The following is a 57,671-nucleotide window of genomic DNA, read 5'->3' on the forward strand; positions in this document are numbered from 1 at the left end:
CCACAGCCTGCGTTGCAGGTGTTCGGGGTGGCGGTAGGCGAGCATGCCGCCCACCTCGTTGAGCTGGCCCACCACGGCCTTGCGCTGGAGTCCGCCGCCCCGGGACGCGTCCCAGGCACGGAACACCTCGACGGACCGTTCGAGCGCTTCGATCTCCTCCGACCCGATGGGCGCGGCCTCGTACCGGTCGAAACCGGCAGGCTCCGCGTGCAAGGGGTCGTTGATCCGTGGGACGTCGGCCGCCAGCACGGGATCCGTGTGCAGCCAGTCGTACATGGGGCCGGTGATGGTCGATCCTGCGGCGAGCGCGGCGCCCGCGCTCACCAAGCCGCGTCGGTTGAGCATGAGGTCCATTCCCGTGAATTCGGTGAGGACCGCCGCCGTCCGCTCGGGCGCCCACGGCAACCCGTCGGGATTGTGCTGCGTCCCGACGCCCCGCCGTTTCCCTGCACGCCCGCGTCGGCCGAACCCGAGGTCCTCGATGGTCACGACACGACCGAGTCGCTCGGTGAACAGGGCAGCCAGCACCTCGGGCACGGGATCGCGGGGTGACTCCCCCATGTCGATCCAACGCCGCACCCGCGAGGTGTCGGTGGCCAGTTGCGGATGGCCCATGGCCGCCGCCTGCCTGTTCACCATTCTCGCGAGTTCGCCCTTGGACCAGCCGGCGAGGCCGAACAGGTCGGACAGGCGGGTGTTGGGTTCTCCGGTCACGTCAAGCCCCCAGGTTCTCGGCTGTGTTGACAGTAACCCCCTGTCAGATGCCTTGCGACTATTCGCCATGGTTCGCCAGGGCACGCCACATGGTCTGCCACCCGGAGTTCGGTGTCAGGTAGGAAAGCGCCACCCCGCCCGGCAGCCCTAGGTACTCCCCAGGGTGCCGAACGGTCGCCGGGCCGGGGCGGCGCACGCAACTTGTCGGCGCACGAAGGGATCTGTCTCGCTCATGTACACAGCATCGTCCTCCGTGACCGCCCCGCCCCGGCCGCTCCGCCCCCTGGGGGCGGGCGGCGGACCGTATCTCACTCCGCACGCCGCTCCGTCGGTGCCCGGCACGGTCCGCCCGCGTCGGCCCGCGGGTCCCGGCGGTCCGGCGCTCAGCGGACGGCTGGACCTGTCCGGCCCGCAGGGCGCGCAGCTGAGGATGGTGATCGCCTCGGTGCAGCGGATCTGTCCCGAGTTCAACCCCGTCCAGGTGCTGCGCCGCAGCGGCCGTTCGGTCCTGCTCGTCGGCTCCACCGGACGGACGACCGCGGTGGCCAAGTGCTTACTGGACCACTCGCCCGCGTGGTCGGAGCGGTTCCGGCACGAAATAGCTGCATACCGTGCGTTCGTCCGGCACCGTCCCCCGGTGCGGGTGCCGCGTCTCATCGCGGCCGATCCGGAGAACTGCACGCTGGTGATCGAGCGGATGCCGGGACGGGTGGCGGCGCTGACCAGACACCCGTCGGAGGCCCCGCCCCGTGCCGATGTGCGGGCCGTGCTCGGTGCGATCAGCCGGGTCAACGAATGGCGGCCGGCCCCGGGGCTCTTCGACGCCCCGCTGGACTACGCCTCCCGGATCTCCCGCTACCACGAGCTGGGGCTGTTCACCGACCGGGATCTGGGCGACCTGCAGAAGCTGCTGCACGGCCTGGCGCACGCGGGCGGACGTCAGGGCATGGGGCAGTTCTGTCACGGTGACGCGCTGCTCTCCAACATCCTGCTGTCGCCCACGGGTCCGGTGCTGGTCGACTGGGAGCACGCGGGCTGGTACCTGCCGGGCTACGACCTGGCGACGCTCTGGACGGTCCTGGGGGACGCGCCCGCGGCGCGGCGTCAGATCAGCCAGCTCGCCCAGGCCAAGGGGCCCGCGGCACGTGACGCGTTCCTGGTGAACCTCATGCTGGTCCTGACCCGTGAGATCCGCACGTACGAGACGGCCGTCCAGCGGGCCATGCGTGATCCGATGCCTCCCGGCGCCGGTCAGGACCGGCCCGGAGCCCTGTCGTCGAGCGAGGAGCAGCGGCTGCTGCTGCGTCGGCTGCACGACGACTGCGCCATGGCCCGCAGAGCCGTACGAGCCGCGGTCGGCACTCGCTGACCTGTCCAGGGGGACGCGCGCGGGCCCGGTGCCGACACACCGGGTCCGCGCGCGTCGTTGTGGTTCAGCGCGTGCGGACGATGTCCACGTCGGACGCCTTCACGAAGGCGATCCGGTGGCCGATCTGCACCGTCACGTACTTCTCCCCGCCACCGAAGTACGTGTGGTCGAAGGGGGCCGAGGAGTCGATCGTCGGCGCGTAGAAGTAACCCGTGGGCGCCTCGCCGCCGCCGGGGTACGACTGGCCCGCCCCGATCGTGTACGGGAGCGGCGAGCCCACCCGCTTGTCCCCGAAGTCCGCGGGGTACTCGGACTTCTCCGGGTACGCCACCCCGTACACCGGGACGTCCGTGCGGCCGGTCTTCGGCCTGACCACGTAGCCGGAGGTCGGTGTGGTGCTCCGGGCGTGGGCCGGGGTCCGGAACCATGCCTTCTTGCCGTACCACCAGATCGCCGTCCAGCCGGGGGCGTGGTCCGCGACGACCGCCTGCTGGGTGGCGCTGATCTTGCTGCCCCAGTCGGCGGCGCAGTTCGTGCCGGGCGAGCCGTCGGGGTGCAGGCCGGGGTCGGAGAAGAGGGGCGCGTCGACGGAGGGCGCGGTGTGCAGCGGGACGGCGCTGGAGCCCTGGGCCGGCAGGTCCACGCCCTTCTCGCAGTCGCGGAAGACCTGCCGGTTCTTCTTGAAGTCCGGGCTGATGGTGACGAGTTCGCTGCTGCGGGGCGCGGTCGGCACCGTGGGCTCGCCGAGCAGCTTCATGAAGCGGTTCCAGTCCCAGTACGGGCCCGGGTCCCAGTGCATGTTCCTGGTTCCGGCCGCGGTGGTGGGCGGCACCCCGTCGTGGCCGATGATGTGCTGGCGATCGAGCGGGATGTCGTACTTGGCGGCGAGGTAGCGCACCAGCTTGGCGGTGGAGCGGTACATCTCGGGGGTGTACCACTTGGCGCCGTCGACGGCGACGCCCTCCTGCTCGATGCCGATGGAGTGGCTGTTGACGTACCAGTTGCCCGCCTGCCAGGCCACGTCCTTGCCCTTGACCATCTGGGTGACATGGCCGTCGGCCGAGCGCACCACGTAGTGGGCGGACGCCTGCTTCAGCGGGTTCTGGAAGATCTTCAGCGTGGTGTCGAAGTCCTCCTCGGTGTCGTGCAGGACGATGAAGCGGACCTTGTTGGTGTTCGGCCGGTCCGCGGTGTCGTAGTTCCCGTACGTCTCCTTGTCGGCGGGGTCGCCCGTCTGTTGGTAGGCCGCCGGAACCCAGTCGCACGCGAGGCCGCGCGGGCATTCCGGACGCACCTCGTCCGCTCCGGCCTGTGCCACGGGACTGAGCAGTGCCATGCTCAGTGCGCCGACGCCGGTGAGCGCGAGTGCGAGTCCGGTCCTCTGCTTGGACGTCATGACAACCCTTCTTCGGAGCCGTGCGTGTCGAGCCGGGCGTGCTGGGCGTGCGTGATCCGTTCCGCTGATCCGCTGTGCGCGCACACTCTCCGACCTGACATGACAGCGAGTCAAGGGATCGGCCGAGGTCGCGGGCCGAGCCAGTGGACCAGACCACTGAAAGAGCCTTTGACCTGCATGCGGAAAGATTCAACCGGCCTTCGGTGGCGGCTCGTTGCCCGTTCCCCGGGGAGCGGACGCACGGCATCGGGCACATCCCGGACACCACCCATGTGCATGCTTTTTATCTGACTAATCCGGGATATGAGTACCTCGAATGGCCGAAGGGTAGTGCTCGCGCGGAAACGATCGAGGCCGCGCGACAGCCGTGCGGCGTCCCAGGAAAGGCCGAACGTAGATGCCTCAGCCCTTCACTCTGCCGGATTTCTATGTCCCGCATCCGGCGCGGCTCAACGCCCATGTCGAGGAGGCCCGGGCGCACACCAAGGAGTGGGCCCGCGGCATGGGGATGGTGGAGGGTTCGGGCATCTGGGACGAGAAGGACCTCGACTCCCACGACTACGCACTGCTGTGCGCGTACACCCATCCCGACTGCTCGGCCGAGGCCCTCTCGCTGGTCACCGACTGGTACGTGTGGGTCTTCTTCTTCGACGACCACTTCCTGGAGCTGTTCAAGCGCACCCTGGACCGGGAGGGCGGCAAGCGGTATCTGGACCGGCTGCCCGCGTTCATGCCGATGGACCGCGGAGCCCCGGTGCCGGAGCCCGTGAACCCGGTCGAGGCGGGGCTGGCCGACCTGTGGGCACGGACGGTGCCGGGCATGTCGGACGCCTGGCGGGCCAGGTTCGCCGAGGCGACGGAGAACCTGCTCAACGAGTCGTTGTGGGAGCTCGCCAACATCGACGAGGGGCGCATCGCGAACCCCGTCGAGTACATCGAGATGCGCCGCAAGGTGGGTGGTGCGCCGTGGTCGGCGGGGCTCGTGGAGTACGCGGCCGGCGCGGAGGTGCCCGAGCAGGTGGCCGGGGAGCGGGCACTGCGGGTGCTGCGGGACGCCTTCTCCGACGCCGTGCACCTGCGCAACGATCTCTTCTCGTACCAACGGGAGGTGGAGGAGGAGGGCGAGAACAGCAATGGCGTGCTGGTCCTCGAACGCTTCCTCGGCTGTTCCACGCAGGAGGCCGCCGAGGCGGTGAACGATCTGCTGACCTCCCGGCTGCAGCAGTTCGAGAACACCGTCCTCACCGAACTCGGCCCGCTCTGCGCGCGAAAGGGCCTCGATCCCGCGCGGACCGCGTCGGTCCTCGCGTACGTCAAGGGCCTGCAGGACTGGCAGTCCGGCGGTCACGAGTGGCACCTGCGCTCCAGCCGCTACATGAACGACGGGGCGGTCGGGGCGGTCGAGGCGGGCTCGACCGGCTTCGGCATGGCCGCGGCCTCGCTCCGGTTCACCGCCCGCTCGGAGTCGGCCCGGCTGCGCAGCCACACCCATGTGCCCCACCGGCGGGTCGGCCCGTCCCTGCTGCCCGACTTCGAGCTGCCCTTCGGCACGACGCTCAGCCCCCATCTGGGCGGGGCGCGACTGCGGGTCGTCGACTGGGCGGACCGCATGGGTCTGTTGAAGGCACAGCCGGGGGTGCCCGGTTCGCACATCTGGGACGAGCGGCAACTCGTCGCGATCGACCTGCCGCTGTGCGCGGCGGGACTGTTCCCGGACGCGACGCCGGAGGAGCTCGATCTGGCGTCGCAGTGGCTGACCTGGGGGACGTACGGGGACGACTGGTTCCCGGTGGTGCACGGGCGGCCCCGTGACCTGGCGGGGGCCGCGCTCGCCAACGAGCGGCTGTCGGCGTTCATGCCGCTGGACGGGGCCGCGGCGCCCGAACCGGTCAACGCGCTGGAGCGGGGGCTCGCCGACCTCTGGGCGAGGACCTCGGCCCCGATGGACGCGGGCGGGCGGCGGGCGTTCCGCAAGTCGGTCGAGGACATGACCGCGAGCTGGCTGTGGGAGCTCGCGAACCAGGCGCAGAACCGTATCCCCGATCCGGTGGACTACATCGAGATGCGGCGCATGACCTTCGGGTCCGACCTCACGATGAGTCTGTGCAGGCTGGGGCACGGCAGGAAGGTTCCGCCGGAGATCTACCGCAGCGGGCCGATGCGCTCCCTGGAGAACGCGGCGGCGGACTACGCGTGTCTGCTCAACGACCTGTTCTCGTACCAGAAGGAGATCGAGTACGAGGGCGAGGTGCACAACGGCGTCCTGGTCGTGCAGAACTTCTTCGGGGTGGACTACCCGACCGGGGTGGCGATCGTGCACGACCTGATGGAGTCGCGACTGCGGCAGTTCCTGCACATCGCCGAGCGGGAACTCCCGGTGCTGTGCGACGACTTCGGGCTGGGCACGGAGGCCCGGGAGGTCCTGGCCGGGTACGTGCGGGAGCTCGAGCAGTGGCTCGCGGGCATCCTGATCTGGCACCGCGGCTGCCGGCGCTACCGCGAGCAGGACCTCCGGCGGGGCAACGGCACCCCGTGGCACATCGGCGGTCCCACGGGGATCGGCGTCTCGGCGGCGCGGGTGACCTCACTGTTCGCGCGGACCGCGGCGAGCGGCGGGTAACGGGCTGGGGCCTTTCGTTTGGATCAGGCCGGATCAGTGAGCGGGGTCCGGTACGTGCGATCGCAAGGCGGAGGAGGGAGACAATGGCGGAGCCCTGGCGAGTGACGACAACGCGGCGAGCGATGGGGTCTCCCCTGCTCGAGCACAGCCGAGAGCTCGGGGAAGTACCGGGGCACGCGAGCCCGGCATGATCCAAACGAAAGGCCCTGGGCCCGGCATGCGTGTGGCCGCCCGCAGGACGCGGGCGGCCACCGGCGAGACGTTTCAGCCCTGCTGGAACAGCTCGGCGGGCAGCGGCTTCAGGAGGGTGTACAGGTCGTCGGTGATCGGCCGGTCCCAGCTGGCGATGGTGACGAGCACACCGTCGCTGCGGTCGAACTGGACGCAGGAGATGCGGCTTTCGGAGAGCTTGATCCGGCGGACGATCAGCAGGTTGTCGCCCTGCATGACGGGCACGTCCTCGGTGCCGGTGACCTCGACCGGCTCGTCGTTCTCCAACGCGAGCAGCAGCTGGGCGACCTCGAACGGGACCTGGCCCTCCTCGGTCTCGCGGGCGGGCGATCCCTCCGGGAGGTTACCGATGATCATCGCGGGGCCGCGGCCGCCGAACAGGTCGTAGCGCAGGAAGACGCCCTGGCAGCTCCCGTCGGGGGCGGGCAGCAGGCCGGCGCCGAGATTTCCGGGCCAGTCCCCCGGGTCCATGGCCAGGACGTCGAAGTCGGGGCCCGCGGGTGTGGCGGCGCTACGGCGGCGGAGGAAGGACATGCAGACATGGTACGTGTCCGGGCTCACGTTGCAGAGTCGGGTCCGCGCAGGCCGGGGCGCCGAGGGGCCCGCCGGCCGGACCCCGGCGGGCCCCTCGGCCGGTCCCGGCCGGGGCGGCGGCGCCGGGGCCGGTCACATCCGGTGTCCGGGGGACACGGAGGGTGATCCGGCGCGCGGCGCGGTCGCGGCCGGGACCGCCGGGACGGCCCCCTTCCGCGAAGGGGGCCGGGGTCAGCCGGTGGGGGGTTCTGATCCGACCAGCCACATGGCGAAGAACTGCGCCCCGCCGCCGTACGCGTGACCGAGCGCCTTCCGGGCCCCCGCCACCTGGTGCTCGCCCGCCCGGCCCCGTACCTGGAGGGCGGCCTCGGCGAAGCGGATCATGCCGGAGGCCCCGATGGGGTTGGTGGAGAGCACGCCGCCCGAGGGGTTCACGGGCAGGCCGCCGTCGATCTCGGTGACGCCGGACTCGGTGAGCTTCCAGCCCTCGCCCTCCTCGGCGAAGCCGAGGTTCTCCAGCCACATCGGCTCGTACCAGGAGAACGGCACGTACAGCTCGGCGGCGTCGATCTCCCGCCGCGGGTCGCTGATCCCCGCCTGCCGGTACACGTCGGCCGCGCAGTCCCGGCCAGCCCTGGGGGACACGAAGTCCTTGCCGGCGAAGAGCGTCGGCTCGCTGCGCATCGCACCTCCGTGCACCCACGCGGGCGGGTGCGGCGAGCGGTCCGCCCCGGCCCGGTCGGTGAGGACCATCGCACAGGCCCCGTCGGAGGACGGGCAGGTCTCCGAGTAGCGGATCGGGTCCCAGAGCATCGGCGCGGCCCGTATCTTCTCCAGGGTGATGTCGGGGTCGCGGACGTGGGCGTACGGGTTCCTGAGCGCGTTGCGCCGGTCCTTGTACGCGACGAGGGAGCCGATCTCGTCGGGGGCACCGGTGCGCCGCATGTAGGCCCGCACGTGCGGGGCGAAGAAGCCGCCCGCGCCGGCCAGCAGCGGCTGCTGGAACGGGATCGGCAGCGAGAGGCCCCACATGGCGTTGGACTCGGACTGCTTCTCGAAGGCGAGCGTCAGGACGGTGCGGTGCACCCGCGCGGAGACCAGGTTGGCGGCGACGAGTGCGGTGGAACCGCCGACGGAGCCCGCGGTGTGCACCCGGAGCATGGGTTTGCCGACGGCGCCGAGGGCGTCGGCGAGGTAGAGCTCCGGCATCATCAGGCCCTCGAAGAAGTCGGGGGCCTTGCCGATGACGACGGCGTCGATGTCCGCCCAGGTCAGGCCGGCGTCGTCCAGCGCGCGGACGGCGGCCTCGCGGACCAGCCCGGCGATGGAGACGTCCCGGCGGGCGGAGACGTGTGCGGTCTGACCGATGCCTACGACGGCCACGGGCTCAGCGGACATGAGCGCTCTCCCCTTCGAGGACGGCGACCAGGTTCTGTTGCAGGCAGGGCCCGGAGGTGGCGTGGGCCAGTGCCCGGTCGGACTCGCCCCGGTGGATGCGGGCGGCAGCCTCGCCGAGCCGGATCAGTCCGGCGGCCATGACCGGGTTGGCGGCGAGCGCGCCGCCGGACGGGTTGACGGCGACGTCGTCGGCGAGTTCGAGCGCCTTGCGCAGCACCACCTCCTGGGAGGTGAACGGGGCGTGCAACTCGGCTGTGTCCACGGGGCGTTCGAAGAATCCGGCCCGGGTCGCGGCGAGCCGGGTGGACGGTGATCCGGTCAGTTCGCGGACGCCGAGGCCGTGTGCCTCGATGCGGTGGTCGATGCCGCGGATCCAGGCGGGGCGGGGGCACAGGCGCCGGGCGGTGTCCCCGGCGGCGAGGATCACGGCGGCCGCCCCGTCGCCGATCGGTGCGCAGTCGCCGGTGCGCAGCGGTCGCACGACGTAGTCCCCGGCCGGGACCCGGCCGGCGAGCTGGGCGTGCGGGTTGTCCGCGGCGGCGGCGCGGTTGCGGGCGGCGATCGCGGCGAGGGCCGCCTCGTCCGTGTCGCCCGCGTCGATCAGCGCCTGGGCCTGGAGCGCGGCGAGGGCGACGGAGTCCGGCCAGAGCGGGCCGACGTAGTACGGGTCGAGCTGGCGGGTGAGGACGTCGCGGAGCTCCCCGGGCGAGGACTTGCCGTAGGAGTAGACGAGCGCGGTGTCGGCCTGGCCCGTCCGGATCTTCACCCATGCCTCGTACAGGGCCCAGGCGCCGTCCATCTCCACGTGGGACTCGGAGATCGGCGGGTGGGCGCCGACGCCGTCGAGCGCCATGGTGAAGGAGAAGGCGCGGCCGGCCAGGTAGTCGCTGGAGCCGGAGCAGGTGAAGCCGATGTCGCCCGCCCGCAGGCCGGTCGCGTCGAGGACCCGGTGGAGCACCGGCATCAGCATCTCGACCTCGGAGAGTTCGTCGGTGCGCCGCAGATGGTCCGTCTGCGCGAAGGCGACGATCGCCACGTCTCGCATCTAGAGCAGCTCCTTGTACGCGTCGTAGTCGGCGTCCGGCTCGCCGGTGGGCCGGTAGTGGTCGGGATGGCGGGTGCCCTCGGTCCAGACGGGTTCGACGCGCAGCCCCATGCGCACCTCGTCGTACGGGATGCCGCCGATCCGGGCGTGCAGGGCGAGGTCGGCGCCGTCGAGTGCGATGTGCGCGTAGACGTAGGGGACCTCGATGTCGAGGTTCTTCGCCTTGATGTTGACGACGCAGTACGTGGTCACGGTGCCGCGCGGGCCGACCTCGACCCGTTCCGCGGTGGCGACGCCGCAGGTGGGGCAGGCGCCGCGCGGCGGCACGTACACCTTGGCGCAGGACGGGCAGCGTTCGCCGACGATGCGCCGCTCGGACAGGGCCTCGATGTAGGCGCTCTGGGCCCGGCCGGGGGTGTACCGGTAGTCGAGCCGGGCGGGGGTGACGATGCCGGTGACGGGGTCGGGGAACGCGCCGTCGTGCGGGGCGGGCGGTCCGCCGGCGTCGCCCTCGTACGGTTCGAAGCAGGCGATGTCCGTGATCGCGCCGGTCCGTTCGGCGGCCCAGCGGATCCGGACCCGCATGCCGGTGCGCACGGCGTGCGGGCCGGGTGCGGCCAGGGCGTGCAGGAGGGCGGTGTCGGCCCCGTCGAGCCGGACGAGGGCCCAGGCGAAGGGGGTGTCGAGGGGCTGGCCGCGGCGCGGCGCGGGGTTCCAGGCCCAGGTGGTGACGGTGCCGGTGGGAGCGACCTCGACGAGTTCCCGGATCTCCTTCGCGGTGACGGGGTCGTACTCGACGGGCGGGACCAGGATCCTTCCTCCGTCGGTGCGGACGCCGAGCACGGTGCGTTCGCGCAGTCCGGTGAGGAAGGCGCTCTGGACCGGGCCCAGGGAGCGGGTGAAGGGGAATTCGACCACGAGTGGTGCGCTGAGGATGTCGGGCACGGTTGCCTCCTGGGCTCGGGGCCCGTCGGGTGCGCCCGGTCGGAGGCCACCCGGCGGGTTCTCAGGCGCGGCGGTAGACGGGCGGGCGCTTCTCGGCGAAGGCGCGGGCGCCCTCGCGGGCGTCGGCGGTGGCGAAGATCGGTTGGCCGCGCTCCAATTCGGCGGCGAGGCCCTCGGTCTCGGTCAGTTCGGCACTCTCGTACACGGACGCCTTGACGGCCTCGACGGCGAGCGGTCCGCAGGCGTTGATCCGCTCGGCGACGGCCAGGGCCTCGTCCAGTGCGGTGCCGTCGGGGACGACCCGGCCGATCAGCCCGATGGCGGCGGCCTCGGCGGCGCTGTAAGGGCGGCCGGTGAGGAGCATTTCGAGGGCGTGGGTGCGGGGGATCTGGCGGGGCAGCCGCACCGTGGACCCGCCGATGGGGAAGAGGCCGCGCCGGACCTCGAAGAGGCCGAAGGTGGCGCCCGCCCCGGCGATCCGGATGTCGGTGCCCTGGAGGATCTCGGTCCCGCCCGCCACGCAGTGGCCCTCGACCGCGGCGACGACCGGTTTGCGGGGACGGTGGTGGCGCAGCATCGCCTTCCAGTGCAGGTCGGGGTCGGCGGCCATCCGGTGCCGGTACTGCTCCCCCTCCATGCCCTTTCCGGCCAGGGCCTTGAGGTCCATGCCGGCGCAGAAGCAGCCGCCCGCCCCGGTGAGGACGACCGAGCGGACCGTGTCGTCCTCGTCGGCCGCCAGCCAGCCGTCGTACAGCCCGACCAGCATCGGCAGCGAGAGGGCGTTCTTCGCCTCCGGCCTGTTCAGGGTGAGCACCAGTGTGGCGCCCTCGCGGCGCACGGTGAGGTGTTCCGTACCACCCATTGCCTGCCTCCCGTCTCGGGACCCGGGGCCGCCGGGTCGGTGCTGCCGGTCGCGGCACTGGAACAGGTTGCAGTAGGCGGGGGCCCAGTTCAATAGTTTTCTGACAGTCAGTCAGTTTTATTCGTCCGGGCCCCTTCCCACTTGTGGCTCCCGGCGCTCTAATGACCGCCGAGCCAGTCAGCTTCCGGGGTCAGGAGGAACGGTGGAGTACAACCTTGCCGACCTGTTCGAATCGGTCGTCGACGCGGTCCCGGAACGCGAGGCGCTCGTCTACCTCGACCACCCCGGCACCGGTGCGGAGCGCCGGCTCACGTACGCGGAGCTGGACGCGGCCGCCAACCGCCTCGCCCACCACCTGATCGACGCGGGCATCACCCCCGGTGAGCACCTGGGGCTGCACCTGTACAACGGGGTGGAGTACCTGCAGACCGTGCTGGCCTGCCTCAAGGCGCGGATCGTGCCCGTCAATGTGAACTACCGCTACGTGGAAGAGGAGTTGACCTACCTCTACCGGGACGCCGATCTGGCCGCCCTGGTCTTCGACGCCGAGTTCGACGAGCGGGTCGCGGCGGCCGCGCCGAAGGCCCCGCTGCTGCGCCACCTCGTCCGGGTGGGGACCCCGGCGGCGGGCGTCCGGGGCCCGGAGGCGGTCGCGTTCACGAAGGCGGAGGCGGACGGGAGCCCGGAGCGCGGTTTCGCACCGCGCTCGGCCGACGACCAGTTCATCATCTACACCGGCGGCACCACCGGGATGCCCAAGGGGGTGATGTGGCGCCAGGAGGACCTGTTCTTCTCCGGGCTCGGCGGGGGCGCGCCGACCGGCGAGCCGGTGCGGACCCCGCAGGAGCTGGCCGAGCGGGTGGCCGCGGGCGGGGACGGGATCACCTTCTTCCCCACTCCCCCGCTGATGCACGGCACCTCGACCCTCACCGCGTTCATCGGCTTCAACTTCGGGCAGCGGGTCGTGCTCCACCGCAGGTTCGACCCGGAGGCGGTGCTGCGCACCGTCGAGAAGGAGAGGGTCACCAGCATGTCGCTGGTGGGCGACGCGATGCTGCGGCCGCTGATCGACGCGTTGAAGGGCCCGCTGAAGGGCACCGACTGCTCGTCGATGTTCTCCGTCTCCAGTTCGGGGGCGATCATGTCGGACTCGGTGCGCGCGGAGTTCCAGGCGCTCGTGCCGACGGTGATGTTACTGAACAACTTCGGCTCCTCGGAGTCCGGGTTCAACGGTACGGCCACGGACGACTCGGGCCCGGAGAACGGCTTCCGGCTCCGGGTCAACTCCCGTACGGAGGTGGTCGATCCGGCCACCCACGAGCCGGTGGCCCCGGGCGAGCCGGGCCGGATCGCCCAGCGCGGGCACGTGCCCCTCGGCTACTACAACGACCCGGCCAAGACCGCGCAGACGTTCTTCCGCCGGGGCGAGGAGCGGTGGGTGCTGCTCGGCGACATGGCGACGGTCGACGCGGACGGCATCGTCACGGTCCTCGGCCGGGGCTCGCAGTGCATCAACACCGGGGGCGAGAAGGTGTACCCCGAGGAGGTCGAGCAGGCGCTCAAGGCCCATCCGGACGTGTACGACGCGCTGGTCGCCGGGGCGCCCGACGCCCGCTGGGGCAATCGCGTCGCGGCGGTGGTGCAGCTGCGCGAAGGGGCGCCCGAGCCCTCGCTCGACGACATCCAGGCGCACTGCAGGACGCGGCTGGCGGGCTACAAGATCCCGCGCCGGCTGGTGATCACCGGGCGGATCCGGCGCTCGCCGAGCGGCAAGGCCGACTACCGGTGGGCCCGCTCGGTCGTCGCGCCCCCGCGCGAGCCCGGCGACTGAGCCCCCGGCCCTCCGGCACCGGCAGCAACAGCAACAGCAACAGCAACAGCAACAGGGTCGCCCGGATATACCACGGCGGGCCCGCCCCGGGACCGTGCGGCGGAACCCGCGTAACCCATTCGGGCACCCCCCGCACCCATCCGCTCACCCTATGTGGCAACAGGGCGGGATCGCCCATAGCTTCGGCTCATGAGGAAACGAAACATCAAGATCCTTGTGCCGGTCGTGGTCCTCTCCGCCGCGGGACTCGGGGCGGCCGTCTCGGCCGCGGGGCTCGGGTCGGCCACTCCGTCCGCCTCCCCCGAGAGCGCGCACGTGGTCCACCCCGGCGAGTCGATCCAGAAGGCGGTGGACGCCGCCCGGTCGGGCGACACCGTCGTCGTCCTGCCCGGCACGTACCGTGAGAGCGTCCTGGTCACCACGCCCGGCCTGACCCTGCGCGGTTCCGGCAGCCGGACCGTGATCCGGCCGGCGGAAGCGGGCACGCGGGCCTCCGACGCCTGTGCGCGGGCCGGAAACGGCATCTGCGTACTGGGCAGCAAGGACCGGACCGTGGAGGGGGTGAGCATCGACGGACTGACCGTCTCCGGTTTCAAGAAGAACGGCGTCTGGGCCTCCTGGACCGACCGGCTGACCGTCCGGGGCGTGACCTCCGAGCACAACGGTGTCTGGGGCATCGCCCAGGAACGCTCCACCCGCGGTGTGTTCGCGCGCAACACCGCCCGTGCCAACGGTGACGCGGGCATCTTCGTCGCGAACACCGTCGACGAGGAGGGCGGCGCCACCGACACCCGGGGCACCGAGCTCCGGCACAACACACTGGCGGACAACCGGATCGGCTTCACCGCCCGGCGGGTAAGGAACCTGACGGTCCGCGACAACACCGCCACCGGCAACTGCACCGGTGTGTTCGTCGTGGGCGACGAAGGAAAGCCGCAGGCCGGAGCCATGACGATCGAGTCCAACCGGATCACCGGCAACAACAAGTCCTGTCCCGCGACCGAACGGCTGTCGGCCCTCCAGGGCTCCGGCATCGTGCTCACCGGCGCCGCGGACACCCGGGTGCGCTCGAACACGATCCGCGACAACACGGGCGAAACGCCCATGTCCGGCGGCATCGTGCTGTTCAAGAGCTTCGTGGGAACGAAGAACACCGGCCACACCATCAGCGGCAACGTCGTGCTCGACAACAAGCCGGCCGACCTCGCCAACGGGGACACCGCCGGAAAGAACAACACCTTCATCGACAACGTCTGCGCGAAGTCCACACCTGCCGGGATGTGCTGACCGACGCACCCCGCACGAGGAGAAGCGAAACAGTATGACCACTGTCAGTCCCACCCCCACCCCCGCCTCCGTCCACGCGTCCACGCCGCGCTCCCCCACCCCGTCGCTCCCCCGCAGCCGGCCATGCAGCTGCGCGAACTCGTCTTCGGCGCCGCCAGGGCCGCCGCCGTGCGCGCCGCCGCCCGGCTGCGCGTCGCCGACGCGCTGGACGAGACGCCCGCCACCGCGCAGGAACTCGCGGAGCTGGTGGGGACCGAGGCCGTGCCGCTGCGGCGGCTGCTGCGCGCCCTGTCCTGCTACGGGATCTTCACCGAGACCGCGGACGGGCGGTTCGCCCACACCGAGATGTCCCGCCTGCTGCGCGAGGACGACCCCCACAGCCTGCGCGACATCTCGCTGTGGTGCACCGAGCCCTGGACCTGGGACGTGTGGCCGCGCCTCGACGACGCGGTGCGCACCGGCAGGAGCGTCTTCCAGGACGTGCACGGCAAGGGGTTCTTCGACTACCTGCACCAGGACGCCCACGAGTCCGCGCAGATCTTCAACCGGGCGATGACCACCTCCAGCGTGCAGTCCGCACTGGACGTCGCCGAACTCCTCGACCTCACCGGGGTGTCCTCGGTCGCCGACATCGGCGGCGGCCAGGGGCACGTGCTGGCGAGCCTGTTGGAGAAGCACCCCTCCCTCCACGGCACCCTGATGGACCTGCCGGGCGTGGTGGCGCGGGCCGACGCCCGGCTGCGGGACGAGGGCGCGCTGGTCGACCGGACCCGGATCGTGGCCGGGGACTGCCGCGAGGCCATCCCCGTCGGGGCCGACCTCTACATCATCAAGAACATCCTGGAGTGGGACGACGACAGCACCCGCAGGACCCTGCGCAACATCGTCGTCGCGGCCCGCCCGGGGGCCAGGGTCGTCGTCATCGAGAACCTCGTCGACGACACCCCCTCGATGCGTTTCACCACCGCGATGGACCTGCTGCTGCTCCTCAACGTCGGCGGCGCGAAGCACACCCGGGAGAGCCTGGTCACCCGGATCTCGGACGCCGGGCTGCTGATCGGCGACGTCGTCCCGGTCAACGCCTATCTGCACGCGTTCGAGTGCGTGGTCCCCGACTGACCGTCCCCTTCCCGGCACGGCATGGAAACGCCCCGGGTCCGGCCTCTCGGCCGGACCCGGGGCGTTCGTCCGTCTCAGCCGGTGGTGTCGCGTTCCCACCGGTAGAACTCGTGGGCCATGGCGTCCTTGGGGCTGCGCCAGGTCTGCGGGTCGTAGGCGCTGACGTAGGCGGTGAGCTTCTCGCTGATGTCCTTGAACTGCGGGTGCCCGGTCACCTTCGCGATCTCGGGGCCCGGCGGGCGCTCCGACTCGATCAGGTGCAGGTACACATCGCCGAACTGGAAGAGCTTGCGCCTGGTGACGCCGACGAGGTGCGGCAGTTCGGTGCTGTCGGAGGCGGCGAACAACTCGGCGATGTCCGGCGCCGACCCCGGTGCCATCCGGGCGACGATCAGGGCGTGGTGCATCGGGGATGCCTTTCTGGTTCCCGGCCCGGCACCCGGCCGGACGGCCGGGTGCCGGGCCTCGGACGGACGGCGGGTCAGCGGGCGCCGGCCGGAGCCGTACGGCGCTCCCGGTCGCGCTGCTCGATCTTGTCCCGGATGAGTTCCATCTGGATCTTGGAGTTGCGGTTGATGTTGTCGGTCATCCACGCGTCGTCGACGGGTGCGTCGGGCCGCATCGCGAAGTCCTGGGTCCAGTGCATCTTCGTCCCGCCGGGGACCTCCGAGTACTGCCACCGGATGTCCATGTGCTGGAACGGCCCGGGCTCGACACGACGGGCGCGGACCGTACGACCGGCACGGTCCACGGTCCGCTCGGAGACCCAGCTCCACACCTTGTCGTTCTCGTCGGGGTGCATCGTCAGCCGGAAGGTGGTGCTGTCCCCGTCCCGTTCGATGATCTCGACCGCGGCGTACTCGCTGAAGAGCCGCGGCCAGTTCTCCAGGTCGTTCGTCACGTCCCAGACCAGGTCCAGGGGGGCGGCGATGGTGATCTCGTTCTCGGTGTGTCCTGGCATGTCAGGCTCCTGTCATGAGGCTGTTGTTGACGAGGGCGAGGAATTCCTGCGGGGTCCTGCAGCGGTCCGCGTCGGCCGGCAGTGCGCGGCCGTGCCGGTTCTCCAGCACGCCCACGATGCCGAGGAGGCCCAGCGAGTCCAGGCCGAACTCGTCGAAGGCCGAGCCTGGGCGCTTCTCCATGTCGTGCGGGTCGACGGTGAGACCGGCGCCCTTCTTCATCAGGGCGGCGAGTTCCGTGTAGGTCAGTCGGTCGGTCATGAGGATTTCTCCTTCTCACGTTTGGGTGTCGGTGGAGCCCCGCAGCACCATGGCCGCGTTCGAGCCCATCAGCCCGCGGCTGAGCACCAGCGCCGTCCGCAGTTCGGCGGGGCGGGCGCAGCCGGTGACCACGTCGAGGTCGTGGCACACCTCGAAGACGTTCGGGGTCGGCGGTATGAGCGCGTTCTCCATGGAGAGCACGGCGGCGGCCGCGTCCAGCACCGGTGCGCCGCAGTACGCGCGTCCGGTGCCGGTCTTGGGCGCCGTCACCGGTACCCGGGTGCCGTGCGCGCCGAGCGCGTCCGCGATCGCGAGCGCCTCGGCCCGGTCGGCGGCGGGCACCCCGAGGGCGTCCGCGAAGACGACGTCGATCTCGTCGGGGGCGCAGTCGGCCTCCCGCAGCGCTCCGATGATCGCCTGGGCGAGGCCCTCCCGGGACTCCTCCCACCTGGCCGCCCCGGTGAACGTGGCGGCGTGTCCGGCGACTTCGGCCCGCACCTTGGCGCCGCGCCGACGGGCCGACCGCTCCTCCTCGACCACCAGCATCGCCCCGCCCTCGGCGGGCACGAAACCGCAGGCGCCCGAGGTGAACGGCCGGTAGGCGCGGAGCGGGTCGTCGACGGTGCTCAGGTCCGCGTACCCGAGCTGGCAGACGACCGAGTAGGGCGCCAGCGGGGCCTCGGCCGCGCCGACCACCACCGCCTCGGTGCCGCCGCGGATCGAACGGGCGGCGTGCGCCAGCGCGTCCAGGCCGCCCGCCTCGTCACTGGCCACGACCGCGCAGGGGCCCTTGAAGCCGCCGCGGATCGAGATCTGGCCGGTGCTGGCCGCGTAGAACCAGGCGATGGACTGGTAGGGGCCCACGTAGGTGGAGCCCTGTCCCCACAGCCGCTGGAGTTCGCGCTGGCCGAACTCGCCGCCGCCGGAGCCGGCCGCGGTGACCACGCCGACGTCGAACGGTGAGTCCTCGTAGTCGGCGCGGCCCAGCCGGGCGTCGTCCAGCGCGATGTCCGCGGCGGCCATCGCGAAGTGCGTGAACCGGTCGGTCTGGACGAGGTAGCGCTCCTCGATCAGTTCGGCCGGCTCAAAACCGCGCACCTCCCCCGCGACCTTGAGCGGCAGGTGCTCGCACCCCTCGCGGGTGACCCGGTCCAGGACGCTCATTCCCTCGTGCGTCCGCTTCCAGAAGGCTTCGGTGTTGGTGCCGTTGGGGGCGACGACACCGATGCCGGTGACGACGGTGCGCCGGGCTTTTCGGTTCCTCATGGTGTCCTCCCACCTGTCCGGGTCAGGGCCACCGCGGACTGGAAACCGCCGAACCCGCTGCCCACCGAGAGCACGCTGCGCAGCTTGAGGGGGCGTGCGGTGCGCGGCACGTAGTCGAGGTCGCACTCGGGGTCGGGGTTCTCGTAGTTCGCGGTCGGCGGCACCGTCTGGTGGACCAGGGCGAGCACGCAGGCCGCGATCTCTATCGCCCCGATGGCCCCCAGCGAGTGGCCGACCATCGACTTGATCGAGCTCATCGGGATCTCGTGGGCGTGCGCGCCGAGCGCCCGCTTCACGGCCGCCGTCTCGTGCCGGTCGTTCTGCTTGGTGCCCGAGCCGTGCGCGTTGACGTAGTCGATCTGCGAGCCGTCCATCCGGGCGTGGGCCAGTGCCCGGTTGATCGCCTCGGCCATCTCCAGTCCCTCGGGCGTCAGACCGGTCATGTGGTAGGCGTTGCCGAAGGTGGCGTAGCCCGAGATCTCGCAGTAGACGGTGGCGCCGCGGGCCCGCGCGTGCTCCAGCTCCTCCAGGACGAGGACGGCGCCGCCCTCGCCCATGACGAAGCCGTCGCGGCGGGCGTCGAACGGCCGGGAGGCGTGCTCCGGGTCGTCGTTGTTCGCCGACGTGGCCTTGATCGCGTCGAAGCACGCCACGGTGATCGGGGTGATCGGTGAGTCCGACGCCCCGGCCACGCACACGTCGACGCGGCCCTCCTCGATGGAGTGGAAGGCGTAGCCGATCGCGTCGAGGCCCGAGGTGCAGCCGGTGGAGACGGTCTGCACCGGGCCGTGCGCGCCGACCTGTTCGGCCACCGCCGAGGCGAGGGAGCTGGGCGAGAAGGCCCGCTCCAGGTGCGGGCCCGCCGGGCGGTGGTCGACGTCCCAGCGGGCGCCGCTCGCGCTGACGGCGACGTAGTCGTGCTCCAGCCGGGTGGTGCCGCCGACCGCGGTGCCCAGCGACACCCCCATGCGCCAGGGGTCCACCTTCTCCGGGTCCAGGCCCGCGTCGTCGAGGGCCTCCCTGGCGGCCACCATCGCGAACTGGATGTAGCGGTCCGAGCGGGTGATCGTGTCCGCGTCCAGCCCGTGCGCCGCCGGGTCGAAGTCGCACTCGGCGGCGATGCGGGAACGGAAGCCGGTCGGGTCGAAGAGCGTGATGCCCCTGGTCGCGGTGCGCCCGTTCGCGAGGAGGTCCCAGAAGGCCGGCGTGCCGATGCCGCCGGGGGCGACGACACCGATGCCGGTGACCGCGACGCGGCGGGTCACGAGGCCGCCTCGGTTCGCTCCGGCGGGGTGACGCGCTCGGCGGATTCCGTCTCCTCGGTGTCGACGTGGCCGAGTTCCGGGCGCGGGGCGAGCGGACCGAGGTGGAAGACCATGCGGGCCTCGACATCGCCCACGTTGCGGAATCGGTGGCGTACATGGGGCGGGATCAGCAGACCCTGGTCGGACTTCATCCGGTACGGCTCGCCGTCCAGGTCCACTTCCAGCAGACCGTCCACGACGTACACGAACTCCTCGGAGTACGGGTGGTAGTGCTCGCCGATGCGGTCGCCGGGCTGAACGATGGCGAGTCCCATGAAGCCGCTGGTGGCTCCCACCGCGGTCGGCGTGAGCATGGCGCGAAGGTCGCCTCCTCGCCTGCGGTTGGGCTGCGTCTCGCTGAGGTCCACGATGCGTGGCAGGTGCATGGTCATGACTGTTTCCTCCTGGCGCATTGCGCGTTGTTTCGACGGGTTGAGCGAGAACCCCCCAGGGGGCGGATGCGCGGTCAGGACTCCTTGGCCCGCCGGTCCGTGATCAGAGTCATCTCGGACCGCGCGAGGAAGTCCGAGATCCCCGGTTCGTCGGCGGGAACGGTGTTCGTGCGGTCGTCGAGGAGACGTCCGAGCCTGGCCACCTTGCCGGGACCGTCGATGCCGACCGCCTGGGCGGCCTGCGCGTCGATCGGTTCCACCGCTTCGAGGAGGCGCACGACGACGTCGTCGCGCTGGAAGATGGTGCTGCTGTCGATGATGCTCGCCGGGTCGTCGGCCGCCTCCTCGTCGTGCTCGGCGAGGAGCCGGGCCAGTGCCATGCCGCAGCCCTCCTTGGCCTGGTAGAAGAGGGCGTGCCTGCGGACGTCCTCCGCCTTGTGGCGGCCGGCGGTCACGTGGTGGACGGTCGGGAGCGCCGCCCGGGTGAAGAACATCCGGGCGGAGTCCGGGTCGGTGAGGTCCCGGTGCTGCTCCAGGTACGGGTTGATGGCCTCCTCGACGGCCCGGACCTCGGGCTGCCGGGAGACGTGGCGCAGGGCGGCGAGCAGGTCGCCCTCGACCTCGATGGCCCGCACGACCCGGTTCCCGTGCATGAACAGCGAGGTGCGGCGCAGCCTGGTGTCCTCGTCGACCCGCGCGTTCGGGGAGTCGTAGTCGGCCAGGATCTTCGCCACGACGTCCTCGGTGCCCGGCCTGACGGTGAAGGTGAGCGCGTGGCGCACCACTCCGTCGCCCAGGCGCGGGGAGGACTGGAGCCCCGCCTTGGCCGACTCGGGTGCCAGCTCGAAGGCCCTTCCGGTCTCCCGCAGGACGCTGAAGCGCAGCGAACGGGTGTCGCGGACGCAGTTGTGCAGCGGCTGCACCGTCGCGACGTGCTCCTCGCTGTTCACCCAGGCGAGGAACGGCGGCGCGCTGTCCCACTCGCTGGTGATCAGCCACTGCGAGGGGTTCTCGATGGACTGGCACAGCTGGTCGCTGATGTGCCCGGGTACGGAGGCCACCTGGTTGCGCAGGTGCTCGTACGCCTCCAGGAACTGCTGCTGGGCTCCGTCGTACAGGTCCAGCAGCAGTACGACGCGCAGCCGGGAGCCGTCGAAGGCGGACTGGGAGATCCGCTCCGAGAGGGTGGTGGTCATCTTTCGGTCTCCTTCGGGACGGTTCCGGGGCCGGCCTGGTGGCGTGCCGCGGACCGTTGGTTGGCGAGCGGGTTCCGGAGCGGTGACTCTCCCGTCGGGTGCGGACGGTCCGTCCGGGGACCGCGGGTGTCGTCTCCGTGACCGATCGTTAAACGCTGGTCCGGGTGGCGCGAGATTTATGAACCGTTCAGGTGAGCGGGCGTCCGAACCGCTCTCGCCAGGGCATTGAACATTGCATCCGAACGTCGTCCGAGCTGGAGCAGCTGATGAACGAGAACGTCGACATCCGTGTGCCGGTCCTCATCGTGGGCGGCTCCCTGGTGGGGCTGTCCACGTCCCTCTTCCTCGGCCGGCTCGGCATCGAGCACCTGCTGGTCGAGAAGCACCGGTCCACCTCGACCCACCCGCGTGGTCGCGGCAACAACGTGCGCACGATGGAGGTTTTCCGCACGGCGGGGGCCGAGGCCGGCATCCGGCGGGCGGCCTCGGTCCTCGCCGACAACCACGGCATCCTGCAGGCCGGTTCGCTGACCGGGGACGACCAGGAGTGGCTGTTCAGGGAGATCGACCCGGGGGGCGGGATCGCCCGCTTCAGCCCGACCGGCTGGTGCCTGTGCAGCCAGAACGACCTGGAGCCGGTCCTGGTGGAGCTGGCCCGCAAGCAGGGCGGTGACCTGCGGTTCTCCACCGAGATGCAGAGCTTCGACCAGGACCCGTCGGGGGTGGACGCGGCGCTCAAGAACCGGGAGACCGGGGAGCACATCAGTGTCCGGGCGGACTACCTCGTCGCGGCCGACGGACCGCGCAGCCCGATCCGTGAGCAGCTGCGCATCGACCGTACGGGGCCCGGCGACCTCTTCCACAACGTGAGCATCACCTTCCGCTCCCGGCAGCTCGCCGATGTGCTGGGCGACCGGCGTTTCATCGTCTGCTACCTGACCAACCCCGCCGCGGACGGTGCCCTGTTGCCGGTGGACAACAAGAAGGACTGGGTGTTCCACGCGCCGTGGCAGCCCCAACTCGGGGAAACTCTGGAGGACTTCACCGACGAGCGGTGTGCCGAGCACATCCGTACGGCGGTCGGCGCTCCGGGCATCGACATCGAGATCACCGGCAAGGCACCGTGGCACGCCGCGGAGCGGGTCGCCGAGCGGTACTCGTCCGGCCGGGTCTTCCTCGCCGGTGACTCCGCCCACGAGATGTCCCCCACCGGGGCGTTCGGTTCCAACACCGGCATCCAGGACGCGCACAACCTGGCCTGGAAGCTGGCCGCCGTGCTGCGGGGCGAGGCGGGTCCGGGGCTGCTGGACACCTACGGGGCGGAGCGGCTCCCGGTGGCGCGGGCGACGAGCTCGCGGGCCTCGGCGCGCTCCGGTGAGCACAGCCACCCGGGGTACTCCGCGGCGCCGGGCGTGGGCGGCGGGAAGCAGGGCGGGATGCTCGCCGTGGCACTGGGCTACCGCTACGTCCGCGGCGCCGTGCTCGGCGTCGACCCGCAGGATCCGGTGGTGCCGCAGGGCATGCAGCTGGACGGCCGGCCCGGCAGTCGCGCCCCGCATCTGTGGGTGCGTCAGGACGGTGATCGCAAGTCCACACTGGATCTGTACGAGCGTACGTTGGTGCTGCTCACCGACGGCACGGACACGGTGTGGCGCCGGGCGGCGGCACGGGCCGCCAGGCGGCTCTCGGTGCGGCTCCAGGTGTACGGAATCGGTCCGGGCGCCGAGCTGGAGCCGGAGGACGGGGCCGACTGGGCCGCGGTGCACGGGACGACGGCCCGGGGCGCCGTGCTGGTGCGCCCCGACGGCTTCGTCGCCTGGCGTTCAACGGGTCCGGCCGATGACGCCGAGGCCACGTTGCACGAGGTCCTGACCACCCTGCTGCACCGGTCCTGACCTCCGGCGCCGCCGGGGCGGCGGGCAGGGAGCGACAGCACGGAGGGGCGACGCGAATCGGCCGCGTCGCCCCTCTTGCCATGGGGTGCGATGGCCTGAATTACTGCTGTCGAAAGATCGACCGAATGATCGGTCGCCTGCTCGGAAGAGGGAGATCCGGATGACGGCTCTGCTGGACGAGGCGGAACGACTGGGCCGGGACGAGCTGGAGGCACTCCAGCTGGAACGGCTGCGGACCACGCTGCGCCACGCGTACGAGAACGTCGGCCACTACCGGGCCGCGTTCGACGCGGCCGGGCTGCGGCCGGACGACTGCCGCTCGCTCGCCGACCTCGCGCGCTTCCCCTTCACGACCAAGGCCGACCTGCGGGACAACTACCCCTTCGGCATGTTCGCCGTCCCCGAGGAGCGGGTGCGGCGCATCCACGCGTCCAGCGGGACCACGGGCCGTCCGACCGTCGTCGGCTACACCCGGCGGGACCTGGACACCTGGGCCGACGTGGTCGCACGCTCGATCCGGGCGGCGGGCGGGCGCCCCGGGCAGAAGGTCCACGTGGCGTACGGGTACGGGCTGTTCACCGGCGGGCTCGGCGCGCACTACGGGGCGGAGCGGCTCGGCTGCACGGTGATCCCCGCCTCCGGGGGCATGACGGCCCGGCAGGTCCAGCTGATCCAGGACTTCCGCCCCGAGATCATCATGGTGACCCCGTCGTACATGCTGACGCTCCTCGACGAGTTCGAGCGGCAGGGCGTCGATCCGCGCTCGACCTCGCTGCGGACCGGGATATTCGGGGCCGAGCCGTGGACGCAGGAGATGCGGCGCGAGATCGAGGAGCGGTTCGGCATCGACGCGGTGGACATCTACGGGCTCTCGGAGGTGATGGGGCCCGGGGTCGCGCAGGAGTGCGTCGAGACGAAGGACGGGCTGCACGTCTGGGAGGACCACTTCTATCCGGAGGTGGTCGATCCGCTGACCGGCGAGGTGCTGCCCGAGGGCGAAAAGGGCGAGCTGGTCTTCACCTCGCTCACCAAGGAGGCCATGCCGGTGATCCGCTACCGGACGCGGGACCTGACCCGGCTGCTGCCGGGCACGGCCCGGGTGTTCCGCCGGATGGAGAAGGTGACCGGACGCAGCGACGACCTGGTGATCCTGCGCGGGGTGAACCTCTTCCCGACCCAGATCGAGGAGATCGTGCTGCGCACCCCGGGGGTGGCTCCGCACTTCCAGCTGAGGCTGACCCGCGAGGGCCGTCTCGACGTGCTGACCGTGCGGGCGGAGGCGCGGGCGGGGGCCGGCCCGGAGCAGCGGACGGCCGCCGCGGAGTCGATCACGACGGCCGTCAAGGACGGCATCGGGGTGTCGGTCGGGGTCGAGATCGTCGACCCCGAGACGCTGGAGCGGTCGGTCGGCAAGTTCCGGCGGATCGTGGACGAGCGCGGGCCGAGGTAGCGCCCGGGGCCTGTCGGGCGGCCTCCGGCCGGAGGCCGCCCGACAGGCCCTCAGGACGCGGACGGGCCCTGGGCGAACCGGTCCCGCAGCTCCCGCTTGAGGATCTTCCCGCTGGCGTTGCGCGGCAGATCGTCCACGAAGAGGACCTTCTTGGGGGCCTTGAAGTGGGCGATCCGCTCCCGGGCGTGCGCGATGAGCTCGTCCGCCGTGGCGTCCCCGCGCAGCACGACGACGGCGGTGACGGCCTCGATCCAGCGTTCGTCGGGCWGCCCGACGACGGCGGCCTCGGCGACGGCGGGGTGGGTGTAGAGGGCGTCCTCGACCTGCCGGGAGGCGACGAGGACGCCACCGGAGTTGATGACGTCCTTCACCCGGTCGACGACGGTGAAGTAGCCCTGTGCGTCGCGCACCGCGAGGTCGCCGGAGTGGAACCAGCCGTCGCGGAACGTCTCCGCGCTCTCCTCGGGCTTGTCCCAGTAGCCCTCGCACAGCTGGGGCGAGCGGTAGACCACCTCGCCGGCCGTGCCGTCGGGGACCTCCTTGCCGTTCTCGTCGACGACCTTGGCCTCCACGAAGAGGACGGGCCTGCCGCAGGAGTCCATCCGGCCCTCGTGCTCGTCCGGTCCGAGGACGGTGGCGAGCGGGCCGATCTCGCTCTGCCCGAAGCAGTTGTAGAAGGCGAGTCCGGGCAGTCGTTCGCGGAGCCGTTCCAGGACGGGCACGGGCATGATCGACGCGCCGTAGTACGCCTTGCGCAGGCCGCCGAGATCGCGGGTGGCGAAGCCGGGGTGCCGGGAGACACCGATCCAGACGGTCGGCGGGGCGAAGACGCTGTCGGCCCGCCCCGTCTCGACGAGGTCGAGGATCCGGTCCACGTCGGGCGCGTCCAGGATGGTGTTCTGCGCGCCGACCGCGAGGTAGGGCATCAGGAACACGTGCATCTGCGCGGAGTGGTAGAGCGGCAGGGCGTGGACGGGCCGGTCGGTGGCGCGCAGGTCGAGCGCCGTGATCGCGCTGACGTACTCGTGCACGAGGGCGCCGTGGGTCATCATCGCGCCCTTGGGCAGGGCGGTGGTGCCCGAGGTGTAGAGCAGCTGGACGAGGTCTCCCGCGGCCGGTTCGCGTTCGGGGACGAAGGGGCGCGGAGTGGCGGTGGCGTCGAGGAGGGAGTCGGGCGCGTCGCGCAGCGGGCGCACGGGGAACCCGGCGGGGACCCGGTCGGCGAGGTCGGGGTCGGTGAGGACGAGGGCGCTGCCCGACTGGCCCAGGATGTACGCGAGGTCGTCGCCGGTGAGGTTCTGGTTGACCGGTACGTGGACCAGGCCCGCGCGGGCGCAGGCGAGGTAGCCGATCAGGTAGGCGTCGGAGTTGTGCGCGTAGGAGGCGACCCGGTCGCCGGGGCGCAGCCCGTGGTCACCGGTGAGGACGGCCGCCGCGGTGCTGACGGCCGTGTCCAGCTCCGCGTAGCTCCACGACCTGTCCGCGTACCGCACGGCGGTGCGCTCGGGGGTGCGCCGGGCGCTGCGGGCCACGACTCCGTCGACTGTGCTGCTCCGTACACCTGTCATGGCGTGATCCTGGGCGGCCGGAACCCGGTGGTCAAGGGTCCGGGCGCCGGTGCGGATGTTGACAGGGGTGCGGGGGTGCTGGCTGAGTGACGCGTGGCGGCTCGAAACCTCGGGCAACCGCCTTTCGCACCCGCACAGTTGGGAGGACCGTTGCCGCTCCGCAACCGTCTGAGACTCCTCGCGATATCCGGCCTCGCGCTGTTCACCGTTTCGGCCTCGCTGCCCCCGGCGGCGGCCGACGGCCCGCACCGTTCCCACCACCCGTCGGGCGGCGGACTGTCCGCCACGATCCGCTACACCGAGTACGGCATCCCGCACATCGTGGCGAAGGACTACGCGAACCTGGGCTTCGGCAACGGCTGGGCCCAGGCCGCCGACCAGGTGTGCACGCTCGCCGACGGCTTCGTGACCCTGCGCGGCGAGCGGTCGCGGTACTTCGGCCCGGACGCGGCCCCGGACGGTTCGCTTTCCTCCGCGGCGAAGAACCTCTCCAGCGACCTCTACTTCCGCGGGGTCCGCGCGAGCCGCACCGTGGAGAAGCTGCTGAGGACGCCCGCTCCGGCGGGGCAGAGCCGGGAGGTCAGGGAACTGGAACGCGGCTGGGCGGCCGGTTACAACGCCTGGCTGGCGCAGAACCGGATCGACGACCCGGCCTGCCGGGGCGCCGACTGGGTGCGCCCGGTGACGGCCATGGACGTCGTGATGCGCGGCTACGCGCTCTCGGTGCTCGGCGGTCAGGGGCGCACCGTCGACGGGATCACGGCCGCCGGGCCGCACGCGGGCGATGCCCGGCCGTCCGGTACCTCCTCGCCCGGCGACGCGGCGGACGCGGCCCGGCGGCTGCTGTCGACGCAGAACGCGGACATGGGCTCCAACGCGGTCGCGTTCGGCGGCGGCACGACGGCCAACGGGCGGGGCCTGCTGCTGGGCAATCCGCACTACCCCTGGCAGGGCGGCCGGCGGTTCTGGCAGTCGCAGCAGACGATTCCCGGTGAGCTGAACGTGGCGGGCGGTTCGCTGCTGGGCGCGCCGACCGTGTCGATCGGGTACAACGCGCACATCGCGTGGAGCCACACCGTCGCCACCGGGGTGCCTCTCAACCTCCACCAGCTCGCCCTCGATCCGGCCGATCCGACCGTGTACCTGGTGGACGGCCGGCCCGAGCGGATGACGAAGCGCACGGTGTCGGTGGCGGTGCGGGGCGGTGGCACGGTGACCCGCACCCAGTGGTGGACCCGGTACGGGCCGGTCGTCACCTCGTTCGGTGCCGGGCTGCCGCTGCCGTGGACGGCGACGACCGCGTACGCGCTCAACGACCCGAACGCCGTGAACCTGCGGTTCTCGGACGCGGGCCTGGGCTTCAGCAGGGCGCGCAGCACGGCGGACGTCCGGGCCGCGCTGCACCGCGTCCAGGGGCTGCCGTGGGTGAACACCGTCGCGGCCGACTCCGCCGGACACTCCTTCTTCTCGCAGTCGCAGGTGCTGCCGCGGATCACGGACGAGCTCGCGCAGCGGTGTTCCACCCCGCTGGGCAGGGCCACGTATCCGGCGTCCGGGCTCGCGGTGCTGGACGGTTCGCGCGGCGACTGCGCGCCGGGCTCGGACCCGGACGCCGTGCAGCCGGGCATCTTCGGGCCGGGCCGGATGCCCACCCTGGAGGACGCCCCGTACGTGGAGAACTCCAACGACAGCGCCTGGCTGACGAACGCGGACGCGCCGCTGACCGGCTACGAGCGGATCTTCGGTACGGTCGCCACGCCCCGTTCGATGCGGACCCGGGGCGCGGTCGAGGACGTGTCGGCGATGGCGGCGCGGGGCCGGCTGACCGTGGCCGATCTCCAGCGGCAGCAGTTCGCCAACCGGGCGCCGGCCGGTGACCGGGCCGCGGCGGACCTGGCGGACGCCTGCGCGGCGCTGCCCGGCGGCCGGGCGACCGGCAGCGACGGCGAGGCGGTCGACGTGTCGGCGGCGTGCGGGGTGCTGCGGCACTGGGACCGGAGGACGGACACCACCAGCCGGGGCGCGCTGCTCTTCGACCGGTTGTGGCGCAGGGTGGCGGGCACGGTGCCGGCGGCCGAGCTGTGGAAGGTGCCCTTCTCCCCCGCCGACCCGGTCGCCACCCCGAACACACTGAACACCTCGGCGCCCGGCGTCACCCGGGCGCTCGCCGACGCGGTGGCCGAGCTCCGGGCGGCCGGTGCCTCGCTGGACGCGCCGCTGGGCCGGCACCAGTGGGTCGAGCGCAACGGCCGGCGCATCCCGGTCGGCGGCGGCACGGAGTCGCTCGGCGTCTGGAACAAGACCGAGCCGGAGTGGGACGCGGCGTCCGGCTCCTACCGGGAGGTGTCGGCCGGCTCCAGCTACATCCAGGCGGTCGGCTGGGACGGGAGCCGGTGCCCGGTGGCGCGCACCCTGCTCACGTACTCCCAGTCCTCCGACCCGGGCTCGGCGCACTACAGCGACCAGACCGAGCTGTACTCGGGCGAGCGCTGGGTGACGTCCCGGTTCTGCGAGAAGGACATCATGCGTTCGCCCGCGCTGCGGGTGGTGCGGGTCCACGAGCGCCGGTAGTCCCTCGCGGCGCGATCGGCCCCCGGCCGCCCTCGGGGCGGTCAGGGGCTGATCGCGAGGAAGACGAACGCGACGAAGACCGACAGGTGGACGCCGCCCTGGAGCAGGGTGGCCCGTCCGGGTACGACGGTCAGCGCGCCGACGAGCATGGTGAGCGCGAGCAGCACCATGTGGGTGGCGCCGAGGCCGAGGTGGAGCGGCCCGTCGAGCCAGATCGAGGCGAGGGCGATGGCCGGGATGGTCAGGCCGATGCTGGCCATCGCCGAGCCGAGGGCGAGGTTGAGGCTGGTCTGGACGCGTTCGCGGCGGGCCGCCCGGACCGCCGCCAGGGTCTCCGGCAGCAGCACCAGCAGGGCGATGACGACGCCGACCACGGCCTGGGGCATCCCGGCCGCCTCCACCCCGGCCTCGATGGCCGGTGAGACGGACTTGGCGTCCCCGACGACCGCGACGAGCGCGACCAGCAGCATCGTCAGGCTCAGGGCGGTGGCGCCCCGGCCCGGCAGCGGTGCGTGCTGTTCGTCCTCCTTGAGCGTGCCCTCCTGGGTGAGCGGGAGGAAGTACTCGCGGTGGCGCACCGTCTGCACGGCGACGAACAGCCCGTACAGGAAGAGCGAGGCGACGGCGGCGAAGGCCAGCTGGGCGGTGGAGAACTCGGGGCCGGGTTTGCCGATGGTGAAGGTCGGCAGGACCAGGCTGAGGGTGGCGAGCGTGGCGACGGTCGCGAGGGCGCCGCCGGAGCCCTCGGCGTTGAAGACGACGACGCGGGTGCGGACCGCCCCCACGAGCAGGGACAGTCCGACGATGCCGTTGCAGGTGATCATCACGGCGGCGAACACGGTGTCGCGCGCCAGCGCCGCCGCCTTGGGGCCGCCGCCCACCATCAGGGTGACGATCAGGGCCACTTCGATCACGGTCACGGCGACGGCCAGCACCAGGGAGCCGAACGGTTCGCCGACCCGGTGGGCGATCACCTCGGCGTGGTGCACCGCGGCGAGGACGGCGCCCGCGAGGCAGAGGACGACCACGCCGACGGCGAGCGGCGGGAGCTCCCGCCCCCAGCTGAACACCAGCGCGAGTGCGGCGACGAGCGGCACGACCACCGTCCACCGGGTCGCCAGGGACCGGACCGTCGTGCGCGTGTTCATGGGCCACACGCTGCCAGAACCCGGCCCGGAGCGCGCGCCGGACGACGGCCGGACGGCGGTTCACAACGCCCTGGGGTGCCCCTCCCAGTACGGGTCGCGCAGCCTGCGCTTGTACAGCTTGCCGTTCGGGTCGCGGGGCATCTCCTCGGTGAAGTCGATGCTCCTGGGGCGTTTGTACCCGGCGAGCCGGTCCTCGCAGTGGCGCAGGATCGCGGCGGCGAGTTCCTCGCCGGCCTCGTGTCCGGCGGCGGGTTCGACGACCGCCTTGACCTCCTCGCCCCAGTCGGGGTGCGGGATGCCGAAGACGGCGGCGTCGGCGACGGCGGGATGACCGAGGAGGGCGCCCTCGATCTCGGCCGGGTAGATGTTGACCCCGCCGGAGATGATCATGTCGATCTTGCGGTCGCGGAGGAAGAGGTAGCCGTCCTCGTCGAGGACGCCGAGGTCGCCGACGGTGAAGAAGTCGCCGACCCGGTTCTTCCGCGTCTTGCCCTCGTCCTTGTGGTAGCTGAAGCCGCCGGTGTTCATCTTCATGTAGACGGTGCCGAGCTCGCCCGGCGGCAGCCGGTTGCCGTCGTCGTCGAGGACGGCGAGTTCGCTGATCGGCCAGGCCCTGCCGACGGTGCCCGGTTTCTTCAGCCAGTCCTCGGCGGTGGCGAAGGCGCCGCCGCCCTCGCTGGCCGCGTAGTACTCCTCGACGCACCGTCCCCACCAGTCGATCATCGCCCGTTTGACGTGGTCGGGGCAGGGTGCGGCGCCGTGGACGGCGTGGCGCATGGAGGTGACGTCGTAGCGGCTTCGGACCTCGTCGGGGAGGGCGAGGAGGCGGTGGAACTGGGTGGGGACCATGTGGGTGTGGGTGCAGCGGTGGGTGTCGATGAGGCGCAGCATCTCCTCGGGGGTCCACCGGTCCATCAGGACCAGCGGGTGGCCGATGTGCAGGGACGCGCCCGCGAACTGGAGGACGGCCGTGTGGTAGAGCGGCGAGCAGACCAGGTGCGTGTTGCCGTCGAACGGCCGGATGCCGAAGATGCCGAGGAACCCTCCGAGGTGGCTCTCCTCGGGGAGCCTGCCGGACAGCGGGCGGCGGATGCCGCGCGGGCGACCGGTGGTGCCGGAGGTGTAGTTCATGACCCAGCCGAGGGTGCGTTCCTCCGGCGGTGTGCCGGGCCGGCCGTCGAGCAGTCCGGAGTAGGGGCAAAAGCCCTCGATGGTGCCGACGGCGTAGCGGTGGGTGGCGGGCAGGCCGGCCTCGTCGGCGGCCGCGGTCACGGCCGGGGCGAACCGTTCGTGGGCGATGAGCACCTTGGCGCCGGAGTCGGAGACGATCCAGGCGATCTCGGGGCCGACGAAGTGGTGGTTGACGGGGACGAGGTAGAACCCGGCCTGCACGGCGGCGAGGTAGGCGGTGAAGAACTCGGCGCCGTTGGGCAGGACGACCGCGAAGGCGTCGCCGCGCTCCAGTCCGGCCGCGCGCAGTCCGTGGACCATGCGGTTGGCGGCGGTGTGCAGCCGGCCGGCCGTCCAGCTCTCGCCGTCGGGGGCGATCAGGACCGTGCGGTCGGGGTCGGCGGTGGCCTGGGCCCAGAAGCCGTTGGGCGGCGGGGTCATGAGGTGCTCCGTCCGGCGATGCGGTTGATCCGGTCCACGGCACGTTCGAAGCCGCTGGTCAGGTCGTCGAAGACGGCCCGCACGCTGCGTTCGCTGTTCATCCGGCCGACGATCTGTCCGACGGGGGTGCCGAGCAGTGCGCCGGTCTCGTACTTCTGGATGCGGGAGACGGCCTCGGCGACCAGCAGTCCCTGGAGCGGCATGGGCAGCGGCCCGGGGCCCGCCGGGTCGTCCCAGGCGTCGGTCCAGGCGGTACGGAGCTGGCGGGCCGGTTTGCCGGTGAGGGCGCGGGAGCGGACGGTGTCGCCGGAGCCGGCGGCGAGGAGCTTGCGGGTCAGCGCGCGGGAGTGGAGGTCGGCCTCCTCGGTGGTCAGCCAGAGGGAGCCGAGCCAGACGCCCTGGGCGCCGAGGGCGAGTCCGGCGGCGATCTGCTCGCCGCTGCCGATGCCGCCGGCGGCCAGCACGGGCAGCGGTCCGACGGCGTCGACCACGTCGGGCACCAGGACCATGGAGGCGATCTCGCCGGTGTGGCCGCCCGCCTCGTACCCCTGGGCGACGACGATGTCGATGCCCGCGTCGGCGTGGTGGCGGGCGTGCTTGGCGCTTCCGGCGAGGGCGGCGACGAGCACGCCCCGGTCGTGGGCGCGCCGGACGACGTCGGGGGGCGGGGAGCCGAGGGCGTTGGCGAGGAGCTTGATGGGGTAGTCGAAGGCGACGTCGAGCTGGTTGCGGGCGACCTCCTCCATCCAGCCGGTGATGCGCCAGCCGGACGCCTCGCCCTCGTCGAGTTCCGGGACGCCGTGCTCGGCCAGGGTGTCCCGGACGAACTTCCGGTGCCCGGCCGGGATCATCGCCTCGACGTCGGCCTCGGTGACCCCTTCCACCTTCCTGGCGGGCATGACGACGTCGAGGCCGTACGGCTTGCCGTCGGTGTGCTCCTGCATCCAGTCGAGGTCGCGCGCGAGGTCGTCGGGGGCGGTGTAGCGGACCGCGCCGAGCACGCCGAACCCTCCGGCCCGGGTGATGGCCGCGGCCACCGCGGGGAACGGCGTGAAGCCGAAGATGGCGTGCTCGACTCCCAGTTTCTTGCTCAGCTCCGTCTCCATGGGGCGCAGGATGCCGCAGTCCGCCGACCGAGGGAAGAGAGTTTCTGATACTTCGTCAGATTCTTTGTGGCGCAGGGGGCCTCCGTGACGGCCGGGGCGGCAGTACTCTCTGCGTCGGCAGGAAGTTTCACTTCCGGAAGAGAGTTCGAAAGTTACTTTCAGGCGGTAGGAAGGGGTTCCGGATGACCGAGGACGTGGCCGGCCGGGGAATCAGCCGACGGAGGCTGGGCGGTGGGATGCTGGCCCTGGGCGGAGCGCTCGCCCTGGCGCCGATTCCGTTCGCGGAGCGGGCGTCGGCCATGGAGTCGGGGGCGAAGGCGTCGGACATGAACACGGGGACCGGGACGAGCGGGGCGCCGGGGAACGGCCGCCCCACCCTGCGGCGCGGAACGGCCGAACGCGCCGGGCTGTTGCGAGAACCCCTGGACCAACTGGTCACCGACGCCGAGAAGTTCCTGGAGGCGTCCCCGAAGCACCCCTGGTACGCGGGGGCGGTCCTGCTCGCCGGACGGGGCGGCACGGTGGCCCTGCACCGGCCCATCGGCAAGGCCGTGCGCTACTCGGCGTACGACGAGAAGACCGACACCGGCGTGGAGTTCCCGCCCGACCGGCAGATCCCCATGGCCGAGGACACCGTCTTCGACCTGGCCTCGGTCTCCAAGCTGTTCACCTCGATCCTGGCGGTGCAGCAGATCGAGCGCGGGACGCTGGAGCTGGAGGCGAAGGTCGCCTCGTACCTCCCCGACTTCGCCGGCGGCGGCAAGCAGGACATCACGATCCGTCAACTGCTCACCCACACCTCCGGTTTCCGCGCCTGGATCCCGCTGTACAAGGCGCCGACCCGGGAGGGAAAGCTGCGGCTCCTGTGGGACGAGGTGCCCGCCAACCCGCCGGGCACGGTGTACCTCTACTCCGACCTCAACCTGATCTCGCTGCAACTGGTCCTGGAGAAGATCACCGGCCGCACCCAGGACGTCCTGCTCCGCGAGCAGATCACCGCTCCGCTCGGGATGCACCGCACCCGGTACAACCCGCCGGCCTCCTGGAAGCCGAAGATCGCCGCGACCGAGGACGCCCGGCTGCCCTGGTCCGGGCTGGAGCGCGGCCTGGTCTGGGGCGAGGTGCACGACGAGAACGCGTACGGTCTGGACGGGGTGGCGGGGCACGCCGGGGTCTTCTCCTGCGCCTGGGACCTCGCGATCCTCGCCCGCACACTGCTCAACGGCGGAGTGTACGGCCGGGCCCGCATCCTCTCCCCCGCCTCGGTCGACCTGCTGTTCACCGACTTCAACACCGCCTTCCCCGGTGACGCGCACGGGCTCGGCTTCGAGCTCTACCAGCACTGGTACATGGGCGCGATGGCCACGCCCCGCACGGCCGGCCACACCGGTTTCACCGGCACCAGCCTCGTCCTGGACCCGACGACCGACTCGTTCCTGATCGTCCTCGGCAACTCCGTTCACCCCGTGCGCAGTTGGCGTTCGGGCAGCGCGCCGCGCGTGGCCGCCGCCAACCAGATGGCACGCGCGGTGGCGGTCCGCCCGGTCCGGGGGCGCACGGCGTGGTTCTCGGGTTGGGCCGGCGGCACCGAGGCGACGCTCGCCCTTCCCCCGTTGCGGCTCTCCTCGGGCCGGGCCCGGCTGGACTCGGCGCTGTGGTGGGACACCGAGCCCGGGTCGGACTTCGTCTTCCTGGAGGCGTCGGCGGACGCCGGGGCGACCTGGCAGCCGGTGCCGTTCGCCACCGCGCCGATGGCGCGAAGGCCCCGCCCGGAACCGGAGGCCCACCCCACCGGCGCCGTCTCCGGCTGGTCCGGCCGGGTCTGGCACCGGCTGGAGGCGGACCTCGCCCCGTGGCGCGGCAAGGAGGTGCGCCTGCGCTGGCGGTACGCGACGGACCAGCTGTACGTCGGCCGCGGGGTGTACGTGGACGCCGTCCGCGTCGAGGACGGCGGCCGGACGGTCTTCGACGACAGCCGCCCGGGCGACGCGGCCCGGGTGGAGGCGCGGGGCTGGACGGCGTCGGCCGACTGACCCGGTGCGGGAGGGGGCCGGTGTCGTCCGGCCCGGCGCCCCTCCCGCACCGGCACCGGACCTGCCGTGCCGGGGAAGGGCCGTCCCCCTCCCCCGGCACGGCAGACACGCCACGACGCCTCCCGGACCGGGCGGGGCCCCGGTGGGCAGAACGGGCGGCGCCGGTGCCGGAGAATGCTCCGATGACCTCATCACCGCGGAACCGGACGCGTGCCGAACGCCTCGACCCCGACCGGCTGACGGCCGCCGTGCACGCCCGGACGGGCGTACGGCTGGTGGTCGAGGGCCCCTGCCCGGGAGGCGAGGTGGGCGCCGCGTACGTCCGGTGGCCCGACGGCCACCGGTCCGTGCTGAAGTGGCGGCCGGACACCCGGCTCGACGCACTGCGGGCGGGCCCCCTGACGGTGTGCGAGGTGCTGCGCGGCCGGGGATACCCCTGCCCGTCGACGGAGCTGGCGCTCCAGGTGGACGACGCGGTGGTACTGGTCCAGCAGCTCCTGCCGGGCGCGCCGCCGGATCTGCTGGACCACCGCGGCCTGGACCGGGCGCTCGCCCTCAACGAGTCGCAGGCGGGGCTGCTCGCCGGACACCGGGACGTCCCGCCGGTGAACCTGTACCTGCTCGACGACGGCCCCGGCTACTGCCTGCACGAACCGCTGCGCCGGCACGGCCGCCGCGGCGCGGCCCTGGAGCGGCGGGTCAGGGCGGTGGGTGCGGCGCATCCTCCTCTCCTTTCCGGGGACGACGTGGTGCACCAGGACTTCCACCACGGCAACCTGCTCGCCGTGGACGGTGCCGTCACCGGGGTCGTCGACTGGGACGGCGCCGGACGGGGCGATCGCCGCTTCGACCTGGTCACCCTGCGCTTCGGACTGCACGCGAAACAACAGCCGCCGGGGGTCGTCCGACGCCTCGACGCCGTCCTGGACGCCCTGCCCGAGGACGTCCTGCGCCCCTGCTGGGCCCATATGAGCCTGCGCATGGCCGACTGGGCCGTCCGGCACTTCGCCCCGGGCGAGACGGAGCACTGGCTGGATCTGGCCGAACAACGCCTGTGACGGACCGGTGCCGCCCGGACCGGGGGTAAGGTCCCGGACGCCCCGACGGACACCCCCGTCGCGGCGGGAACACACCGACCGCGGAAGGACCATGAGGACCACCGCCGAAACGTCCGCACCCCACCCGACACCCTTGCGGGTTCCGGCCTTCCGCCGGTTCGTGCTCGCCAACCTCGTCTCGGCGACCGGCTCCGCGATGGCACCGGTCGCGCTCGCCTACGCGGTGATCGGGCAGGGCGGCGGGACCGGGTCGCTCGGTGTCGTGCTGGCGACGAACGCGGTGCCGACGATCGTCCTCACCGTCGCGGGCGGGGTCCTCGCCGACCGGCTGTCGCGCAGCCGGATCCTGTTCCTGGGCAACCTCCTGGCCGCGGCCGCGCAGGCGGTGCTCGCGGCGCTCGTGGCCACCGGGCACGCGACGACCGCTTCGATCGCCGCGTGCGGTTTCGCCTCCGGAATCGCCACGGCCTTCACCGCCCCGGCCGCGACGGGCGTCGTGGCGCAGCTCGTCGCGGCGGAGCACCTGCAGCGGGCCAACGCGCTGCTCCGGCTGCCGAGCAACGCCGTCAAGGTGCTCGGTCCCGTCGTCGGCGGAGTGGTCGTGGCGGTCGGCGGGCCGGCGTGGGCGCTGTCGTGGGACGCGCTCAGCTTCCTGGTCGCGGCGCTGCTGCTGCTCGGCCTGCGGCTGAGCACACCGGTCACGACGAGCGGGGTCCTGGCCGACCTGCGGGCCGGCTGGGCCGGCTTCCGGCGCCGCACCTGGCTGTGGACGTACACCGCGGCCGGGACGGTGGTGGTCGCCGCGTGGCTGGCCGGTTTCCAGTTGCTCGGTCCCGTGGTCGCGGCCGAGCACTACGCGGGGGCCCGTTCCTGGGGGCTCGTGCAGGGCGCGTTCGCGTTCGGGCTGCTTGCGGGAACGGCGGTGTGCCTGCGGTGGAGGCCGTACCGGCTGCTGGCCGCGGCCGTCGTCACCGGCGCCGCGCTCTGCCTTCCCCCGGCGGCGCTGGGCCTGGGCCTGTCCCTGCCCTGGGTGCTGCTCGCCGCCGTGCTCGCGGGCATCGGGGTGGACGTCGCCGTGGTGGCCTGGACCACCGCGCTCCAACAGCACGTGCCACAGGAGGAGTTGGGCCGGATGAGCTCGTTCAACGGGGTCGGGGAGCGGATCGCCATCCCCCTCGGCTACCTCGTCACCGCCCTCGCCGCGCACGCCTGGGCCGACCGGACCGTGCTCCTGGTCTGTGCCGGTGCCATCGTGGCGGCAACCCTCCTCAACCTCTGCGTACGGGACGTGTACCGCGTCAACCGCGTCTGATCCCCGGCCGGGCGCACGGCTCCGCCGCCGGGCCCGGCCTTGTGCGGCACGCTCCGGTCAGTGCGCGGCCCGGCTGCACTCCGGGCACAGTCCCCGGTACGTGACCTCGGCCCCGGACACGGTGAAGCCGAACCGTTCACCGTCCGGCAGCCCGGCCAGCGGGTCGCCCGTCGGGCGCACGTCGCGGATCAGACCGCAGCCCGAGCACACCAGGTGCTGGTGCGGACGGTGGGCGTTCGGGTCGTAGCGCTTCGCGCGGCCGTCGGTGGAGACCTCCATGACCTCGCCGAGCGAGACCATCTCCCCCAGGGTGTTGTAGACGGTCGCCCGGGAGATCTCCGGCAGCCGCTCCGCCGCGCGGGCGTGCACCTCGTCGGCCGTCAGGTGGACGTGGTCGCCGTCGAGGACCTCGGCGACGACACGCCGCTGAGAGGTCACCCGCCAACCGCGTCCCCGCAGCCGCTCCAGCAGGTCACTCATATCGGTCCATCCATTCAGGCTCGTTGAAGTACCGGGTTCCAGCGGCAGCCGTACAGCTTCCGACTGAATTCGGAACAGACGTGCTTCTTGACCTGGACTCCGTCGATCGTAGGATCGATCCCAGCGCAGGCCAAGGGAACGGGAAAGTCCGGTACAACGGGAGACTGAGACATGACGGGACCACTGCGGACGTGACGAGCGGTGCTCTCCGGTGAACGGCGAACGCGCGTGGCACGCCCTTCAGGACCGAGCGGGATGCCCGGCACCTGGGCATCGAGGTGTCCCACCCGCCTCCCTGAACGCGCGTTTCGCGCGGCAGCCCGTTCCGAGGTCGGCGATCCCCGTACCGGCGATTCCCGTACCAGCAGCACCCGTGGACCTGTGCATGCAGCTTCTGAACGATGTGACCCGCTCGGCCCGGAAGGATTCCCATGTCTGAGAACCACGACGCGATCGTCACCGTCCCGAAGTCGGAGGAGGCGAGCGGCGGCTGCCCCGTCGCGCACGAGCGTGCGCCGCACCCCACGCAGGGCGGCGGAAACCGCCAGTGGTGGTCGGAGCGCCTCAATCTGAAGATCCTCGCGAAGAACCCCGCCGTCGCGAACCCGCTCGGTGAGGAGTTCGACTACGCCGAGGCATTCCGGGCCCTCGACCTGGCGGCCGTGAAGCGGGACATCGCGGAGGTGCTGACCACCTCGCAGGACTGGTGGCCCGCCGACTTCGGCCACTACGGCCCGCTGATGATCCGCATGGCCTGGCACAGCGCCGGTACGTACCGGATCAGCGACGGCCGCGGCGGCGCGGGTGCGGGGCAGCAGCGTTTCGCCCCGCTCAACAGCTGGCCGGACAACGGCAACCTCGACAAGGCCCGCCGGCTGCTGTGGCCGGTCAAGAAGAAGTACGGCCAGTCGATCTCCTGGGCCGACCTGCTGATCCTCACCGGCAACGTCGCGCTGGAGTCGATGGGCTTCGAGACCTTCGGTTTCGCGGGCGGCCGCGCGGACGTGTGGGAGTCCGAGGAGGACGTCTACTGGGGCCCCGAGACGACCTGGCTCGGCGACGAGCGCTACACCGGTGACCGGGAGCTGGAGAACCCGCTGGGCGCCGTGCAGATGGGCCTCATCTACGTCAACCCCGAGGGCCCCAACGGCAATCCGGACCCGGTCGCCGCGGCCCGCGACATCCGCGAGACGTTCCGCCGCATGGCGATGAACGACGAGGAGACCGTCGCCCTCATCGCGGGCGGCCACACCTTCGGCAAGACCCACGGCGCGGGCCCGGCCGACAACGTGGGCGCCGACCCCGAGGCCGCCCCGATCGAGGCGCAGGGCCTGGGCTGGGCGAGCACGTACGGCACCGGCAAGGGCGGCGACGCCATCACCAGCGGTCTGGAGGTCACCTGGACCTCCACACCGACCCGGTGGGGCAACGAGTTCTTCAAGAACCTCTTCGAGTACGAGTACGAGCTCGGCAAGAGCCCGGCCGGCGCCCACCAGTGGGTGGCGAAGAACGCCGAGGCGATCATCCCCGACGCGCACGACCCGTCGAAGAAGCACCTCCCGACGATGCTCACCACCGACCTGTCGCTCCGCTTCGACCCGGTCTACGAGCAGATCTCGCGGCGCTTCCACGAGAACCCGGACGAGTTCGCCGACGTCTTCGCCCGCGCGTGGTTCAAGCTGACCCACCGCGACATGGGCCCGGTCTCGCTCTACCTCGGCCCGGAGGTCCCCACCGAGGTCCAGCTGTGGCAGGACCCGCTGCCCGAGCGCACCCACGAGCCGATCGACGTCGCGGACATCGCCTCCCTCAAGGAGCAGATCCTCGGCTCGGACCTCACCGTCGCGCAGCTCGTGTCCGCCGCGTGGGCCTCGGCCTCGTCCTTCCGCGGCAGCGACAAGCGCGGCGGCGCCAACGGCGGCCGCGTCCGCCTGGAGCCGCAGCGGAGCTGGGAGGTCAACAACCCCGACGACCTGGCGGCGGTGCTGCGCACCCTGGAGGGCGTCCAGGAGTCCTTCAACTCCGCGCAGACCGGCGGCAAGCGGGTCTCGATGGCCGACCTGATCGTGCTCGCGGGCACCGCGGCCGTCGAGCGGGCGGCCGCGGACGGCGGCGTGGGCGTCGAGGTGCCGTTCACGCCGGGCCGCGTCGACGCGACGCAGGAGCAGACCGACGTGGAGTCGTTCGCCGCCCTGGAGCCGGCCGCCGACGGTTTCCGCAACTACGTCGGCAAGGGCAACCGGCTGCGCGCCGAGTACCTGCTGCTCGACCGGGCGAGCCTGCTGGACCTGAGCGCGCCCGAGATGACCGTCCTCGTCGGCGGCCTGCGCGTCCTGGGCGCCAACCACCAGCGGTCCGGGCACGGCGTCCTCACCGACGCCCCGGGCACGCTGACCAACGACTTCTTCGTCAACCTGCTCGACCTGGGTACGACGTGGACGTCGGCATCGGAGGCGCAGGACGTCTTCGAGGGCCGCGACTTCGCCACCGGTGAGGTCAAGTGGACCGGCACCCGTGCCGACCTGGTGTTCGGCTCGAACTCGGAGCTGCGCGCCCTCGCCGAGGTCTACGCGAGCGACGACGCGAAGGAGAAGTTCGTGCGCGACTTCGCCGCGGCGTGGGCCAAGGTGATGGACCTCGACCGGTTCGACCTCGTCTGACGCGTCCGGCGCTCCGACGGGCGGTTGCCGGGCCGGGCCCCTTCGCCCGGTCCGGCCCCGCCCGGACGCCGACGGTCGGCTGCCGGTTCCGTACCGGCGACCGGCGACCGGCGACCGGCGACCGGCGACCGGCCGTGCTACCGGCCGATGTCGCGCAGCGCGTTCGTCGCGCAGTGCACCTCGCCGCCGCCGAGGTGCGCCCAGGAGAAGTTCTCCACCCAGTGCACCCGTACACCGTTGGCCGCCAGCCGCCGCTCGGCCTCCGCCCGGAACAGGTCGCGCCCGGCGAGCCGGGGGCCGTGCGGCGCGGGGGCCGCGAAGTCCCCGGCCGTCAGCGACAGGCCGTTGGCCAGGGCCGGGGAGAAGGCGATGTGGCGGCCGTCGGCCCCCGGTGTGTCGGTCACCCGGAAGTAGAGCACCGGCAGCCGCACCAGTTCGGCGGCCTTCAGCCCGGTCGCCCGCAGCAGCACCCGCACCTGCTCGTCGATGCGGCGCGCGGCGTCCTCGTTGTCGCCCTCGGCCGCTTCGTGGCGCAGGAACTCGTCGACGGTGGGCTTGTCCTCCGCGTCGGTGTCGGCGAACAGCCGCTGCCCGCCCTCCCCCGCCTCCCGGACCTTCTTCAACAGTCCGATCGCGAGCCGGGGGTCGGAGACGGCGAGGGTCCAGCCGCGCGCGTTGTCGGCGCGCACGACGTGCACGGTCTCGTCCGCGTGGCCGACCAGCAGCCACGAGGTGTCGATCACCACGGGCGGCTGTTCCCGCTGGTCGCGCAGCATCCGCACGAACGACGGATCGGGGCGGCGGTCCGCCGAGCTCCCGTACACCACGCGGCCCTGCGGGTAGCCCCGGTACGGGGGCAGCGACTCGATGTTGCCGGTGAAGTTGAGGAGTTCGTCGACGTTGTCCGGGCGGTCGGTGGTGTACTGCTGGACGACGCCCACGCCCGGTCCGCGCAGGTCCTTGAAGAGAAGCCGTCCGGCCCGCCGCAGGCTCGCACTCGTGCCGTCGGGGGACTTCCAGTAGTTCGGCGAGCGCAGCAGGATCCGCATCGTCTGCGGCCCGCCGGGCCCCGGCCTGGTCGCATAGGCCGGTTCGGCGATGTCCTGCCGCCAGATGTCCTTCCACCACTGGGCGCCGCCCGGCTGGAATCGCAGTTCGCGGTCGGGGAGCCCCACGGCGCGGGTCGCGGCGCGCAGCGACCCGGCGAACTCCTTCCATCCGCCGGGCACACGGGTGGCGGTCGGGACCTCCGCGGGCTGTCCCGGGCCCTTCCCCGGGGCGGCGGCGAAGACGTGCCGGGCGCGCTGGAGGTCGTGCTGGAGGAGGACGGGGGCGACGCTCATCCCGAGCCGTGTGCTGCCGGTGCGCCCGCGGTCGGTGACGTCGAGGGTCACGACGACCCGGCCGTCCCACCGGGTCCGGTCGCGGACGACGTCGCGTCCCTCGACGGCGAGCCGCACGCCGCGGCGCAGCTCGCGCGCGGTCAGTGCCCCGTCGGTGCCGAGCGGGGTGTACCGGTCGCCCTCCCGTACGAAGATCCGGACGTACGGCCGTTGTGCGGCGGGCACCGTGATCCTGCCGACGGCGTCCTCTCCGACCGCCGCGGGCGGCACCAGGAGCGGGGTGAGGTCCTCGGCGTCCTCGGAGCCGTTGACCACCTCGTCCGCGGCGTCGTGGCAGGCCGCGAGGCGTTCGTCCACGGCCACGTCCAGCCGGTCGAGGTCGCCGGGGCGCAGTGTGCAGCGGCGCGAGTCGTCGTCGAGGTTGGGCAGGAACACCGTGCCGAGCGGTGCTTCGATCCGGGGTGCGGGTGTTTCGGCAGCGTCGGCCGGGACCATCACGGACGCAGTCACCACGGCGCAGCAGATACCGGTCACCACGGCCCGCAGCGCGGGGCGGGGCGGGTCGGCGGAGAAGTGCATGGAAGTGCCTTCCGGGGCAGTGCCGTCAGGGGAACCTGGATCGCGCTCCACTGTGCCGCCCGCCGCCCGCCGTTCACGTCCTGCACAGGGGCGAGCCGGGAGTAAATCCTTCGATGCAGTGACCGCCGTGGGGCCCCACCCACGGGCCGGGAGGCCACTGGACCCGGGGGCCGACCGGTCCGCCCGCCGGTGGCCGGGGCCCGCCGAGGTCATTCACCGGCGGCGCTCGCGGCGGATGCCTCGAACGAGGCGTCGCCCTTGAGATAGCGTCCCGGGGACGTACCGACGGTTCGCCGGAACGCCGCGAGGAAGGCGCTCGGGGTCGCGTATCCCACGGTGTGCGCGACCCGGGAGACGGGCTGCCCCTCGGCGAGCAGGGGAAGGGCGGCACGCAGCCGCAGATGGGTGCGCCAACGGTCGAAGTTCATGCCGGTGTCATGGACGAACAGCCGGGTCAGGGTGCGTCGGCTCACTCCGACGGCCCGGGCGTGGGCCTCCAGGCTCCGTGGGTCCGCCGGGTCGGCGAGCAGTGTGTCGGCCACGGCGCGTACGCGGTCGTCGGTGGGGTCCGGCACGTCGATGGGCGTGGCCGGCAGCGGTCGCAGCAGATCCGGCACGACCGCCTCGGCCCGTAGCCGCGCGTCGTCGGGGAGGTCCTCGCGGCCGAGGTGGGCGATCAGGTGGGCCAGTAGCCCGTCGATGCCGACGGGTGTGGGTTCCGCCCAGTTCAGCTCGCATCTGTCCGGCTCGAAGTAGAGGCTGCACAGCACCGCGTCACGGGTCGCGCCGGTCCGGTGGACGACCCCCGCGGGCAGCCACAGCGCCCGGGTGGGCGGCAGGACCCAGTGGGTGTCGCCGACGGCGACACCGAGCACACCGCGCCGCGCCCAGGCCAACTGGTGCTGCGGGTGGCTGTGCGGGACGAACCACTGCCCGGACACCAACGGAAAGTTCCCGACGACGATTGCGCCCGCCCCGGGCGGGACGGCTCCCACGACATACTCGGCCATGGCCCCAACCTATGGCCTCAACGCGACATGACGTGGCCCGGTGGCGCATAGCGGCCCGCACGGCCGGTGCATAGCGTTGTTCGCATGCCTGTCGACCACTCATCGCGCCATGGGCGCTGCCGCAGTTCGCAGAATCCGTTCACACGTACCGGACGCTCGGCATGACGTCGGTACCGGTCATGTCCACCGCCGACGCCCTCGGGCGCCGCGGGCCCGCCCTGGTGGTGCTGTGCTTCGTGCAGTTCATGCTCGTCCTGGACGACAACGTGGTGAGCGTCGCGCTGCCCAGCATGCGTGAGGACCTCGGCTTCGGCACCGCGGGCCTGGCCTGGGTCGTCAACGCCTACTTCCTCGCCTTCGGCGGGCTGCTGTTGCTGTTCGGCCGCGCGGCCGACCTGCTGGGCCGCAGACGTGTCTTCCTGACCGGTGTCGCGCTGTTCGGTGCGGCGAGTCTGGTCTGCGGGCTCGCGCAGGAGCCCTGGCAGCTCGTGGCCGGACGGTTCGCCCAGGGCACGGGAGCGGCCATGGCCGCCCCGGCCTCGCTGGCACTGATCGCGCTGCTGTTCCCCGGTACCGAGGAGCGTGCCAGGGCGTTCGGCATCTGGGGCGGGATCGCGGCCCTGGGCGGCACGGCGGGCCTGGTGATCTCCGGCGCGCTGACCGGCCTGGCGTCCTGGCGCTGGATCTTCCTGATCAACCTGCCGGTGGCCCTTGCGGCCGTGGTGCTGCTGCCGCGCCTGGTCCCGGAGAGCCGGGCCGGGCAGGCGGTGCGTCTCGACATACCCGGTGCGGTACTCGGCACCGGTGCCCTGGTGTCCCTGGTCCACGGTCTGCTCCGGGCCGGGGAGTCGGGCTGGGAGAACCCGGCCGTTGTCGGGTCCTTGGTTCTGGCCGTGCTCCTGGCCATCGCGTTCGTCGCGGTCGAGGCACGCACCGCCGAGCCGCTGGTGCCGCTGTCGTTCCTGTCCTTCCGGATCCGCGCCGTCGCCAATGGGGCGAGCCTGCTGTTCTCCGCCGCCATGTACGCGATGGCCTTCCTCCTGATGGTGCACCTGCAGACCGTGCTGGGCTACCGCCCGCTCGCGGCCGGCCTCGCCTACCTGCCCTACGGTGCCGGCATCCTCGCGGGCATGTGGCTCTCCTCCCGAGCGGTGGCCCGGCTCGGCGTGCGCCCGGCCCTCGTCCTGTCGTTCCTGCTCGGCTCGGCCGGACTGCTGCTGCTGTCCGGTGTGGAACCGGGCGACGGCTACGCCTCCGGAGTGCTGCCCGGCATGCTCGTCACCAGCCTCGGATGCGGGCTGGGTCTGCCCGCCCTGACCGTCGCCGCGCTCACCGGCACCACCGAGGAGAACGCCGGGCTCGGCTCGGCCGTCCTGAGCTCCGTCCAACAGGTCGGTGGCGCGGTGGGGGTGGCGGTACTGGTCGCCCTGGCCGCGCGCCACGGCGACGCCTCGGCCGTACGGGGCAGCTCCCCGCACGCCGCGACGGAGGGCTTCTCCCTCGCTCTCACCGCCGCTGCCGCGCTCCTCGTGCTCGGCGCCGTCCTCATGGGCACGTTCCTCGGGAAGGGCGACCGCCCTGCCGACGGCCGTGCCGCAGCATGAACCCCTCGCGGTGAAGGGGGACGTGGCAATCCTCGGGCTCCTGGAGCATCCGTCCGGTCCGTTCGAGGTCGGCCAGGGGCTCGGCACCGGGGAGCGAGGTGACCGCGTCCGGGCAACCGATGCGCGGCACCGGCCCTTTCAGCAGGCCGACGGGCGGCACGGTGCCCCACCGGCGCCCCGTTCCCCACCGGGCCCGACCCGTCCCTCCTCGGACCGGGCAGCCGCGTCCCCGTACGCCGCTCCCGGGACCCGCTTCAGGCCGGCTGCCCCTCCGTCGACCGCTTCGCCGCGGGCACCGTGGCCGACACGTCGCCGAGCACCGGGGCCGGGGCCGTCGATTCGCGGACGACCAGTCTCGGCCGGATGAGCAGGGAGCGGCCCGCCGCGGGGGCCGCGTCGATCCGGGCCCGCAGCTGCTGGAACGTCTCCGCGGCCATCTCCGGCAGCGGCTGGCGGACCGTGGTGAGCGGGGGTTCGAAGAGGTCGGCGAGGAGGATGTCGTCGAAGCCGACCACGGACACGTCCTGGCCCGCGCTGCGTCCGGCGTCCTTGGCCCCCCGGCAGATGCCGATCGCGCACATGTCGTTGATGGCGACGAACGCGGTGGGCGGGCGGGGGCCGCAGAGGAGTTCCCTGGCCGCGTTCCGGCCCAGTTCGGCCGCGTCCTTGTCGCCGAACTCGGCGGTGTCGGCGCCGGGCCAGACGATCGCGTCGGCCGGGTCGAGGCCGGCCGACTCCAGGGCCGCCCGGAAGCCGCGGAGTCGCTCGCGGCGGTTGACGCTGTGGACCGAACCGGAGACGAATGCCAGCCTCCGGTGGCCGAGTTCGATCAGATGGCGGGTGGCGAGCTCGGCACCCATCGCGTTGTCGACGCTGATCGAGGCCAGTGACGGCGGGTCGCCCGCCTGTGCGGCGCGGTCGAAGGCGACCATCTTCAGGCCACGGCTGAGCAGCGGCGTCACGTGTTCGAGCGAGGGCAGCGAGGAGCAGAGCACCACTCCGCTGACCCCGTCCGCGAGCAGTTCCTCGCCGTACTTGAGCTCACGGGCCGGGTCGCGCTCGCTGTTGCAGAGCAGCACGTGGTACCCCTCGGCAAGCGCGATGGCCTCCAGCTCCCGGGCGAGCGCCCCCCAGAAGGGGTTGGCGACGGACGGCACGATGAGGCCGATGACCTTGATGCGTCCGGTGCGCAGCATCCGTGCCGCGCGGTTGGGCCGGTAGCCGAGCTGCTCGATCACTTGCTCCACGCGGGCCAGCGTCGCAGCCTGCATGCGGTTCGTCCGCCCGTTGAGGACGTTGGAGACCGTGCTCGCGGAGACCCCTGCGGCCTCCGCGACCTGATGGATCGTTACCCCGCTCATGCCACCTCCGGTTCGGAATCCGTCTGACCGTAGCAGTGTATCGATTTACTGAACAAGGTTCACCGGTTCACCAGTTAACATCCCCGAAAATTCATGTGCATCAGCTGTTGACGTCCCTCTGAGGGCGTTCTTAGCATCACTGCATCGATTTACCAGCACTTCCCAGCCACTGTCGGGATGTCATCGCTGGATCGATCCACAGCCTCCGCCTCAAAAGGGGTGTCCCATGGAACTCAGAAGACGGTCGTTGCTTGCCGCCATCGGCGCGGGCACCGCTGCCGCAGCCCTCGGCGCGTGCGGAACGGGTACGTCGACGTCCGGCTCGGCCGACGGCCCCGCCGAGGGCGAGATCACGCTGCTCACCCCGATCTACGAGGGCGCCGACGGCAAGACGCTGCTGGAGAAGGAGATCCTCGGCGGCTTCCGGAAGAAGTACCCGGACGTCAAGGTGAACGTGGACTACACCACGTACGACCAGCTCAACGAGAAGATCACCACAGGGCTCGCGGGCGGTCTGCTGCCCGACGTGCTGATGATGGGCGTCGGCTGGATCCCGCCGTTCGCCGCGAAGAAGGCGATCGCGGAGCTGCCCGAGAAGTTCGCCACCGCGCACGACTACGAGAAGCGGGTGCTGGAGCCGTCCCGGTACGACGGCAAGCTGTACGCGCTGCCGGTCGTCCTCGACACCCGCATCGTCGTCTACCGCAAGGACCACTTCGCCGAGGCCGGAATCAAGAAGACCCCGGCGAACTGGGCCGAACTGCGCGCCGTGGCCAAGCAGCTGACCAGGAACGGCAGGATCGGCTTCGACCCGTTCTCCATCCATCTGCGCCAGTGCTGGGAGACCTTCCTCTTCGCCAACGGCGGCCAGCTGTTCAGCGAGGACGGCAAGAAGGTGCTGTTCACCGATGCCCGCGGGGTCGAGTCGCTGCAGTTCTTCAAAGACCTGATCAAGGACGGCTCCGCCGACTACGCCAAGAAGACGGACGCCGGCGCCCCGACCAACGTGCAGACCGGCAAGGCGTCGATGATGATGACGACCAGTGCCCTGTGGACCCAGGTCGAGGAGCAGACGCCGGACCTGATCAAGGACGACAAGCTCGGCGCGTTCGTCCTCGCCAACCGCAAGCCCGCGATGCTCCAGGGCGGCACCCTCGTCACCCAGTCCGCCACCTCCAAGCACCCGGCGGCGGCCCGCGCTCTCGTCGAGTATCTCGCGACGCCCGAGTCGATCCTCGGTGCGGCCAAGCAGCGCGGTTCGGTGCCCGGTCTGAAGGACCTCAGCAACACCAGCTACGTGAAGGAGAACAAGTTCGTCGATCTCTCCCTGCAGAGCATGGGCCACGCGTGCTCCGAGGGCGGCACCACCGCCTGGATGGAGATCCGCGAGAAGATCAAGCCCACGCTGGAGCCCGCGATCGTGGGCAGCCAGTCCGCGAAGGACGCCATCGCGGAACTCGGCCGGCTCGCCGAGGCCGCCATCGGCCGGATGTAAGGACCCGTACCGTGGGAGCAACATCCGTACTCAAGGCCCGGCCCGACCGGGCGCCCGCCCCCACCGGGCGCCCGGTCGCGAAGAAGCGTCCCGGCCGCACGCCGGCGGGCCCGGGGCGCCGCAGGCAACGCGCCGGCATGCTGATGGTGGCGCCCGCGCTGCTGCATGCCTCGCTCTGGATCGGCCTGCCGGTCGTCGCGTCGGTGGTCCTGGCCTTCACCAAGTACGACGTGCTGACGCCGCCGCAATTCGTGGGGCTGGACAACTTCCGCGACATGCTGGACGACGCGGTCTTCCGCAAGTCCATCGTCAACACCGTCGTCTACACCTTCTTCACCGTCCCGTTCGGCATGATGCTGGGACTGCTCATCGCCCTCGCACTGCACACCGGTCTGAAGGCCAGGGGCATCTTCCGCACCGCGGTCTTCATTCCCCAGGTGACGGCCACCGTCGCGATCGCGCTGGTCTGGCTGTGGATCTACAACCCCGGCAACGGGCTGCTGAACACACTCCTGTCCTTCCTCGGGATCGACGGCCCGGCCTGGCTCTCCTCGACCTCGTGGGCGATGCCCTCGGTGATCCTGGTCGGCATCTGGCAGGGCATCGGCATGAAGATGCTCATCTACTTGGCCGCGCTGCAGTCCCTGCCCAAGGAGCTGTACGAGGCGGCCTCGGTGGACGGCGCGTCCAAGGTCCGGCAGTTCTTCTCGATCACACTGCCGCTGCTGAAACCCGCGACGTTCTTCGTCCTCATCACGTCGATGATCAGCGCGTTCCAGTCCTTCGACCAGATCTACATCCTGACCGACGGCGGCCCGGGCAACAGCACCACGATGATGACGTTCGAGATCTACAAGTCCGCCTTCCGGGAGTTCCGCATCGGGTACGCCTCCGCGCAGTCACTGGTGCTGTTCGTGCTGCTGATGGGCTTCACCCTGGTCAACCGGCGGATCATGGGAGGCACCCGTGGCCACAACTGAGCTGCCCGCGCCGGGGGCCACGAGCAAGTCCCGGCCGGTGAAGAACGGCAAACCGCTCACCGTCGGCCGGATCGCGCTCTACGCGACCCTCACCGTCGTCTCCCTGCTCATGGTGGTGCCGTTCGTCTGGATGGTGCTCACCTCGCTCAAGACGCCGGTGGAGATCGCCTCGCAGGACGCCGGACTGCTGCCGGAGCACTGGGAGTTCGGGAACTACGTCGACGCGCTGAAGGCGGCGCCGTTCGCGACGTACGCGCGCAACAGCTTCATCATCGCGTTCAGCCACACCGTGATCAACGTGGTACTCGCGTCGATGGCCGGGTACGCGCTGGCCCGGATCAGGTTCCGGGGCAGCGAGGTCATCTTCTACCTGTTCATCGCCGCGCTGATGATCCCGACCTACACCAAGGTCCTGCCGGAGTTCCTCATCGTCCGCTTCATGCCACTGGCCGGCGGCAACGACATCTTCGGCCAGGGCGGCAGCGGCTGGCTGGACTCCTGGTGGGCGCTCATCGTGCCGGGCGCGGTCACCCCGTTCGCGGTCTTCCTGTTCCGCCAGTTCTACCTGGACCTCCCGGTGGAGCTGGAGGAGGCGGCCAGGCTCGACGGCCTGGGCGAGTTCCGGATCTACGCCCGCATCATGACCCCGCAGGTCAAGCCCGCGCTCACCACCGTGGCACTGCTGACCTTCGAGTCGTCGTGGAACAACTTCCTGTGGCCGCTGCTGGTGACCCGTACGGACAGCCTGCGGGTGATCCAGGTGGGACTCTCCGTCTTCAAGACGGAGAACGGTCCCCAGTGGCACTTCCTGATGGCCGGCACCACGCTGGCCACCCTGCCCATGGTCGTCCTCTTCCTCATCGGCCAGCGCTACTTCGTGCAGGGATTCGCAACCGCCGGTCTCAAGTGACCGGTTCCGGTCTGAGCGGCCGGTCCTCGAAAGGTACTCACCCCATGTCTGCTGATCTCAACGGCTCCCGCGCACTGGTGACGGGGGCGGGCCACGGAATCGGCCGCGCCATCGCCGTCGCCCTCGCCGAGGCCGGTGCCGATGTCGCCGTCCACTACCACTCCTCCGCCGACGAGGCCGCGAAGACGGTCTCCGCGATCGAGGCGCTGGGCCGCCGGGCGAAGGCGTTCCGGGCCGATGCCACGGTGACCGCCGATGTGGACCGGCTCGTCGAGGAGGCGACCGGCTTCCTCGGCGGCCTGGACGTCCTCGTCTGCAACGCGGGCCATCTGATCGGCCGGGCCACCGTCGCCGAGATGTCCGACGACCACTTCGACAAGGTCCTCTCCACCAATCTGACGTCCACGTTCCGCACCGTGCGCGCCGCCCTGCCGCATCTCAAGGAGTCCTCGGCCGGGCGCATCGTCACCATGTCCTCGCTGGCCGCGCACAACGGCGGCGGCCCCGGTTCGGTGGCCTACGCGGCGGCCAAGGCCGGGGTCCGCGGCTTCACCAAGGGCCTGGCCAAGGAGCTCGGCGGTACGGGAATCACGGTCAACACCGTGGCCCCCGGCTTCATCAAGGGCACCGCCTTCCACGACACGTTCACCGCCCCCGAGGCGCAGCAGGCGATGGAGGCGGGCATCCCGGTCGGCCGGGCCGGCACGCCGGAGGACGTCGCCGCCGCGGTCGTGCACCTGGCCTCGCCGTCGTCCGGCTTCCTGACCGCCACCACGGTGGACATCGACGGTGGCGTGTGGCCGCGTTGAGGCGGATCGCCCGTGAGCGGGGCGGCTGGTGGCACGCGTACGTCTGCCCGGCGCACGGCGTGGAGCTCGACCACGGTGATCTGCTGGCCGGGGTGTTCCCCGAGGGCGGTGCGCGCTGCGCGTACGGCTGCCGGGTGGACGACGAGGCGGTGCGCGGCGCCTGGCTGGTGCTGTCGCACCAGGCGTGGGCGCGGCACCTGCGGGTGCTCGCGCACCGCGGGGAGCGCGCCGAGTCGGTGGCGCGGCTGGTGGAGTACGCCGGGCTGTACGCGGAGCTGGCCACCGAGCGGCACGGCGAGGCGCAGGGCTGGATGCTGCGCGGCCGGCTGTTCCACCAGGCGCTGACCGACGCCATCTGGGCGGTGAACATCGGGCACGCCGTGATCACACTGGCCGAGGAGTCCACGGAGCATCTGGCGGCGTTGCTGCCGCTCCTCGACGACCTGGAGCAGGCGGCTCTCGACGCCCGGGACGTGCTGACCGGTCAGGGCCATCTCGCCTCCAACTACACCGCGTGGCTCAACGCCGCGGGTGTGGCGGCGAGTCGGGGTGCCGCTGCGGCTCGCGACAGCGAGTGGGACGGTGCCGGGCGGTGGCTGGAGGGCGAGCACGGGCTGTACGCGCATCTGCGGGTCGCGGTCGCCGACGACGGCTGGGAGTGGGAGGGCAGCACGTACTACCACGGGTTCGTGCTGCGGGCCGCGCTGCTGGCGCTGCGCGGCACCGACCCCGCCGCCCTGCCGTCCGACGTGGTGGACGTACTGGCCGGGATGACGGACGTGCTGGTGGCGATCGCCACCCCGGGCGGCATCCTCCCGGCGCTGCACGACGGCCCGTACCTGCGCGGTCCGCTCGCCCTGGAGTGGCTTGAACTCGTTGCCCTGGCACAGCAGTTGGTGCCCTCCCCCGCGCTGGACGCGGTGGCCGGGCGGGCCCGGGCCGAGCTCGGCGGGAGCGACGACGGGCTCGACGGCGAGCTGGGCGGCTGGTTCGCCGGGCCGCCGCTGCCCGAGCGCCCGGCGCCCGGCCCGGTCACGGTGTTCCCGACGGCCGGGTACGCGGTGCTGCGCCATGCGGGCGTCCACGCGCTGCTGGACTTCGGTCCGCACGGGGGCTCGCACGGGCACCGCGACAAGCTGTCGCTGTACCTGTACGGGGACACCACCCCCTGGCAGCCCGACCCCGGCCAGGTGCCGTACGCGCACGCCGAGTTCCGTGATCTGTACGCCTCGACCGAGGCCCACTCCGCCTTCCGGGCGGACGGTGCGGAACAGGCCGAGTGCGCCGGCCGGCTGCTGGACTCGGACGGCTCGTCCGTCACCGCCGAGGTGACGGCGGCGTACGAGGGGGTGCGGGCGGTCCGCCGGGTCGTGCTCGGCGACAGCTACCTGGTCGACCTGCTGACCGTGGGCGCCGGAACCGAGCGGAGCCTGGCCGCGCAGCTGCGCCCCGGTGTCGCGCTGGACGTCCAGCTCCAGCCCTCGGGCGAGGTGCGCACCACCTGGTACGGCGACGACACCCTGCACGGCTGGCACACCCACACCCCGGGCCGGACCGTGCGCCCGGTCACCCGGCCGGGTCCGGGCCCGGCGGACGATCCGCAGCGGGTGCGCACCCGGGTCGACTTCACCACGCGGTCGGAGCGGGTCACGTTCGCCTCGGTGTACCAGGCGGCGTCGGCCGGCCCCGCCGTGAGCGAGGTGCGGCTGGACGGCGACGGGGTGCTGACCGTCGCGCTGACCGACGGAAGTTCCGCACGGTTCCGGACGGAGGACTGACCCTTGCTGCTCTCGGCGACCCCGCCGCCCGGCCCCAGTGCGGCAGCCGCACCGCCGCCTCGATCTGTACGAGGAGGCCGCCCGCCACCGCGGGCTGACCCCGCCCCGTACCCATCCCCTCGCCAGCATCACCTGGCTGGGGCCCGCCGCCTCCAATCCGGCGCTCGCGTACCGGGTCGGCGGCGATCCGGCCCATCTGGCGGAGAGCCGGCGCTGGATCGAGGCGGCGGTGCGGCTGCCGCACTGGGGCCGGGCGCACATGCCGGACCACGACCTGGACGCCGGCTGGCTGCTGCACCACCTCTCGCTCGCCCACCGGTGGATCGGCGACGAGCTGCCGGACGACGTGGCGGCGCTGCTGCGGTACAAACTGCTGCTCCAGGGGCGGCGGATGTACGAGTTCGCGGTGGCGAGCGAGGGCGGCTGGTGGTCGTCCTCGTACTGGCAGAACCACAACTGGATCTGTTACGCGGGCCTGGCGACCGCCGGTTACGTGCTGGGCAAGGAGGAGTGGACCGAGCGTGCCAAGGAGAACCTCGGTACGGTCCTCGACCTGATGCCGGACGACGGTTCGCACGCCGAGGGGGTCGTCTACTGGCGCTACGGGGTGCCGTTCCTCGCCATCCACCTGGACCTCCTCCAGGAGGCGGAGGGCATCGACTGGTGGGAGCGGGGCGGGTTCCTCCGCAACACCTTCCGCTACCGGCTGCACCAGACGGCGCCCGGCTTCGCGTTCAACGTCGACCACGGCGACTGCCACGACCGGCGCAGCGGGCACAGCGCCGCCCTGTACTACCGTCTCGCGGCCCGGTACGGCATCCCCGAGGCGCAGTGGATGGGCGATCTCGCCTCGGGCGAGCTGCTGTGGCAGGAGGCGGCGGAGAGCGGGGTGCGGCCGGGCATCCTGCCGGAGGCGTACCTCGAACACCTCTGGTACGACCCGTCCGTGGCCGCCGCGCCGCCCACCGGGACGCGGGCGTTCTTCCCGGACCTCGGGCTGCTCTGCGCCCGTACCGGATGGGACGACGACGCCACGCTCGTCTCGTTCAAGGCGAGCCCCGGCGGCGGCCACAAGGCGTGGGAGACCTCGGCGAAGCACCGGGCGGAGAAGGGCTGGGACACCCTCAACCAGGGCCACCACCACCCCGATTCGGGCTCGTTCGTGCTGGTCTCGCAGGGCGGTTTCCTCGCGGTCGACGAGGGCTACAGCAACCGCAAGCGGGCCGCGCACCACAATCTGCTGCTGGTGGACGGGCAGGGGTACGCGGACGAGGACCGGTACCACGTGTACCGGGACATCCCCCACGAGCGGCAGGCCCGGCAGCGCGACGTGCTGGTCGCCGACGACTGCGGCTGGGCGCACGCCACGGCGGAGATCGCCGCGATGTACGACCCGGCGCTCGGGGTGCGGCGGCTGGACCGGACGCTGGTGTTCACCCCGTCGGGGCGGCTCGTGCTGCTGGACCTCGCCGAGGCGGACGCGGAGCGGGAGTGGACGTTCCTGCTCCAGACCGACCGGCCGACCGAGCCGCTGCCGGACGGCGGCCGGCTGATCCGGTCCGGGGCGGCCTCGGCGCTGCTGCGGCGGTTCGCGCCGCTCGACGCCCGGGTCGTCCCCGAGGTCACCGAGGTCGAGGCCAATCCGACGTCCAGCACGCCGGAGCTGCGCCTCACCCGCACCCTGCACACCCTGCGTGCGACGACCGCGCGTTCGTCGAGCGGTCTCTTCCTCACCGCGATCGTCCCGGGCGCCGGGCCGGTCGACACGCGGCGGGCCGAGTGCGCGGAGGGCGAGGGCGTCGTCCTCGGCGAGGAGACGGTGCTCCTCTCGCCCGTCGCCCGCCGCATCCGTACCGCGGAGGTGTCGGCCGACGCCGCGGCGGTGCTGCTCGACGGTGCCGGGCACGCCCCGTACGTGGTGGCGGCCACCCGGCTGGAGCTGGACGGCCAGGTGCTGCTCGATGTCCCGGAGCCGTACACAGGAAAGGTCGGCTGATCATGCAGGCAACCCTCTCGTCCGGCTGGCCGACGCTGCTGCGGCGGCTGGAGTTCATCGCCTACCCGGCCGCCGCCGGGGCCGCGTTCACCGTGCTGGCGCTCGGTGTCGTGACCTGGCTGCCCGCGCTCGCCGCGATGGGGTACGCCCTGCAGCGGTGGCGGGCGGAGGGCGACAGCCGTTGTTTCGTCCACACGTTCACCGCGTTCCCCCGGTACTGGCGCGCCCTGTGGCGGCACTCGCTGGTGTCCACGGTCGCCGTGTTCGTCCTGGTCGCCAACATCGTCCATCTGCTGGGCCGTTCGGAGCCGTGGACGTTCGTGCTGCTCGCCGCGCAGGTGGGCATCGCCGCCGCGCTCGCCATCCATCACGTGGCGCTCGCGGCGGAGGCGGGCCGCTCGCCGCACGGCACGGTCCGCACCTGGTCGCGCGGGGCGCTGGCCCTCGGTTTCGGGTCACCGGCCCGGGGCACCGCCCTGCTCGGCGCGGTGGTCTCCGCCGCGCTGCTCTCCCTCGTCGTACCGCTGGGCCCCCTGCTCCTCGGCCCCAGCATCCCCGTACTGCTCGCCCTGTCCTTCGCAGACCCCAGGAGGCACACCCCATGAGCCGTGTACTGCGCACCGCCCTCGTCGCCGCGCTCGCCGCCGGCGCGCCGCTCGCCTTCCCGCCGCCGTCGGTGGCCGCCGAGGCCGCCACCGCGTACTACGTGTCGCCGTCCGGCAGCGACGCCAACTCCGGTACGTCGGCGGGCTCCCCGCTGGCCACGATCCAGAAGGCGGTCGATCTGGCGCCGACCGGCGCGACGGTGCACCTTGCCGCGGGGACGTACCGGCAGGACATCGTGACCAAGCGTTCCGGGGTCACCCTCACCGGCCCGTCGAGCGCCGTGGTGAAGGGGGCCGGTGACGCCCGGATCATCCAGGTGCAGCACGACTCCACGACGCTCAGCGGTTTCACCGTGGACGGACTGCACGGCTCGTCCTCCGACGTGTCGGGCTACCGCCTCAAACTCATCTATGTCATGAGCACGACCCCGGGTAACGGGGTGGGCGGGCTGCGCATCACCGGGATGACGCTGAAGAACGCCGCCGACGAATGCCTGCGGGTGCGCTACCTGGTGACCGGCGCCGACATCTCCGGGAACACCATCACCGACTGCGGGGTCGCCGACTTCAAGTTCGGCGGGGGCGGCAAGAACGGCGAGGGCATCTACCTCGGCACGGCCCCCGAGCAGCAGGGCGCGAACGGCGCCCCGGACGCGGCGCCCGACGTCAGCAGGAACAACCGCATCCACCACAACACCATCGCCACCTGGGGCAACGAGTGCGTGGACGTGAAGGAGAACTCGACCAACAACTACGTCGAGTACAACGACTGCAGCGGCCAGAAGGACCCCAGCTCCGGCGGGCTGGACGCGCGCGGCAGCGGCAACATCTTCCGCTACAACACCGTTCACGACAACGTCGGCGCGGGCATCCGGCTCGGCGGCGACACCGCGACCGACGGCATCGACACCAGCGTCTACGGCAACACCATCACCGACAACGCGGGCGGCGGCATCAAGTTCATGCGCACCCCGCAGGGCCCGGTGTGCACCAACACCATGAGCGGCAACACCGGTGGAAACGCGGTCGGCACCTACGGCGGCGAGTACGACCCGACGGGTGTGTGCCCCAAGTGACCGGGCGGGGACCCGCGAGACGCGGGGTACTGACGGCGGCGGCCTCCCTGGCGGCGGTCGCGGCCGCGGCGCCGGGGGCGCGGGCGGCCGAGCGGTCGGGCGGCGGCACGGGCCGGTCGCGCTGGACGACGTCCTGGGCGACCGCGCAGACCGCGCCGACCGCCACCGACACGGTGGCGGGCGCCGGCCTGACCGACGCCACCTTCACCGCGCACGTGCGGCTGTCCGCGGGCGGGAACGTGCGGCTGCGCTACGGGCACGCCTTCGGCACCGTCCCGGTCCTCGTCGGCCCGGTGACGGCGGGCGGCAGGCCGGTGACGTTCGGCGGGCGGCGCCAGGCATGGCTCGCCGCCGGCGCCTCGCTGACCAGCGACCCGGTCGACGGCCTGCGGGCCGCCGAGGCGGCGCGGCTGACGGTGGAGACCCGGCTCCCCGGCCCCACGGGGCCGCTGTCCTTCCACCGCAACACCCACGCCTCGCACTTCGTCGACGGCGAGCGCACCACCTCGGTGTTCCTGCTGACGGGCGTCGAGGTGACGGGGGCGCACGGGCCGGTGGTCGCGGTGCTGGGCGACTCCATCACGGAGGGCGTGGGCACGCCGGACGACGCCGATCTGCGCTGGCCCGACCAGCTGGCCAGGCGCCTGCCCGGCTCGGCCGTCGCCAACCTCGGCATCAGCGGCAACCGGCTGCTGCTGGACGACGCCCGGTTCGGTCCCGGCGGCCAGGCCCGCTTCGACCGCGACGTGCTGTCGCTGCCGGGGCTGCGGACCATACTGGTCCACCTCGGCGTCAACGACCTCCAGCAGCCGCCGAGCCAGACCGATCCGGCGCGCGTCCTGGACGGGTACCGGCAACTGGTGCTGCGCGCCCGCAACTCCGGTCTGCGGGCGGTCGGCGCGACCATCACCCCGTTCGAGGGCTGGATCCGCTGGACTCCGGAGCTGGAGGAGGTCCGGCAGCGGATCAACGCCGCCGTACGGACCGGGCACGTCTTCGACGCCGTGGCCGACTTCGACGCCGCGCTGCGCGATCCGCAACACCCCTCGCGCATGGCCGCCGCGTACGACAGCGGCGACGGACTCCACCCCAACCCCGCCGGTCACGCCGCGCTGGCCGCGGCCGTCGACCGCCGACACCTTCTGTGAGGGCCGCATCATGAACCCAGGCAGCACCCCGGGCACCACCCGGCGCACCGTTCTCGCGGGGGCGGCGGCGCTCGGCGCGGCCGTCGCCCTGCCGCTGACGCCCGCCGCGTCGGGCACCGCGCACGCGGCCGAGGACACCGCGGCCGCCCTGCGCACCCGCTGGCACACCCTGCTCACCGGCGGCCCCGGCCTCGACCCCGCCGACCCGCGGATCGCCGCGGCCGTGGCCCGGGTCGGCCGGGCCGCGACCACCGCCGCCAAGGGCCTCGACCCGACCCGTACCGACGGGCTGTTCCCCGACCTGACCAGCACCGCGCTCTCCAACCACGTCACCACCTCGTTCAAGCGGCTCGCCACGGTCGCCACCGCGTGGGCCGTCCCCGGCACCCCGCAGTACGGCGACACCGCGCTGCGCGATCTGCTGCTGGCCGGCCTCGACTGGATGCTGACCCACCGTTACGGCCCCGAACACACCCGGTTCGACAACGACTGGGACTGGGAGATCGGCTCCGCGCTCGCCCTCAACGATGCGACCGTGCTGCTGTACGACGTGCTCGGGGCGGAGCGGCTGGCCCGGATCACCGCGGCCGTGCGGCACTACACCCCCGACCCGAACCTCTGGCGGGCCGACCGGCAGATCGCGACCGGGGCCAACCGGGTGTGGATCTCCACCGTCGTCGCCGTCAACGCCGTGCTCCGCGACAGCGGGGACGACCTGGCCCGGGTCCGTGACGCGCTCTCGGACGTCGAGGGCTCGGGCGCCAACAGCGTCCTGGCCTTCAACGACGCGAGCGCCGCCGCGGAGGGCACCGGCGAGGGCTTCTACTCCGACGGTTCGTTCCTCCAGCACTACAAGCACCCCTACAACGGCGGGTACGGCAAGGAACTGCTGAACAACCTGTCCCGGCTGCTGAACCTCCTGGCGGGCACGGCGTGGCAGGTCACCGACCCGGACCTGGACAACGTCCGCCGCTGGGTCGACGACGGTTTCGACCCGCTGCTGGTGCGCGGCGACGTGATGGCGTCGGTGTGCGGACGCGAGATCGCCCGCCCCAGCAAGCAGGGCCACGTCTCGGCACAGACCGTCATCGAGGCGGTGATCCGGCTGATCCCGAGCTTCCCCGGCGAGGCCGCCGACCGGTTCACCGCCCTGGTCAAGCAGTGGATCACCGAGGACACCTACCGCGACTTCCTGGCCGTGACCGACCTCGCCTCGCTCGTCGCCGCCCAGCGGGTCCTGGCCTCCCCGGTCCCGGCGCGGGGGCCGCTGGTCTCGCACAAGCAGCACCCCCGGATGGACAAGGCGGCCCATCACCGGCCGTCCTTCGCCCTGGGCATCTCCGCGTACTCGTCCCG

General features: G+C 72.1%; 44 protein-coding genes and 1 pseudogene (2 of these 45 cut by a window edge). 23 read left to right on the top strand and 22 right to left on the bottom strand.

Features of this window, described 5'->3' with window-relative positions; translation table 11 throughout:
* Positions 1 to 714 carry the 5' end (the start) of a hypothetical protein gene (locus EAO76_RS12405; protein WP_148835983.1) on the bottom strand. Its footprint begins 783 nt before the window's first position, so 714 of the gene's 1,497 nt are visible here — the first part of the coding sequence; it begins with the start codon at positions 712 to 714; the stop codon falls past the left edge of the window.
* Positions 715 to 946: 232 nt separating this feature from the next.
* On the opposite strand from EAO76_RS12405, the gene EAO76_RS12410 reads away from it, so the two are divergent.
* Positions 947 to 2,083 (top strand): aminoglycoside phosphotransferase family protein, encoded by a 1,137-nt coding sequence (locus tag EAO76_RS12410; RefSeq protein WP_148835984.1) that lies wholly within the window; start codon positions 947 to 949, stop codon positions 2,081 to 2,083.
* Positions 2,084 to 2,147: 64 nt separating this feature from the next.
* On the opposite strand, the gene EAO76_RS12415 is transcribed toward EAO76_RS12410, so the two are convergent.
* Positions 2,148 to 3,479: an N-acetylmuramoyl-L-alanine amidase gene (locus EAO76_RS12415; protein WP_148835985.1), complete on the bottom strand. Its 1,332-nt coding sequence runs from the start codon at positions 3,477 to 3,479 to the stop codon at positions 2,148 to 2,150.
* A gap of 397 nt (positions 3,480 to 3,876) precedes the next feature.
* Between EAO76_RS12415 and EAO76_RS12420 the strand changes: the two genes are divergently transcribed.
* Positions 3,877 to 6,099, top strand: coding sequence for a terpene synthase family protein (locus tag EAO76_RS12420; protein WP_148835986.1), 2,223 nt, complete (start codon positions 3,877 to 3,879; stop codon positions 6,097 to 6,099).
* A 264-nt stretch (positions 6,100 to 6,363) separates the two neighbouring features.
* Here EAO76_RS12420 and EAO76_RS12425 read toward each other — a convergent pair whose 3' ends face one another.
* From EAO76_RS12425 to EAO76_RS12445, 5 genes are all read right to left on the bottom strand, one after another.
* Positions 6,364 to 6,864: a hypothetical protein gene (locus EAO76_RS12425; RefSeq protein ID WP_148835987.1), complete on the bottom strand. Its 501-nt coding sequence runs from the start codon at positions 6,862 to 6,864 to the stop codon at positions 6,364 to 6,366.
* A gap of 231 nt (positions 6,865 to 7,095) precedes the next feature.
* The gene (locus tag EAO76_RS12430; RefSeq protein WP_148835988.1) at positions 7,096 to 8,262 is read right to left on the bottom strand and encodes a thiolase domain-containing protein; all 1,167 of its coding nucleotides are present in this window, start codon (positions 8,260 to 8,262) and stop codon (positions 7,096 to 7,098) included.
* On the bottom strand, positions 8,252 to 9,307 hold the full coding sequence (locus EAO76_RS12435) for a thiolase domain-containing protein (RefSeq protein WP_148835989.1): 1,056 nt from the start codon (positions 9,305 to 9,307) through the stop codon (positions 8,252 to 8,254). The genes EAO76_RS12430 and EAO76_RS12435 overlap by 11 nt, the downstream gene beginning before the upstream one ends.
* Positions 9,308 to 10,252 (bottom strand): Zn-ribbon domain-containing OB-fold protein, encoded by a 945-nt coding sequence (locus tag EAO76_RS12440; protein WP_148835990.1) that lies wholly within the window; start codon positions 10,250 to 10,252, stop codon positions 9,308 to 9,310. It abuts the gene before it with no gap.
* A gap of 61 nt (positions 10,253 to 10,313) precedes the next feature.
* The gene (locus tag EAO76_RS12445; protein ID WP_148835991.1) at positions 10,314 to 11,114 is read right to left on the bottom strand and encodes a crotonase/enoyl-CoA hydratase family protein; all 801 of its coding nucleotides are present in this window, start codon (positions 11,112 to 11,114) and stop codon (positions 10,314 to 10,316) included.
* Positions 11,115 to 11,316: 202 nt separating this feature from the next.
* Here EAO76_RS12445 and EAO76_RS12450 point away from each other — a divergent pair, with 202 nt between their 5' ends.
* From EAO76_RS12450 to EAO76_RS12460, 3 genes and pseudogenes are all read left to right on the top strand, one after another.
* Positions 11,317 to 12,945 carry an acyl-CoA synthetase gene (locus tag EAO76_RS12450; RefSeq protein WP_148835992.1) on the top strand — a complete coding sequence of 543 codons (1,629 nt, stop codon included), beginning with the start codon at positions 11,317 to 11,319 and terminating at the stop codon, positions 12,943 to 12,945.
* A 189-nt stretch (positions 12,946 to 13,134) separates the two neighbouring features.
* Positions 13,135 to 14,232 carry a nitrous oxide reductase family maturation protein NosD gene (locus EAO76_RS12455; protein ID WP_148835993.1) on the top strand — a complete coding sequence of 366 codons (1,098 nt, stop codon included), beginning with the start codon at positions 13,135 to 13,137 and terminating at the stop codon, positions 14,230 to 14,232.
* A gap of 34 nt (positions 14,233 to 14,266) precedes the next feature.
* Positions 14,267 to 15,351 (top strand): annotated as a pseudogene (locus EAO76_RS12460) (methyltransferase).
* 74 nt (positions 15,352 to 15,425) lie between these two features.
* Here the strand turns inward: EAO76_RS12460 and EAO76_RS12465 are convergent.
* The 7 genes from EAO76_RS12465 to EAO76_RS12495 form a co-directional block, all read right to left on the bottom strand.
* Positions 15,426 to 15,758, bottom strand: a complete 333-nt coding sequence (locus tag EAO76_RS12465; RefSeq protein WP_148835995.1) for a TcmI family type II polyketide cyclase — start codon at positions 15,756 to 15,758, stop codon at positions 15,426 to 15,428.
* A 74-nt stretch (positions 15,759 to 15,832) separates the two neighbouring features.
* Positions 15,833 to 16,312, bottom strand: a complete 480-nt coding sequence (locus tag EAO76_RS12470) for an SRPBCC family protein (RefSeq protein WP_148835996.1) — start codon at positions 16,310 to 16,312, stop codon at positions 15,833 to 15,835.
* Between the two features lies 1 nt (position 16,313).
* Positions 16,314 to 16,571, bottom strand: coding sequence for an acyl carrier protein (locus EAO76_RS12475; RefSeq protein ID WP_148835997.1), 258 nt, complete (start codon positions 16,569 to 16,571; stop codon positions 16,314 to 16,316).
* Between the two features lie 15 nt (positions 16,572 to 16,586).
* A complete protein-coding gene (locus tag EAO76_RS12480) occupies positions 16,587 to 17,837 on the bottom strand; it encodes a ketosynthase chain-length factor (RefSeq protein ID WP_148835998.1) in 1,251 nt (416 codons plus the stop codon).
* Positions 17,834 to 19,102, bottom strand: coding sequence for a beta-ketoacyl synthase (locus EAO76_RS12485; protein ID WP_148835999.1), 1,269 nt, complete (start codon positions 19,100 to 19,102; stop codon positions 17,834 to 17,836). Before EAO76_RS12485 ends, EAO76_RS12480 begins: the two co-directional genes overlap by 4 nt.
* Positions 19,099 to 19,533 carry a cupin domain-containing protein gene (locus tag EAO76_RS12490; RefSeq protein ID WP_148836000.1) on the bottom strand — a complete coding sequence of 145 codons (435 nt, stop codon included), beginning with the start codon at positions 19,531 to 19,533 and terminating at the stop codon, positions 19,099 to 19,101. Before EAO76_RS12490 ends, EAO76_RS12485 begins: the two co-directional genes overlap by 4 nt.
* Positions 19,534 to 19,607: 74 nt before the next feature.
* Positions 19,608 to 20,729 carry a TcmI family type II polyketide cyclase gene (locus EAO76_RS12495; RefSeq protein WP_148836001.1) on the bottom strand — a complete coding sequence of 374 codons (1,122 nt, stop codon included), beginning with the start codon at positions 20,727 to 20,729 and terminating at the stop codon, positions 19,608 to 19,610.
* A 266-nt stretch (positions 20,730 to 20,995) separates the two neighbouring features.
* Here EAO76_RS12495 and EAO76_RS12500 point away from each other — a divergent pair, with 266 nt between their 5' ends.
* Both EAO76_RS12500 and paaK read left to right on the top strand, forming a co-directional pair.
* Positions 20,996 to 22,624, top strand: coding sequence for an FAD-dependent monooxygenase (locus EAO76_RS12500; protein ID WP_148836002.1), 1,629 nt, complete (start codon positions 20,996 to 20,998; stop codon positions 22,622 to 22,624).
* Between the two features lie 160 nt (positions 22,625 to 22,784).
* Positions 22,785 to 24,074, top strand: coding sequence for a phenylacetate--CoA ligase PaaK (gene paaK, locus EAO76_RS12505; protein ID WP_148836003.1), 1,290 nt, complete (start codon positions 22,785 to 22,787; stop codon positions 24,072 to 24,074).
* 50 nt (positions 24,075 to 24,124) lie between these two features.
* On the opposite strand, the gene EAO76_RS12510 is transcribed toward paaK, so the two are convergent.
* A complete protein-coding gene (locus tag EAO76_RS12510; protein ID WP_148836004.1) occupies positions 24,125 to 25,642 on the bottom strand; it encodes an acyl-CoA synthetase in 1,518 nt (505 codons plus the stop codon).
* Between the two features lie 150 nt (positions 25,643 to 25,792).
* Here EAO76_RS12510 and EAO76_RS12515 point away from each other — a divergent pair, with 150 nt between their 5' ends.
* Positions 25,793 to 28,213 (top strand): penicillin acylase family protein, encoded by a 2,421-nt coding sequence (locus tag EAO76_RS12515; RefSeq protein ID WP_148836005.1) that lies wholly within the window; start codon positions 25,793 to 25,795, stop codon positions 28,211 to 28,213.
* 41 nt (positions 28,214 to 28,254) lie between these two features.
* Here the strand turns inward: EAO76_RS12515 and EAO76_RS12520 are convergent, their stop codons facing one another.
* Genes EAO76_RS12520 through EAO76_RS12530 form a run of 3 tightly spaced genes read right to left on the bottom strand, consistent with a single transcriptional unit; the run spans position 28,255 to position 32,078 of the window.
* Complete coding sequence (locus EAO76_RS12520) at positions 28,255 to 29,361, bottom strand: calcium:proton antiporter (RefSeq protein ID WP_148836006.1); 1,107 nt, start codon at positions 29,359 to 29,361, stop codon at positions 28,255 to 28,257.
* Between the two features lie 60 nt (positions 29,362 to 29,421).
* On the bottom strand, positions 29,422 to 30,972 hold the full coding sequence (locus EAO76_RS12525; RefSeq protein WP_148836007.1) for an acyl-CoA synthetase: 1,551 nt from the start codon (positions 30,970 to 30,972) through the stop codon (positions 29,422 to 29,424).
* Complete coding sequence (locus EAO76_RS12530) at positions 30,969 to 32,078, bottom strand: nitronate monooxygenase family protein (RefSeq protein WP_148836008.1); 1,110 nt, start codon at positions 32,076 to 32,078, stop codon at positions 30,969 to 30,971. Before EAO76_RS12530 ends, EAO76_RS12525 begins: the two co-directional genes overlap by 4 nt.
* 182 nt (positions 32,079 to 32,260) lie before the next feature.
* Between EAO76_RS12530 and EAO76_RS12535 the strand changes: the two genes are divergently transcribed.
* The 3 genes from EAO76_RS12535 to EAO76_RS12545 all read left to right on the top strand — a co-directional run bounded on the left by EAO76_RS12535 (position 32,261) and on the right by EAO76_RS12545 (position 36,481).
* Positions 32,261 to 34,111 (top strand): serine hydrolase domain-containing protein, encoded by a 1,851-nt coding sequence (locus EAO76_RS12535; protein ID WP_148836009.1) that lies wholly within the window; start codon positions 32,261 to 32,263, stop codon positions 34,109 to 34,111.
* A 182-nt stretch (positions 34,112 to 34,293) separates the two neighbouring features.
* A complete protein-coding gene (locus EAO76_RS12540; RefSeq protein WP_148836010.1) occupies positions 34,294 to 35,169 on the top strand; it encodes an aminoglycoside phosphotransferase family protein in 876 nt (291 codons plus the stop codon).
* 91 nt (positions 35,170 to 35,260) lie between these two features.
* A complete protein-coding gene (locus EAO76_RS12545; protein WP_148836011.1) occupies positions 35,261 to 36,481 on the top strand; it encodes an MFS transporter in 1,221 nt (406 codons plus the stop codon).
* 57 nt (positions 36,482 to 36,538) lie between these two features.
* Here the strand turns inward: EAO76_RS12545 and EAO76_RS12550 are convergent, their stop codons facing one another.
* Entirely contained in the window at positions 36,539 to 36,961 is a 423-nt protein-coding gene (locus EAO76_RS12550) for a Fur family transcriptional regulator (RefSeq protein ID WP_148836012.1), read from the bottom strand.
* Positions 36,962 to 37,392: 431 nt separating this feature from the next.
* On the opposite strand from EAO76_RS12550, the gene katG reads away from it, so the two are divergent.
* The gene (gene katG / locus EAO76_RS12555; protein WP_148836013.1) at positions 37,393 to 39,621 is read left to right on the top strand and encodes a catalase/peroxidase HPI; all 2,229 of its coding nucleotides are present in this window, start codon (positions 37,393 to 37,395) and stop codon (positions 39,619 to 39,621) included.
* Positions 39,622 to 39,758: 137 nt separating this feature from the next.
* Here the strand turns inward: katG and EAO76_RS12560 are convergent, their stop codons facing one another.
* Both EAO76_RS12560 and EAO76_RS12565 read right to left on the bottom strand, forming a co-directional pair.
* Positions 39,759 to 41,543, bottom strand: coding sequence for a protein-arginine deiminase family protein (locus EAO76_RS12560; RefSeq protein ID WP_187438583.1), 1,785 nt, complete (start codon positions 41,541 to 41,543; stop codon positions 39,759 to 39,761).
* A 209-nt stretch (positions 41,544 to 41,752) separates the two neighbouring features.
* Entirely contained in the window at positions 41,753 to 42,553 is an 801-nt protein-coding gene (locus EAO76_RS12565; RefSeq protein WP_148836015.1) for a helix-turn-helix domain-containing protein, read from the bottom strand.
* A 161-nt stretch (positions 42,554 to 42,714) separates the two neighbouring features.
* Between EAO76_RS12565 and EAO76_RS12570 the strand changes: the two genes are divergently transcribed.
* Positions 42,715 to 44,157 (top strand): MFS transporter, encoded by a 1,443-nt coding sequence (locus EAO76_RS12570; RefSeq protein WP_148836016.1) that lies wholly within the window; start codon positions 42,715 to 42,717, stop codon positions 44,155 to 44,157.
* Positions 44,158 to 44,411: 254 nt separating this feature from the next.
* Here the strand turns inward: EAO76_RS12570 and EAO76_RS12575 are convergent, their stop codons facing one another.
* A complete protein-coding gene (locus EAO76_RS12575) occupies positions 44,412 to 45,518 on the bottom strand; it encodes a LacI family DNA-binding transcriptional regulator (RefSeq protein ID WP_148836017.1) in 1,107 nt (368 codons plus the stop codon).
* A 226-nt stretch (positions 45,519 to 45,744) separates the two neighbouring features.
* Between EAO76_RS12575 and EAO76_RS12580 the strand changes: the two genes are divergently transcribed.
* The 10 genes in view from EAO76_RS12580 to EAO76_RS12625 are tightly spaced (at most 44 nt apart) and all read left to right on the top strand, a layout consistent with a single transcriptional unit that may run on beyond the window.
* Positions 45,745 to 47,013, top strand: coding sequence for an ABC transporter substrate-binding protein (locus EAO76_RS12580; RefSeq protein WP_148836018.1), 1,269 nt, complete (start codon positions 45,745 to 45,747; stop codon positions 47,011 to 47,013).
* 11 nt (positions 47,014 to 47,024) lie between these two features.
* Positions 47,025 to 47,993 carry a carbohydrate ABC transporter permease gene (locus tag EAO76_RS12585; protein WP_262375416.1) on the top strand — a complete coding sequence of 323 codons (969 nt, stop codon included), beginning with the start codon at positions 47,025 to 47,027 and terminating at the stop codon, positions 47,991 to 47,993.
* Entirely contained in the window at positions 47,980 to 48,903 is a 924-nt protein-coding gene (locus EAO76_RS12590) for a carbohydrate ABC transporter permease (protein ID WP_148836019.1), read from the top strand. The genes EAO76_RS12585 and EAO76_RS12590 overlap by 14 nt, the downstream gene beginning before the upstream one ends.
* A 44-nt stretch (positions 48,904 to 48,947) precedes the next feature.
* Entirely contained in the window at positions 48,948 to 49,712 is a 765-nt protein-coding gene (locus EAO76_RS12595) for an SDR family NAD(P)-dependent oxidoreductase (RefSeq protein WP_148836020.1), read from the top strand.
* Positions 49,700 to 51,490, top strand: a complete 1,791-nt coding sequence (locus tag EAO76_RS12600; protein WP_187438584.1) for a heparinase II/III family protein — start codon at positions 49,700 to 49,702, stop codon at positions 51,488 to 51,490. The genes EAO76_RS12595 and EAO76_RS12600 overlap by 13 nt, the downstream gene beginning before the upstream one ends.
* 37 nt (positions 51,491 to 51,527) lie before the next feature.
* A complete protein-coding gene (locus EAO76_RS12605) occupies positions 51,528 to 53,486 on the top strand; it encodes a hypothetical protein (protein ID WP_262375417.1) in 1,959 nt (652 codons plus the stop codon).
* 2 nt (positions 53,487 to 53,488) lie between these two features.
* On the top strand, positions 53,489 to 54,091 hold the full coding sequence (locus EAO76_RS12610) for a DUF624 domain-containing protein (protein WP_148836021.1): 603 nt from the start codon (positions 53,489 to 53,491) through the stop codon (positions 54,089 to 54,091).
* Entirely contained in the window at positions 54,088 to 55,167 is a 1,080-nt protein-coding gene (locus EAO76_RS12615) for a right-handed parallel beta-helix repeat-containing protein (protein ID WP_148836022.1), read from the top strand. Before EAO76_RS12610 ends, EAO76_RS12615 begins: the two co-directional genes overlap by 4 nt.
* On the top strand, positions 55,164 to 56,315 hold the full coding sequence (locus EAO76_RS12620; RefSeq protein ID WP_148836023.1) for an SGNH/GDSL hydrolase family protein: 1,152 nt from the start codon (positions 55,164 to 55,166) through the stop codon (positions 56,313 to 56,315). Before EAO76_RS12615 ends, EAO76_RS12620 begins: the two co-directional genes overlap by 4 nt.
* A gap of 10 nt (positions 56,316 to 56,325) precedes the next feature.
* Positions 56,326 to 57,671 carry the 5' portion of a polysaccharide lyase 8 family protein gene (locus EAO76_RS12625; protein WP_148836024.1) on the top strand. The gene runs 1,066 nt beyond the window's last position, so only the first 1,346 of its 2,412 coding nucleotides appear in the window; its start codon is at positions 56,326 to 56,328; its stop codon lies off the right edge, out of view.

Origin of the sequence: Streptomyces sp. sk2.1 (assembly GCF_008120935.1) — a bacterium.
Lineage (GTDB): Bacteria > Actinomycetota > Actinomycetes > Streptomycetales > Streptomycetaceae > Streptomyces.

What these genes read in the sequence shown, in the direction of transcription:
- EAO76_RS12410 (WP_148835984.1), top strand. Translation starts at nt 947, where the DNA reads ATGTACACAGCATCGTCCTCCGTGACCGCCCCGCCCCGGCCGCTCCGC.
- EAO76_RS12415 (WP_148835985.1), bottom strand. Translation starts at nt 3,479, where the DNA reads ATGACGTCCAAGCAGAGGACCGGACTCGCACTCGCGCTCACCGGCGTC.
- EAO76_RS12420 (WP_148835986.1), top strand. Translation starts at nt 3,877, where the DNA reads ATGCCTCAGCCCTTCACTCTGCCGGATTTCTATGTCCCGCATCCGGCG.
- EAO76_RS12425 (WP_148835987.1), bottom strand. Translation starts at nt 6,864, where the DNA reads ATGTCCTTCCTCCGCCGCCGTAGCGCCGCCACACCCGCGGGCCCCGAC.
- EAO76_RS12430 (WP_148835988.1), bottom strand. Translation starts at nt 8,262, where the DNA reads ATGTCCGCTGAGCCCGTGGCCGTCGTAGGCATCGGTCAGACCGCACAC.
- EAO76_RS12435 (WP_148835989.1), bottom strand. Translation starts at nt 9,307, where the DNA reads ATGCGAGACGTGGCGATCGTCGCCTTCGCGCAGACGGACCATCTGCGG.
- EAO76_RS12445 (WP_148835991.1), bottom strand. Translation starts at nt 11,114, where the DNA reads ATGGGTGGTACGGAACACCTCACCGTGCGCCGCGAGGGCGCCACACTG.
- EAO76_RS12455 (WP_148835993.1), top strand. Translation starts at nt 13,135, where the DNA reads ATGAGGAAACGAAACATCAAGATCCTTGTGCCGGTCGTGGTCCTCTCC.
- EAO76_RS12465 (WP_148835995.1), bottom strand. Translation starts at nt 15,758, where the DNA reads ATGCACCACGCCCTGATCGTCGCCCGGATGGCACCGGGGTCGGCGCCG.
- EAO76_RS12470 (WP_148835996.1), bottom strand. Translation starts at nt 16,312, where the DNA reads ATGCCAGGACACACCGAGAACGAGATCACCATCGCCGCCCCCCTGGAC.
- EAO76_RS12475 (WP_148835997.1), bottom strand. Translation starts at nt 16,571, where the DNA reads ATGACCGACCGACTGACCTACACGGAACTCGCCGCCCTGATGAAGAAG.
- EAO76_RS12480 (WP_148835998.1), bottom strand. Translation starts at nt 17,837, where the DNA reads ATGAGGAACCGAAAAGCCCGGCGCACCGTCGTCACCGGCATCGGTGTC.
- EAO76_RS12490 (WP_148836000.1), bottom strand. Translation starts at nt 19,533, where the DNA reads ATGACCATGCACCTGCCACGCATCGTGGACCTCAGCGAGACGCAGCCC.
- EAO76_RS12495 (WP_148836001.1), bottom strand. Translation starts at nt 20,729, where the DNA reads ATGACCACCACCCTCTCGGAGCGGATCTCCCAGTCCGCCTTCGACGGC.
- EAO76_RS12500 (WP_148836002.1), top strand. Translation starts at nt 20,996, where the DNA reads ATGAACGAGAACGTCGACATCCGTGTGCCGGTCCTCATCGTGGGCGGC.
- paaK (WP_148836003.1), top strand. Translation starts at nt 22,785, where the DNA reads ATGACGGCTCTGCTGGACGAGGCGGAACGACTGGGCCGGGACGAGCTG.
- EAO76_RS12520 (WP_148836006.1), bottom strand. Translation starts at nt 29,361, where the DNA reads ATGAACACGCGCACGACGGTCCGGTCCCTGGCGACCCGGTGGACGGTG.
- EAO76_RS12525 (WP_148836007.1), bottom strand. Translation starts at nt 30,972, where the DNA reads ATGACCCCGCCGCCCAACGGCTTCTGGGCCCAGGCCACCGCCGACCCC.
- EAO76_RS12530 (WP_148836008.1), bottom strand. Translation starts at nt 32,078, where the DNA reads ATGGAGACGGAGCTGAGCAAGAAACTGGGAGTCGAGCACGCCATCTTC.
- EAO76_RS12535 (WP_148836009.1), top strand. Translation starts at nt 32,261, where the DNA reads ATGACCGAGGACGTGGCCGGCCGGGGAATCAGCCGACGGAGGCTGGGC.
- EAO76_RS12540 (WP_148836010.1), top strand. Translation starts at nt 34,294, where the DNA reads ATGACCTCATCACCGCGGAACCGGACGCGTGCCGAACGCCTCGACCCC.
- EAO76_RS12545 (WP_148836011.1), top strand. Translation starts at nt 35,261, where the DNA reads ATGAGGACCACCGCCGAAACGTCCGCACCCCACCCGACACCCTTGCGG.
- EAO76_RS12550 (WP_148836012.1), bottom strand. Translation starts at nt 36,961, where the DNA reads ATGAGTGACCTGCTGGAGCGGCTGCGGGGACGCGGTTGGCGGGTGACC.
- katG (WP_148836013.1), top strand. Translation starts at nt 37,393, where the DNA reads ATGTCTGAGAACCACGACGCGATCGTCACCGTCCCGAAGTCGGAGGAG.
- EAO76_RS12560 (WP_187438583.1), bottom strand. Translation starts at nt 41,543, where the DNA reads ATGCACTTCTCCGCCGACCCGCCCCGCCCCGCGCTGCGGGCCGTGGTG.
- EAO76_RS12565 (WP_148836015.1), bottom strand. Translation starts at nt 42,553, where the DNA reads ATGGCCGAGTATGTCGTGGGAGCCGTCCCGCCCGGGGCGGGCGCAATC.
- EAO76_RS12570 (WP_148836016.1), top strand. Translation starts at nt 42,715, where the DNA reads ATGACGTCGGTACCGGTCATGTCCACCGCCGACGCCCTCGGGCGCCGC.
- EAO76_RS12575 (WP_148836017.1), bottom strand. Translation starts at nt 45,518, where the DNA reads ATGAGCGGGGTAACGATCCATCAGGTCGCGGAGGCCGCAGGGGTCTCC.
- EAO76_RS12580 (WP_148836018.1), top strand. Translation starts at nt 45,745, where the DNA reads ATGGAACTCAGAAGACGGTCGTTGCTTGCCGCCATCGGCGCGGGCACC.
- EAO76_RS12595 (WP_148836020.1), top strand. Translation starts at nt 48,948, where the DNA reads ATGTCTGCTGATCTCAACGGCTCCCGCGCACTGGTGACGGGGGCGGGC.
- EAO76_RS12610 (WP_148836021.1), top strand. Translation starts at nt 53,489, where the DNA reads ATGCAGGCAACCCTCTCGTCCGGCTGGCCGACGCTGCTGCGGCGGCTG.
- EAO76_RS12615 (WP_148836022.1), top strand. Translation starts at nt 54,088, where the DNA reads ATGAGCCGTGTACTGCGCACCGCCCTCGTCGCCGCGCTCGCCGCCGGC.